The organism is Acidovorax sp. MR-S7 (assembly GCF_000400995.2).
Classification (GTDB): domain Bacteria; phylum Pseudomonadota; class Gammaproteobacteria; order Burkholderiales; family Burkholderiaceae_C; genus MR-S7.
The window spans coordinates 12,100-65,858 of the sequence record NZ_DF238950.1 but is presented as its reverse complement, the minus strand read 5'-3'; the positions used below and the strand labels follow the sequence as shown (position 1 = coordinate 65,858).

53 protein-coding genes and 1 pseudogene (1 of these 54 running past the window's edge) are annotated in these 53,759 nt (G+C 71.1%); 10 read left to right on the top strand and 44 right to left on the bottom strand.

Annotated features, from left to right (window positions below; genetic code table 11):
- The 3 genes from nadB to AVS7_RS16485 all read right to left on the bottom strand — a co-directional run.
- Nucleotides 1–1,215, bottom strand: the 5' portion of a protein-coding gene (nadB, locus tag AVS7_RS16495) for an L-aspartate oxidase (protein WP_020230705.1). 366 nt of this gene lie to the left of the window's left edge; the window shows 1,215 of its 1,581 coding nt (coding positions 1–1,215); its start codon is at nucleotides 1,213–1,215; its stop codon lies beyond the left edge, outside the window.
- A gap of 42 nt (nucleotides 1,216–1,257) precedes the next feature.
- Nucleotides 1,258–2,085: a ScpA family protein gene (locus AVS7_RS16490; RefSeq protein WP_020230704.1), complete on the bottom strand. Its 828-nt coding sequence runs from the start codon at nucleotides 2,083–2,085 to the stop codon at nucleotides 1,258–1,260.
- A 62-nt stretch (nucleotides 2,086–2,147) separates the two neighbouring features.
- Nucleotides 2,148–2,351 carry a DUF3460 family protein gene (locus AVS7_RS16485; RefSeq protein ID WP_020230703.1) on the bottom strand — a complete coding sequence of 68 codons (204 nt, stop codon included), beginning with the start codon at nucleotides 2,349–2,351 and terminating at the stop codon, nucleotides 2,148–2,150.
- An 83-nt stretch (nucleotides 2,352–2,434) separates the two neighbouring features.
- Between AVS7_RS16485 and AVS7_RS16480 the strand changes: the two genes are divergently transcribed.
- Together AVS7_RS16480 and AVS7_RS16475 are read left to right on the top strand one after the other, a co-directional pair.
- Nucleotides 2,435–2,932 (top strand): outer membrane protein assembly factor BamE, encoded by a 498-nt coding sequence (locus AVS7_RS16480; RefSeq protein WP_020230702.1) that lies wholly within the window; start codon nucleotides 2,435–2,437, stop codon nucleotides 2,930–2,932.
- A gap of 140 nt (nucleotides 2,933–3,072) precedes the next feature.
- Nucleotides 3,073–3,749: pseudogene (locus AVS7_RS16475) on the top strand (YitT family protein).
- A gap of 22 nt (nucleotides 3,750–3,771) precedes the next feature.
- Here the strand turns inward: AVS7_RS16475 and AVS7_RS16470 are convergent.
- From AVS7_RS16470 to AVS7_RS16455, 4 genes are all read right to left on the bottom strand, one after another.
- Nucleotides 3,772–5,424 (bottom strand): acetolactate synthase large subunit, encoded by a 1,653-nt coding sequence (locus tag AVS7_RS16470; protein ID WP_020230699.1) that lies wholly within the window; start codon nucleotides 5,422–5,424, stop codon nucleotides 3,772–3,774.
- A 68-nt stretch (nucleotides 5,425–5,492) separates the two neighbouring features.
- On the bottom strand, nucleotides 5,493–6,650 hold the full coding sequence (locus AVS7_RS16465; protein WP_020230698.1) for an L-lactate dehydrogenase: 1,158 nt from the start codon (nucleotides 6,648–6,650) through the stop codon (nucleotides 5,493–5,495).
- Entirely contained in the window at nucleotides 6,640–7,530 is an 891-nt protein-coding gene (locus tag AVS7_RS16460) for a bile acid:sodium symporter family protein (protein WP_020230697.1), read from the bottom strand. The genes AVS7_RS16465 and AVS7_RS16460 overlap by 11 nt, the downstream gene beginning before the upstream one ends.
- A 28-nt stretch (nucleotides 7,531–7,558) precedes the next feature.
- Nucleotides 7,559–9,166 (bottom strand): FAD-dependent oxidoreductase, encoded by a 1,608-nt coding sequence (locus tag AVS7_RS16455; RefSeq protein ID WP_020230696.1) that lies wholly within the window; start codon nucleotides 9,164–9,166, stop codon nucleotides 7,559–7,561.
- Between the two features lie 118 nt (nucleotides 9,167–9,284).
- Between AVS7_RS16455 and AVS7_RS16450 the strand changes: the two genes are divergently transcribed.
- Nucleotides 9,285–10,274, top strand: coding sequence for an AraC family transcriptional regulator (locus tag AVS7_RS16450; protein ID WP_020230695.1), 990 nt, complete (start codon nucleotides 9,285–9,287; stop codon nucleotides 10,272–10,274).
- Between the two features lie 59 nt (nucleotides 10,275–10,333).
- On the opposite strand, the gene AVS7_RS16445 is transcribed toward AVS7_RS16450, so the two are convergent.
- Entirely contained in the window at nucleotides 10,334–10,726 is a 393-nt protein-coding gene (locus AVS7_RS16445) for a tautomerase family protein (protein WP_020230694.1), read from the bottom strand.
- Between the two features lie 97 nt (nucleotides 10,727–10,823).
- Here AVS7_RS16445 and AVS7_RS16440 point away from each other — a divergent pair, with 97 nt between their 5' ends.
- A complete protein-coding gene (locus AVS7_RS16440) occupies nucleotides 10,824–11,681 on the top strand; it encodes a LysR family transcriptional regulator (RefSeq protein WP_020230693.1) in 858 nt (285 codons plus the stop codon).
- A gap of 13 nt (nucleotides 11,682–11,694) precedes the next feature.
- Here AVS7_RS16440 and AVS7_RS16435 read toward each other — a convergent pair whose 3' ends face one another.
- Together AVS7_RS16435 and AVS7_RS16430 are read right to left on the bottom strand one after the other, a co-directional pair.
- Entirely contained in the window at nucleotides 11,695–12,429 is a 735-nt protein-coding gene (locus AVS7_RS16435; protein ID WP_020230692.1) for a siderophore-interacting protein, read from the bottom strand.
- Nucleotides 12,422–13,612 (bottom strand): arabinose transporter, encoded by a 1,191-nt coding sequence (locus AVS7_RS16430; protein WP_020230691.1) that lies wholly within the window; start codon nucleotides 13,610–13,612, stop codon nucleotides 12,422–12,424. Before AVS7_RS16430 ends, AVS7_RS16435 begins: the two co-directional genes overlap by 8 nt.
- 88 nt (nucleotides 13,613–13,700) lie before the next feature.
- Between AVS7_RS16430 and AVS7_RS16425 the strand changes: the two genes are divergently transcribed.
- Nucleotides 13,701–14,330, top strand: coding sequence for a TetR/AcrR family transcriptional regulator (locus AVS7_RS16425; RefSeq protein ID WP_020230690.1), 630 nt, complete (start codon nucleotides 13,701–13,703; stop codon nucleotides 14,328–14,330).
- Here the strand turns inward: AVS7_RS16425 and soxZ are convergent.
- The 10 genes from soxZ to AVS7_RS16375 all read right to left on the bottom strand — a co-directional run bounded on the left by soxZ (nucleotide 14,327) and on the right by AVS7_RS16375 (nucleotide 23,799).
- Complete coding sequence (gene soxZ, locus AVS7_RS16420) at nucleotides 14,327–14,656, bottom strand: thiosulfate oxidation carrier complex protein SoxZ (protein WP_020230689.1); 330 nt, start codon at nucleotides 14,654–14,656, stop codon at nucleotides 14,327–14,329. The genes AVS7_RS16425 and soxZ overlap by 4 nt on opposite strands.
- Nucleotides 14,657–14,666: 10 nt before the next feature.
- Nucleotides 14,667–15,149 (bottom strand): thiosulfate oxidation carrier protein SoxY, encoded by a 483-nt coding sequence (locus AVS7_RS16415; RefSeq protein WP_024001714.1) that lies wholly within the window; start codon nucleotides 15,147–15,149, stop codon nucleotides 14,667–14,669.
- Nucleotides 15,150–15,311: 162 nt separating this feature from the next.
- Entirely contained in the window at nucleotides 15,312–16,655 is a 1,344-nt protein-coding gene (locus AVS7_RS16410; RefSeq protein ID WP_024001713.1) for an FAD-dependent oxidoreductase, read from the bottom strand.
- The gene (locus AVS7_RS16405; protein WP_034691865.1) at nucleotides 16,642–17,667 is read right to left on the bottom strand and encodes a YeeE/YedE thiosulfate transporter family protein; all 1,026 of its coding nucleotides are present in this window, start codon (nucleotides 17,665–17,667) and stop codon (nucleotides 16,642–16,644) included. The genes AVS7_RS16410 and AVS7_RS16405 overlap by 14 nt, the downstream gene beginning before the upstream one ends.
- 172 nt (nucleotides 17,668–17,839) lie before the next feature.
- Nucleotides 17,840–19,099, bottom strand: coding sequence for an NAD(P)/FAD-dependent oxidoreductase (locus AVS7_RS16400; RefSeq protein WP_020230685.1), 1,260 nt, complete (start codon nucleotides 19,097–19,099; stop codon nucleotides 17,840–17,842).
- Nucleotides 19,099–19,416, bottom strand: coding sequence for a c-type cytochrome (locus AVS7_RS16395; protein WP_020230684.1), 318 nt, complete (start codon nucleotides 19,414–19,416; stop codon nucleotides 19,099–19,101). The genes AVS7_RS16400 and AVS7_RS16395 overlap by 1 nt, the downstream gene beginning before the upstream one ends.
- Before the next feature lie 357 nt (nucleotides 19,417–19,773).
- The gene (locus tag AVS7_RS16390) at nucleotides 19,774–20,970 is read right to left on the bottom strand and encodes an aspartate aminotransferase family protein (RefSeq protein ID WP_024001710.1); all 1,197 of its coding nucleotides are present in this window, start codon (nucleotides 20,968–20,970) and stop codon (nucleotides 19,774–19,776) included.
- Complete coding sequence (gene pdxK, locus AVS7_RS16385; RefSeq protein ID WP_020230682.1) at nucleotides 20,967–21,791, bottom strand: pyridoxine/pyridoxal/pyridoxamine kinase; 825 nt, start codon at nucleotides 21,789–21,791, stop codon at nucleotides 20,967–20,969. The genes AVS7_RS16390 and pdxK overlap by 4 nt, the downstream gene beginning before the upstream one ends.
- Complete coding sequence (locus AVS7_RS16380; protein ID WP_020230681.1) at nucleotides 21,788–22,585, bottom strand: YggS family pyridoxal phosphate-dependent enzyme; 798 nt, start codon at nucleotides 22,583–22,585, stop codon at nucleotides 21,788–21,790. Before AVS7_RS16380 ends, pdxK begins: the two co-directional genes overlap by 4 nt.
- Nucleotides 22,582–23,799 carry a benzoate/H(+) symporter BenE family transporter gene (locus AVS7_RS16375; RefSeq protein WP_024001709.1) on the bottom strand — a complete coding sequence of 406 codons (1,218 nt, stop codon included), beginning with the start codon at nucleotides 23,797–23,799 and terminating at the stop codon, nucleotides 22,582–22,584. The genes AVS7_RS16380 and AVS7_RS16375 overlap by 4 nt, the downstream gene beginning before the upstream one ends.
- Before the next feature lie 89 nt (nucleotides 23,800–23,888).
- On the opposite strand from AVS7_RS16375, the gene AVS7_RS16370 reads away from it, so the two are divergent.
- Nucleotides 23,889–25,367, top strand: coding sequence for a PLP-dependent aminotransferase family protein (locus tag AVS7_RS16370; protein WP_020230679.1), 1,479 nt, complete (start codon nucleotides 23,889–23,891; stop codon nucleotides 25,365–25,367).
- 66 nt (nucleotides 25,368–25,433) lie between these two features.
- On the opposite strand, the gene AVS7_RS16365 is transcribed toward AVS7_RS16370, so the two are convergent.
- The 4 genes from AVS7_RS16365 to AVS7_RS16350 form a co-directional block, all read right to left on the bottom strand.
- Nucleotides 25,434–25,760, bottom strand: coding sequence for an antibiotic biosynthesis monooxygenase (locus tag AVS7_RS16365; protein WP_020230678.1), 327 nt, complete (start codon nucleotides 25,758–25,760; stop codon nucleotides 25,434–25,436).
- A 1-nt stretch (nucleotide 25,761) separates the two neighbouring features.
- Nucleotides 25,762–26,214, bottom strand: a complete 453-nt coding sequence (locus AVS7_RS16360) for a PH domain-containing protein (protein ID WP_020230677.1) — start codon at nucleotides 26,212–26,214, stop codon at nucleotides 25,762–25,764.
- Nucleotides 26,215–26,289: 75 nt separating this feature from the next.
- Nucleotides 26,290–28,812, bottom strand: a complete 2,523-nt coding sequence (locus AVS7_RS16355) for a GGDEF and EAL domain-containing protein (RefSeq protein ID WP_020230676.1) — start codon at nucleotides 28,810–28,812, stop codon at nucleotides 26,290–26,292.
- 88 nt (nucleotides 28,813–28,900) lie between these two features.
- Complete coding sequence (locus tag AVS7_RS16350; RefSeq protein ID WP_020230675.1) at nucleotides 28,901–29,524, bottom strand: LysE family translocator; 624 nt, start codon at nucleotides 29,522–29,524, stop codon at nucleotides 28,901–28,903.
- A gap of 166 nt (nucleotides 29,525–29,690) precedes the next feature.
- Between AVS7_RS16350 and AVS7_RS16345 the strand changes: the two genes are divergently transcribed.
- Nucleotides 29,691–30,347, top strand: a complete 657-nt coding sequence (locus tag AVS7_RS16345) for a GntR family transcriptional regulator (protein WP_020230674.1) — start codon at nucleotides 29,691–29,693, stop codon at nucleotides 30,345–30,347.
- A 7-nt stretch (nucleotides 30,348–30,354) separates the two neighbouring features.
- On the opposite strand, the gene AVS7_RS16340 is transcribed toward AVS7_RS16345, so the two are convergent.
- Genes AVS7_RS16340 through AVS7_RS16330 form a run of 3 tightly spaced genes read right to left on the bottom strand, consistent with a single transcriptional unit; the run spans nucleotide 30,355 to nucleotide 33,051 of the window.
- Nucleotides 30,355–31,155 carry an HpcH/HpaI aldolase/citrate lyase family protein gene (locus AVS7_RS16340; protein ID WP_024001708.1) on the bottom strand — a complete coding sequence of 267 codons (801 nt, stop codon included), beginning with the start codon at nucleotides 31,153–31,155 and terminating at the stop codon, nucleotides 30,355–30,357.
- Between the two features lie 2 nt (nucleotides 31,156–31,157).
- Complete coding sequence (locus AVS7_RS16335) at nucleotides 31,158–32,141, bottom strand: tripartite tricarboxylate transporter substrate binding protein (RefSeq protein WP_024001707.1); 984 nt, start codon at nucleotides 32,139–32,141, stop codon at nucleotides 31,158–31,160.
- A gap of 49 nt (nucleotides 32,142–32,190) precedes the next feature.
- Complete coding sequence (locus tag AVS7_RS16330) at nucleotides 32,191–33,051, bottom strand: NAD(P)-binding domain-containing protein (RefSeq protein ID WP_034691755.1); 861 nt, start codon at nucleotides 33,049–33,051, stop codon at nucleotides 32,191–32,193.
- Between the two features lie 197 nt (nucleotides 33,052–33,248).
- On the opposite strand from AVS7_RS16330, the gene AVS7_RS16325 reads away from it, so the two are divergent.
- On the top strand, nucleotides 33,249–33,728 hold the full coding sequence (locus tag AVS7_RS16325) for a VOC family protein (protein WP_020230670.1): 480 nt from the start codon (nucleotides 33,249–33,251) through the stop codon (nucleotides 33,726–33,728).
- Nucleotides 33,729–33,753: 25 nt separating this feature from the next.
- Here the strand turns inward: AVS7_RS16325 and AVS7_RS16320 are convergent, their stop codons facing one another.
- From AVS7_RS16320 to AVS7_RS16290, 7 genes are all read right to left on the bottom strand, one after another.
- Complete coding sequence (locus AVS7_RS16320; protein WP_020230669.1) at nucleotides 33,754–34,380, bottom strand: hypothetical protein; 627 nt, start codon at nucleotides 34,378–34,380, stop codon at nucleotides 33,754–33,756.
- Nucleotides 34,377–35,576 carry an MFS transporter gene (locus AVS7_RS16315; protein WP_020230668.1) on the bottom strand — a complete coding sequence of 400 codons (1,200 nt, stop codon included), beginning with the start codon at nucleotides 35,574–35,576 and terminating at the stop codon, nucleotides 34,377–34,379. The genes AVS7_RS16320 and AVS7_RS16315 overlap by 4 nt, the downstream gene beginning before the upstream one ends.
- A gap of 96 nt (nucleotides 35,577–35,672) precedes the next feature.
- The gene (locus AVS7_RS16310) at nucleotides 35,673–36,320 is read right to left on the bottom strand and encodes a GDSL-type esterase/lipase family protein (RefSeq protein ID WP_020230667.1); all 648 of its coding nucleotides are present in this window, start codon (nucleotides 36,318–36,320) and stop codon (nucleotides 35,673–35,675) included.
- 17 nt (nucleotides 36,321–36,337) lie between these two features.
- Entirely contained in the window at nucleotides 36,338–36,838 is a 501-nt protein-coding gene (locus AVS7_RS16305; RefSeq protein ID WP_020230666.1) for a MarR family winged helix-turn-helix transcriptional regulator, read from the bottom strand.
- A 52-nt stretch (nucleotides 36,839–36,890) separates the two neighbouring features.
- The gene (locus AVS7_RS16300; protein ID WP_020230665.1) at nucleotides 36,891–37,769 is read right to left on the bottom strand and encodes a ZIP family metal transporter; all 879 of its coding nucleotides are present in this window, start codon (nucleotides 37,767–37,769) and stop codon (nucleotides 36,891–36,893) included.
- A gap of 11 nt (nucleotides 37,770–37,780) precedes the next feature.
- A complete protein-coding gene (locus AVS7_RS16295; protein ID WP_020230664.1) occupies nucleotides 37,781–38,407 on the bottom strand; it encodes a superoxide dismutase in 627 nt (208 codons plus the stop codon).
- A 14-nt stretch (nucleotides 38,408–38,421) separates the two neighbouring features.
- Nucleotides 38,422–38,922, bottom strand: a complete 501-nt coding sequence (locus AVS7_RS16290) for a DUF2325 domain-containing protein (RefSeq protein WP_020230663.1) — start codon at nucleotides 38,920–38,922, stop codon at nucleotides 38,422–38,424.
- 318 nt (nucleotides 38,923–39,240) lie between these two features.
- On the opposite strand from AVS7_RS16290, the gene AVS7_RS16285 reads away from it, so the two are divergent.
- Nucleotides 39,241–39,849 carry a LysE family translocator gene (locus AVS7_RS16285; protein WP_034691852.1) on the top strand — a complete coding sequence of 203 codons (609 nt, stop codon included), beginning with the start codon at nucleotides 39,241–39,243 and terminating at the stop codon, nucleotides 39,847–39,849.
- On the top strand, nucleotides 39,849–40,631 hold the full coding sequence (locus AVS7_RS16280) for an AraC family transcriptional regulator (RefSeq protein ID WP_020230661.1): 783 nt from the start codon (nucleotides 39,849–39,851) through the stop codon (nucleotides 40,629–40,631). The genes AVS7_RS16285 and AVS7_RS16280 overlap by 1 nt, the downstream gene beginning before the upstream one ends.
- Before the next feature lie 89 nt (nucleotides 40,632–40,720).
- Here the strand turns inward: AVS7_RS16280 and AVS7_RS16275 are convergent, their stop codons facing one another.
- From AVS7_RS16275 to nirB, 10 genes are all read right to left on the bottom strand, one after another.
- Nucleotides 40,721–41,683, bottom strand: a complete 963-nt coding sequence (locus tag AVS7_RS16275) for a hypothetical protein (protein WP_020230660.1) — start codon at nucleotides 41,681–41,683, stop codon at nucleotides 40,721–40,723.
- 82 nt (nucleotides 41,684–41,765) lie between these two features.
- Nucleotides 41,766–43,826, bottom strand: a complete 2,061-nt coding sequence (gene metG, locus AVS7_RS16270; protein WP_020230659.1) for a methionine--tRNA ligase — start codon at nucleotides 43,824–43,826, stop codon at nucleotides 41,766–41,768.
- Between the two features lie 48 nt (nucleotides 43,827–43,874).
- Nucleotides 43,875–45,089, bottom strand: a complete 1,215-nt coding sequence (locus AVS7_RS16265; protein ID WP_020230658.1) for a patatin-like phospholipase family protein — start codon at nucleotides 45,087–45,089, stop codon at nucleotides 43,875–43,877.
- Nucleotides 45,090–45,093: 4 nt separating this feature from the next.
- Nucleotides 45,094–45,660 carry a restriction endonuclease gene (locus AVS7_RS16260; protein ID WP_020230657.1) on the bottom strand — a complete coding sequence of 189 codons (567 nt, stop codon included), beginning with the start codon at nucleotides 45,658–45,660 and terminating at the stop codon, nucleotides 45,094–45,096.
- Nucleotides 45,661–45,706: 46 nt separating this feature from the next.
- A complete protein-coding gene (gene mnmH / locus AVS7_RS16255) occupies nucleotides 45,707–46,789 on the bottom strand; it encodes a tRNA 2-selenouridine(34) synthase MnmH (RefSeq protein WP_020230656.1) in 1,083 nt (360 codons plus the stop codon).
- Between the two features lie 30 nt (nucleotides 46,790–46,819).
- Nucleotides 46,820–48,544, bottom strand: coding sequence for a bifunctional protein-serine/threonine kinase/phosphatase (locus AVS7_RS16250; protein WP_020230655.1), 1,725 nt, complete (start codon nucleotides 48,542–48,544; stop codon nucleotides 46,820–46,822).
- Nucleotides 48,541–49,350: a formate/nitrite transporter family protein gene (locus AVS7_RS16245; protein WP_020230654.1), complete on the bottom strand. Its 810-nt coding sequence runs from the start codon at nucleotides 49,348–49,350 to the stop codon at nucleotides 48,541–48,543. Before AVS7_RS16245 ends, AVS7_RS16250 begins: the two co-directional genes overlap by 4 nt.
- A gap of 221 nt (nucleotides 49,351–49,571) precedes the next feature.
- A complete protein-coding gene (locus AVS7_RS16240) occupies nucleotides 49,572–50,813 on the bottom strand; it encodes a nitrate- and nitrite sensing domain-containing protein (RefSeq protein WP_020230652.1) in 1,242 nt (413 codons plus the stop codon).
- Entirely contained in the window at nucleotides 50,810–51,133 is a 324-nt protein-coding gene (nirD, locus tag AVS7_RS16235) for a nitrite reductase small subunit NirD (RefSeq protein ID WP_020230651.1), read from the bottom strand. Before nirD ends, AVS7_RS16240 begins: the two co-directional genes overlap by 4 nt.
- Before the next feature lie 64 nt (nucleotides 51,134–51,197).
- Nucleotides 51,198–53,651: a nitrite reductase large subunit NirB gene (nirB, locus tag AVS7_RS16230; RefSeq protein WP_020230650.1), complete on the bottom strand. Its 2,454-nt coding sequence runs from the start codon at nucleotides 53,649–53,651 to the stop codon at nucleotides 51,198–51,200.
- Nucleotides 53,652–53,759: the final 108 nt, after the last annotated feature.

The following is a 53,759-nucleotide window of genomic DNA, read 5'->3' as shown; positions in this document are numbered from 1 at the left end:
TTCGGCGCGCGGCGCCTGTGCGACGGCCTGGGCGGCCGCGCGCGCGTACACCATGCATTCCACGAGCGAGTTGCTCGCGAGCCGGTTGGCGCCGTGCAGGCCGGTGCAGGCCGTCTCGCCGATGGCCAGCAGGCCCGGCAGGTCGGTGCGGCCCGCCAGGTCGGTGAGCACGCCGCCGCAGGTGTAGTGCGCGGCGGGCACCACGGGGATGGGCTGGCGCGTGATGTCGATGCCCAGCTCCGCGCAGCGCGCGAGGATGTTGGGAAAGTGCGCCTGCAGGAACGCAGGGCTCTGGTGCGAGATGTCCAGGTGCACGCAGTCCAGGCCGTGGCGCTTCATCTCGTAGTCGATGGCGCGGGCCACCACGTCGCGCGGAGCCAGCTCGGCGCGCGCGTCGTGCTGGGGCATGAAGCGCGTGCCGTCGGGCAGCAGGAGCCGCCCGCCCTCGCCGCGCACGGCCTCGGTGATGAGGAAGCTCTTGGCGTGCGGGTGGTACAGGCAGGTGGGGTGGAACTGGATGAACTCCAGGTTGGCCATGCGGCAGCCCGCGCGCCACGCGGCGGCGATGCCGTCGCCCGTGGCCGTGTCGGGGTTGGTGGTGTAGAGATAGACCTTGCCCGCGCCGCCCGTGGCCAGGATGGTCTGCGGCGCGCGGAAGGTGACGACCTCGTCCGTGGCCTCATGGAGCGCGTACAGGCCCAGGCAGCGCTGCCCGCCCGGCAGACCGAGCTTGCGCGCGGTGATGAGATCCACCAGCGTGTGGTGCTCGAACAGCGTGATGCCCGGCGTTGCGCGCACCACGTCGATCAGCGTGCGCTGCACGGCCGCGCCCGTGGCGTCGGCCGCGTGCACGATGCGCCGCGCGCCGTGGCCGCCCTCGCGCGTGAGGTGCAGCGCGCCGTCCTCCTGCGAGAACGGCACGCCCAGGCCCTGCAGCCAGCGGATGGCCTCGGGCGCGTGCTCCACCACGAAGCGCGTGGCCGCCAGGTCGCACAGGCCGGCGCCGGCCACCAGCGTGTCCTGCACGTGCGCGTCGAAGCTGTCGCCCTCGGCCAGCACGGCGGCGATGCCGCCCTGGGCCCAGCCGCTGGCGCCGTCGTGCAGCGCGCGCTTGGTGATGACCGCCACGCGGTGCGTGGGTGCGAGGTGCAGTGCGGCCGACAGGCCGGCGAGGCCGCTGCCCACGATGAGGACGTCGAAGTCGTGTGATGCCATGGCCGTGACGTTACGCGATGGCCGGCGCAGCGGGGAGCGCGGTCACGCCGGTGTATAGGCCAGCCGCACGTAGATGGGCGCGAAGGCTTCGGCCTGGGTGATCTCGATGAGGGTTTCCTTGGCCAGCTCCAGCAGCGCGATGAAGGTGACCACCAGCACGGTGCTGCCTTTCTCGGGCTGGAACAGGTCCTCGAACGGGGCGAAGCGCCGGCCCTGCAGCGTCTTGAGCACCATGCTCATGTACTCGCGCACGCTCAGCTCCTCGCGCGTGATGCGGTGGTGCTGCACGAGCTTGGCGCGCTTGAGGATGTCGCGCCAGGCTTCCTGCAGGTCGGCCAGGTTCACGTCGGGAAAGCGCGGCTGCAGGCTCTGCTCGATGGTGACCTGCGCGCGCAGGAAGTCGCGCCCATATTGCGGCACCTGGGCCAGGCGCATCGCGGCGAGCTTGATCTGCTCGTACTCGAGCAGGCGGCGCACCAGCTCGGCGCGCGGGTCCTCGGGCTCGGTGCTGCCCTCCTGGCGCTTGGGCGGCAGCAGCATGCGCGACTTGATCTCGATGAGCATGGCCGCCATGAGCAGGTATTCGGCGGCCAGCTCCAGGTTGCGGCTGCGGATCTCGTCCACGTAGCCCAGGTACTGGCGCGTGACATCCACCATGGGGATGTCGAGGATGTTGAAGTTCTGCTTGCGGATCAGGTAGAGCAGCAGGTCCAGCGGCCCCTCAAAGGCCTCCAGGAAGATCTCCAGCGCGTCTGGCGGGATGTACAGGTCCTGCGGCAGCGCGAACAGCGGCTCGCCGTAGAGGCGCGCCAGCGCCACCTGGTCCACCACCTCGGGCATGGGCGCTTCGTCCTGCGGAGCCGCTGTCATGCGTTTGCTATGAGTTCAATAGCTGGTTGCGCTTGCTGGACGGGCGCTGGAGGCTATTTTGGCTAGGATTTCGACTGGTACACGTAGGGCTGCTGCGCCACGCGGCCCGCGTTGTATTCCTGCCAGATGTCGCGGTCCACCTGCTTGTCCCACAACAAGGCGCGGCCGGCGCGCTGCTGCGCGTCGAGCTCGGGCTTGGTGGCCTTGAGCTGGTTGATGAACTGGGTGGTGTCGGACTCGTAGTCCGGGCGGCGGAAGAAGGACATGGTTCTGGTGGGCGGGTGTTCTTATGGCAACCGGGTATTTTACCGGGCAGGCTATAAAAGAGGGAAACAACGGATCGAACCCTATGGCGATACACCACTGGCTCAAGGGCGCGGGCGCTTCCGCGCTGGCATTGCTCACCCTGCTCGCGGGCTGCGACGACCAGCGCATCAGGGAGCTGGAGGAGGGCGTCTCCACCGAGGCGCAGGTGCGCGAGCGCTTCGGCGAGCCCGAGCGCATCTGGCCCGAGGACGGCGGCGCGCGCACGCTGGAATACAACCGCCAGCCCGCCGGGCAGCGCAACTACATGATCACCATCGGCGCCGACGGCAAGATGAGCGCGTTGCGCCAGGTGCTGGCCCCGCACCATTTCGAGAAGGTGCAGCCGGGCATGGCGCAGGAGCAGGTGCGCCGCCTGCTGGGCAAGCCCGCCAAGCGGATCACCTACGACCTGAAGCAGGAAACCGAGTGGGACTGGAATTGGGGCGACGGCCCGCGCCACATGATCTTCACCGTGGTGTTCGGCCCGGACGGCACGGTGCGCCGCTCGGGCAGCGCCGAAAAAATCCCTGACGGGCCCTGACGGGCCCGGACGTGTGGCGCCCGCACCAGGGTGGTGCAAACCTGGGGCAACCCCTATTGCCAAACAGGCGTAAGTTTTGCATGCGATGATCGCGCGCCGGCGCTACCCGCGCCGGGCCCGCGTTGCAGAGAAACCTCACCATGGCCAGCCGCACCGTCCCATCGTCCGCTTCCGTCTCCCTGCCTGGCGCCGCCGCGCCGGGTGCCCCATCCCCGCACGCCGCGCCGCGCCATGGCGTGTTCGAGGATGCCCAGGCGCTTTTCACCGGCTCGCTGTTCGTGGGCCTGACCATGATGTGATGTACGCCCAGGCGGGCCTGCTCACGGGCAGCACCGCGGGGCTGGCCTTCGTGCTGCACTACGCCACGGGCTGGCCGTTCGGCGCCATCTATTTCGCCATCAACCTGCCGTTCTACTGGTTCGCCTGGAAGCACATCGGGCGCGCCTTCACCATCAAGACCTTCGTCAGCGTGGGCATCCTGTCGCTGATCGCCGAGCTGGGGCCGCGCCTCATCCACATCGACTACCTGCACCCGGCCTTCGCCGCCATTGCCGGCGGCCTGCTGATGGGCACCGGCGTGCTGTTCCTGGCGCGCCACAAGTCCAGCCTGGGCGGGGCCACCATCGTGTCGCTGTACCTGCAGGAGCGCCATGGCCTGCGTGCCGGCAAGGTGCAGATGGCCATCGATTGCGCGGTGGTGCTGCTGGCGCTGTGGGTCGTGCCGTGGGACCGCGTGGCCTGGTCGGTGCTGGCCGCCGTGGTCATGGGCGTGTTCCTGGCGGTGAGCCACCGCCCCGGCCGCTACCAGGGCGGTTGATACGCCATGGCGGGCGGCGGAGTCACGGCGCGATCTTGCGCTTGAGCGCGCGCGCCACCGGCGCAGGCAGGCTGGGCAGCGACTTGAGCAGCCACGGCAGCACCTTGCGCTTGGCGCCGGCGAGCGATTCGGGCACCAGCGCCTCGATCAAATGCGGGCCCGGGTGCGCCAGCGCATGTTCCAGCGCTTGGCAGAAGTCCTCGGCCGTGCGGGCGCGCACCGCGTGCACGCCCATGCCCTGGGCCAGTTGCGCGAAATTCAGCACCGGCCCTTTCAGGTCGAGCTGCGACTTGGCCTTGGGGCCTGCCTCCTCGGCGCCCACGCGCTCCAGCTCCACGTTCAGCACCGAGTAGCTGGCGTTGTTGAAGATCACCGATACCACGTGCAGGTGCTCGCGCGCCATGCTCCAGAGGGCCTGGAGGGTGTACATGGCCGTGCCGTCGCCGATGAGCGCGATCACCGGCCGGCCCGGGCAGGCGATGGCCGCGCCTACGGCGTTGGGCAGGCCCTGGCCGATGGCGCCGCCCGTGAGCGTCAGCAGGTCGTGGCGCGGGCAGCCCGCCGTCATCGTGCCCAGCATCAGGCCGGAGGTGATGGCTTCGTCGATCAGGATGGCGTTCTCGGGCAGCAGGTGGCCCACGGCCTTGCAGACCTTGGGCGCGGTGAGCGGCCCGCACGGGCGCTCCGGGCGCCGCGCGGGGGCCAGCGGCGGCTCGGCGGCGGCGCCCAGCGCGGCGGCGAGCTTGTCCAGGCTGGCCGCCGCGTCCTGCGCGGGGCTGCTCAGCGTGTGCACCGTGCAGCCCTCGGGCACCAGGTCGCTGGCCTTGCCGGGGTAGGCGAAGAACGAGACGGGGGGCTTGGCATCCACCAGCACCAGGTGCCGCGCGCCCGCCAGTTGCACGCCCGCCAGCTCGGCCAGATAGGCCACGCGCTCGACGAAAGGCAGACCCGCGCCGCGCTCCATGCGGGTGGGGAAGACCTCGGCCAGCAACTGCACACCGCTGTGCGCGGCGATGCGCGCGGCGGCCCGTAGCGCACCCTCGCGCAGCGCGTGGCCGCCGAGCAGCACGATGGTTTTCTCGCCCGAGCGGATGGCCCGCACGGCGGCCTGCACGGCTTCGTCGCTCGCGGTGGCGGGCGTGGGCGCCGCCGGGGGCGGGCAGGGCTGGCCGCTTTCGCCCCACGACACGTCGGCGGGCAGGATCAGCGTGGCCACCTGGCCCGGCAGGCCGCGCGCGGCGGCAATCGCGTCCGCCGCGTCCCGGCCCAGCGCGGCGGTGCTCTGCGCGGTGCGCACGAAGCCGGGCGAGACGTTGCGCGCCACGGTCTCGATGTCGGACTGCAATTGCGCGTCGTAGCGCGTGTGGTACGTGGCGTGGTCGCCCACGATGTTGACCACCGGCACCTTGCCCTTGCGCGCGTTGTGCAGGTTGGCCAGCCCGTTGCCCAGGCCGCAGCCCAGGTGCAAGAGCGTGGCGGCGGGCTTGCCGGCCATGCGCGCGTAGCCGTCGGCCGCGCCGGTGGCCACGCCCTCGAACAGCGCCAGCACGGCGCGCATGCGCGGCTCGGTGTCAAGCGCGGCGACGAAGTGCATCTCGCTCGTGCCGGGGTTGGTGAAGCAGACCTCCACGCCCGCGTCGGCCAGGGTTTGGAGCAGGGCTTGTGCGCCGTTCATGGGAATCTCCTTGCTTTCAAATCAATAGCTGCTAGCGCTTGATGGGTAAGCGCTGGGGCCGTTTTTCTCTATGAATTTATGTCGAGGTGCTGCGGGCCGATGTCGGCGGTGCGCGTCACGCCCGCCAGCGTCATCGCCAGCAGCAGCTCGCGCTGCCACTGGGCCAGCAGCGTGCGCACGCCCGCCTCGCCCTGCGCGGCTAGCGCCCAGACCCAGGGGCGGCCCACGAGCACGCCGCGCGCGCCCAGCGCCAGGGCCTTGAAGATGTCCACGCCGCCGCGCACGCCGCCGTCCACCAGCACCTCGGTCTGCGCGCCCACGGCCTGGGCGATGGCGGGCAGCTTGGAAGCGGTCGAGGCCACGGAATCGAGCTGGCGCCCGCCGTGGTTGGAGACGACGATGCCCTGTGCGCCCACGGCCACGGCGGCGCGCGCGTCCTCCACGTCGAGGATGCCCTTGAGCAGCAGGCGGCCCTGCCACTGGCCGCGCAGCCATTCGATGTCCTTCCAGGTCACGCCCGGGTCGAACTGCGCGTCCACCCAGGCCTTGAAGGCGTTCAGGTCGCGCGCGCCGGGCACCTGCGCGGTCAGGTTGCCAAAGCGCAGCGGCTTGCCGCGCAGCGCCACGTTCCACACCCAGCCAGGGCGCGCCAGCACCTGCGCGGCCCGGATGAGCGCGGGGCGCGCGCCGCTGGCGGCCATGCCGTGGCGGATGTCGCGCAGGCGCATGCCGGGCAGCGGCAGGTCGACGGTGAAGACCAGCGTGCGGCAGCCGGCGGCCCACGCATCGTCCAGCAGCGCGCGCACGGCGCCCCGGTCGCGCAGCATGTAGAGCTGGAACCAGGGCGCCGCGCTGGCGGCGGCCACTTCATCCAGCGCGCAGATGCCTACGGTGGAGAGCGTGAACGGCACGCCCGCCGCGTGCGCGGCGCGCGCGGCCTGTGCCTCGCCCCGGCGCGCGGCCATGCCGGCCAGGCCGATGGGCGCCAGCGCCAGCGGCATTGCACAGGGCTGGCCCGCCAGGGTGGCGCGGGTGTCCACCTGGGCCACGTCCACCAGCACGCGCTGGCGCAGGCGCAGGGCGGCAAGGTCGCTCACGTTGGCGGCCAGCGTGCGCTCGGCGCTGGCGCCGCCGTCGATGTAGTCGAACAGGAAGCGCGGCAGGCGCCTGGCCGCCAGGCGGCGCCAGTCCTCGGTGGAGGCGGGGTAGGACAGGTCAGGCAGCATGGGCGGCCTCCGTGGCGCGGCCGCGGCCGAAGCGCCGCATGGCCAGCGCGAAGACCAGCCCGCCGGCGTACATCAGCACGCCGTAGAGCGCGCCGGGGATGGCCATGGCGTCGTCCTTGAGCACGGTGCTGGCGATCACCAGCGCCAGCGCGGCGTTCTGCACCGCCGTCTCGATGCCCAGCGTGACCGACTGGCGGTAGGATAGCCGCGCGGCCCAGGCCACGGCGAAGCCCAGCGTGAGCATGCCGAGGTTGAGTGCCACGGCGAAAGGCGCCAGCGAGCCGAAGTTGTCCACCAGCAGCGCCCAGTTCTTGGCCACGGCCAGCACCACGATGAGCACGAACAGCACCGTGGCCACCCTGGTGGCGCGCGGCTCGAAGCGCAGTGCCCAGGCGGCAAAGCGCCGTCGCACCCACATGCCCAGGCTGACGGGCACGCCCAGCACCAGCGCTACCTGGCCCATCATCAGGCCCACGGGCACGTCCACGGCGCGCGCTGCGCCGAGGAAGTGGCCCAGCGCCCAGGTGACGACCAGGGGCAGCGTGAAGATGGTGAGCACGCTGGCCACGGCGGTGAAGCTCAGCGCCAGCGCCACGTCGCCGCGCGCCAGGTAGGTCAGCAGGTTCGACGTGCTGCCCGTGGGGCAGGCGGCCAGGATCATGAAGCCCACGGCGAACACGCCGCCCATGCCGAGCAGCGTGAGCATGAGGTAGCAGACCAGCGGCAGCAGCACGAAGTGGCAGGCCACGCCCACCAGCAGCGCGCGCGGCTGCGCCAGGATGCGCCGGAAGTCGGCCGGCGTGAGCCCCAGGCCGAGCGAGAACATGATGAACGCCAGGATGAGCGGCAGCAGCACGCCCGAAACGATGTCTCCCTGCATGGTGTCGTCTCCTTTTGCCGTGGTGGTCTCAGCCGCCGGCCGCGATGGCGCGCGCCGCCGCCCGGCCCGTGAGGATGCAGCCGGGCAGGAAGGTACCTTCCAGTGAGCGGCGGCCAGAGGCCCCGCCGCCGCCGAAGCCCGCCGCCTCGCCCACGCAGTACAGGCCGCCGATGGGCTGGCCCGCGCCGTCGAGCACGCGGCTTTGCAGATCCGTCTGCAGCCCGCCCAGGCTCTTGCGCGTGATGAGCTGCATCTGGATGGCGATGAAGGGGCCCGCGCCGGGCTTCTGCAGCGGCGCGGGCGCGCAGGTGCGCAGCCGGTCTGGCCCCCACTGGCGCGCGTGCAGGATGCGGCGGATCTGGTCGTCGTTGTGCAGCTTGCTGCCGTGGGCGAAGTTGGCGTCGAACGCATCGGCCGTGGCCTGCAATGCCTCGGGTGCCACGTCGAGCGAGCAGGTCAGCGCGTTCATCTTCGCGGCCAGCCCGGCCAGCGTGTCGTCCACCAGGAAATGCGGGCTTTGCCGCTGCATCTGCCGCACCAGGCGGTGGTTGCCCAGCAGCGTTTCCTTCACGAACTGCGGGAACTGCCTGTCGCGGATGCGCTGGTTGTGCTCGGCGCCCGAGATGGCGAACTCCTTGGCCGCGATGCGCCAGTTGAGCAGGTGCCAGGTCCAGGGCTTCTCCTGCTGCGCCACGCGCTGGCACAGCCAGTGCGTGTCGAAGCCGGTCACCAGCGGCTCGGGGCCGATGCGCTCGCCCCGGTGGTTCAGCCACAGCGCCGACTTGCACGGAATGGCCGACAGACCATGCCCGTCGAAGTGCGGAAACGGGTGCGGAAAGCCCGCCGCGTAGTTCCACATCTCGCCCGCGTGGGTGATCTGCGCGCCCAGCGTGGCGGCGTGGCGGTGCAGCCTGCCGTCGGCGAAGGGGTGCGCGCCGTTGAGCATGGCGACGGGTTGCGGCCTGCCTGGGGGCCAGTTGGCGCGCGTTTCCTCGTGCCCGCCGTTGATGCCGCCCATGGCCAGCACTACCACGGGCGCTTGCAGGCGCACTTCCTCGCCCGTGGCCTCGTTGACGGCGATGGCGCCCGCGATGCGGCCGTTCTGCCGCTCCAGTGCCGTGGCGCGGTGGCCGTGCAGCAGCGTGAGCATGCCGCCTTCGCCCGCGCGGCGCAGCGCCGCGATCATGCAACGCGTGAGTTCGCGCGAGGTGCCCCAGACGATGTGGTAGCGCGGCAGGCTGTTGCCGTCGCCGTGCAGCCCGCGCTCCACCCAGTTCACGGCGGGCATGAACTTCACGCCCTCCTGCACCAGCCAGTCGTGCACCTGGGCGCGCGAGTGCTCCACGTAGTAGCGCGCCCACTGGCGCGGCCAGTGCTCGCCGGGGCCGATCTCGCCGAAGCGCAGCCAGTCGGCCAGCGCGCGCTCGGGCGTATCGGGAATCTTCATCTTCGCCTGCAGCGGCGTGCCCACCAGCGCCATGCCGCCAAAAGCCCACAGGGCCAGGCCGCCAAAGCGTTCGGGCGTGTCGCGGTCCACCAGCGTGACGCGCTGGCCCGCGCGCAGCAGCTCCAGCGCGGCAACGATGCCGGCCAAGCCGCCGCCGAGGACGATGGCGTCGGAATGTTGGGTTGCCATGCGGCAGTCTCCTTGCGCGCACTCTGGGCGGTGCGCTGGCTGGTAACCATAGGCCCTTATGATGGGTTTTGATTGACTTTGGAGGCCATCTGCTTTGACTTTGCAGGCCAGCGTATCGATGAGCTGGGTGAACACCGTGCTGGCGGCCGGCGAGCGCGCCGGTGTGCCGCGCGCGCGCCTGCTCGCGCAGGCCGGCATCGCTCCGGCCGAGCTGGCGCGGGAGCGCTGGCCCATCGACCACATCACGCGGCTGTGGCGCGCGGCGGCGCACTGCACGCAGGACGCGGGCTTCGGCCTCAAGGCCGGGGCGCTGGTGGGGCCGGGCAGCTTCAACGTGGTGAGCTACCTGCTGCAGTCCGCGCCCAGCCTGCGCGGGGCGATCGGCGTGGTGCAGCAGTACCAGCGCCTCATCAGCGACGGCGGGCGCTTCCAGATGATCGCGGGCGCGCAGGCAGGCTGGGTGGTCTACCACCCGCGCCAGGGCGCGCTGGCGTTCAGCCCGCACCAGATCGAGGCGGTGCTGGCGGCGGTGGTGGCGTTCTCGCGCTGGGTCACCGGCCAGGCCGTGCGCCCGCTGCAGGTGCAGTTCAGCCAGCCGCGCGTGGGGCCGCTGGCGGGCTACCGCGAGGCCTTCGGCTGCCCGGTGGCGTTCGAGCAGGCGTTCAGCGGCGTGCTGCTGGACAACGCGCTGCTCGACGCGCCCCTGCCCCAGGCCGACGCGCAGCTGGCGCGCCTGCACCACCAGTACGCGGCGCAGCGCCTGGCGGTGCTGCACGAGGGCGGCGCGCTGGCGCAGGAGCTGCGCGCCTGGATCACCGCCGCGCTGCCGGGCCGCGTGCCCACGCGCGCCGAGGCCGCGCAGGCGCTGGGCCTGAGCGAGCGCACGCTGGCGCGGCGCATGCGGGCGCAGCAGTTGAGCTTCTCGGCGCTGCTCGACGCCGTGCGGCGCGAGGCCGCGTTGCAGGCCGTGGCGCAGCCAGGGCGCGCGCTGGCCGACATCGGCCAGGCGCTGGGCTTTGCCGAGCCGGCGGTGTTCTGGCGTGCGTTCAAGCGCTGGACGGGGTGCACGCCGGTGCAGTGGCGCGCGCGGCAGGGTGCGGAGCCTTGAGCGTTTGCTCTGCTTTCAGGAGCTGCTTGCGCTTGCTGGATAAGGGCTAGCGGCCATTTTTATCGAAATTCCTCGGCGTACTGCGCCTGCCCGAGGCCCAGCGACCAGTTCTCCCGGGCCACCTCGACCAGGTTCACGAACACGTCCTCGGGCCGCAGGCCCGGCTGCTCGCCGAGCCGTTCGGCGATGCGCCGGTACAGCGCCTTCTTCTGCGCCACCGTGCGGGTGGCGCTGGCGGTGATCTGGATGAACACCAGGTCGTCGCTGCGCGCCACGCCGAGGTAGGTCGCGCCGTAGCGGAAGTTGGCGGCCTCGTGCTCGGTGATGGCCATGAACTGGTCGTCCTCGGGCACGTCGAAGGTCTCTTGCAGCGCGCGGTACACGCCGTCGCAGAGCGCTTGCCGGTAGGCCGGCGGCTTGCCGGCGCGCAGGGCGATGTGAACGAGGGGCATGGCGGTTCCTTGGGGGTAGTGACGATGGGTGCCACCTTAGGATGCGAGAATGATTTCAACAAGTTATCAAAAAACATATAAGAGATAATTTTTTGAAATGATTGACCGCCCCCTCGACCTCGACGCCGTCCAGGCCTTTGTCCGCATCGCCGAACTGGGCAGCTTCACCCGCACCGCCGATGCCCTGGGCGCCACGCAGGCCGCCGTGAGCCTCAAGCTCAAGCGGCTGGAGGCGCGGCTGGGCGTGCGGCTGATCGAGCGCACGCCGCGCCACGTGCAGCTTTCCGCGCAGGGCACGGCCTTTCTCGGCCATGCGCGCGCCTTGCTGGAGGCGCACGCGCGTGCGCTGGCCGCCGGGGCCACGGCGCGCGAGCGCCTGGCCGTGGGCATCAGCGACCACGTGGCGGGGCCGGAGCTGCCCGCGCTCATCGCGCGCATGAACGCCCAGGCGCCGCAGTTGCTGATCGAGATCCGCATCGCCTCCTCGGGCGAGCTGCTGCAGCGCTTCGACCGGCGCGAGCTGGACGCCGCCATCGTGCGCCTGGACGCGGGCCGCGGCGATGGCGAGCTGCTGGCCGAGGAGCCCTTCGGCTGGTTCGCCGCGCCGGGCTGGCAGCCGCGCGCGGGCGAGCCGCTGCCGCTGGCCACGATGGCCGCGCCCTGCGGCGTGCGCGCGCTGGCCGGGCAGGTGCTCGACGCGGCGGGCGTGCCGTGGACGGAGGTGTTCACCGGCGGCGGCATCGCCGCCGTGGCCGCTGCCGTCATGGCCGGCCTGGGCGTGGCCGTGCTGGCGCCGCGCATGCTGCCGCTGGGCGCCGAGGACGTGGGCCGCCGGCTCGGGCTGCCCGCCCTGCCGCGCCTGCCGGTGCTGCTGCACACGCGGGTGCGCGGCGGGCGGCCGCGCGACGCGCTGGATGCGCTGGCCGCCGCGTTCCGGAGCGCGGTGCGCGCGTGAACGGCGGCGGCCTTCAGCCCTCGCGGTGGTCGGCCTGGCCGGCCTTCCAGTACCCCTGGGCATGCAGGCGCAGGGGCGCCAGCCCGCGCTCCTGCAGGTAGTGCTGCCGCAGGGTGCGCATGGCCTGCGATTCCCCCGCCATCCACAGGTAGCCCGGCCCCGGGGGCAGCGGGCGGTGCAGCAGCGCCTGGCACAGGGCCAGGCCCGGGGTCTGGCGTTCGGTGAACCATTCCGCGCGCAGCCGGGCCGGGCTGTCGATGGGCTGCTGGTCGGCGGCCTCGGGCACCTCGGCGTACACCTTGGCCTGCACGTGCGCGGGCAGCGCGCCGGCGATGCGCTGCAGGACCGGCAGGGCGGTGGCGTCCCCGGCGAGCAGCACCCAGCAGGCGTCGGCGGGCAGCGCGAAGCCGCCGCCGCGCGGCCCCGCGATGCCGACGCGCTCCCCGGCCCGCGCCTGGGCGGCCCAGGCCGAGGCCGGGCCGGATGCCGGGCCGTGCCCGTGCAGGACGAAGTCCACGTCCAGCGTTCCCGCCGCGCGGTCGATGTGCCGCAGGGTGTAGGCACGGCCCGTGCCGCAGGGCAGGAACACCTTCACCCAGGCGGCCGGCGCGCCGATGCCGTCCGCCTGCAGGAAGCGGGCGACCTCGGCGCCGCCCAGCGTGATGCGCCGCATGTGCGGCGTGAGCGTGCGGGCGGCCAGCACCTCGGCCAGCGCGCGCGCCGTGCGGGGCGGGGTCGCGTCACGCATGGCGGCCTCCAGGCAGCGGCGCCGCCAGCAGGCCCACGGCCACCAGCAGCGACAGGCCCACGGCCATGGCGCCAGCCAGGTACACCGCGCCCACGTTCCAGGCGCCGGCCACGGCGCCCAGGGCCGGGCCGGTGATGCCCAGCGCGATGTCCAGGAACGCCACGTAGGCGCCCATGGCCACGCCCCGGCTCTGCGGCGGCGCGCGGCGCACCGCCTCCACGCCGAAGCCGGGAAACGCCAGCGAGTAGCCGAACCCCGTCAGGGCCGCGCCCAGGTAGGCCAGGGCGGCCGTGTCGGCGCCCCAGATCAGCAGCTGCCCCACGGTCTCGATGACCACGCAGGCGAGCGCGACGCGCGCGCCGCCCAGCCGGTCGGGCAGGTGGCCGAAGCACAGGCGCGCGCCGATGAAGGCCAGGCCGAACGCCGTGAACGCCAGGCCCGCGTTACCCCAGCCCTTGGCCGCGAACAGCAGGGCGATGAAGGCGGTAATGACGCCGAAGCCCACGCTGGACAGCGCCAGCCCCAGCCCGGGCAGCCAGACGCTGCCCAGCACGCGGTAGAACGGCGTGCGCCGCGCTGCCGTGGGCGCCACCGCCTGCACGCGCCACACCGTGCCCAGCGCCAGCAGCGGGGCCAGGCAGCTCGCGGCGGCAATGCCCGCAAAGCCGTGGGCCGCATGCACGGCCACGCCCGCCGGAGCACCCAGGGCGTAGGCACCGTACATGGCGATGCCCACCCAGGCCATTACCTTGCCTGCGTTCTGCGGCCCGGCCAGGCCCACGCCCCAGCTCAGCGCGCCGGTGACGACCAGGCTCTCGCCGCAGCCCAGCAGCACGCGCCCCAGCAGCAGCACTGCGGCCGAGGCGGCGGGCGTGGCGCAGGCCAGCGACGCCAGGTAGGCGAGGCCCGCGCCGGCGGAAACGAACAGGCCCGTGACCACGGCCCGCCGGGCGCCCCGGGTGTCGGCCAGGTTGCCCGCCCAGGCGCGCGACAGCAGCGCGGCGGCGAATTGCGCGCCGATGACCACGCCCACCACCAGGGGGCTCAGCCCCAGGCCGTCGTGCACGTGCAGGGGCAGCACCGGCAGCGGCAGGCCGATGGCGAGGAAACCGATGAAGACGGTCAGCGTGATGGGCAGCAGCCGAAGAAAGACATTGACGCCGGGTGGCGCATGGGAAGGCATGGGATGGACTCCAGATATGAGCATTTGCTCGGTATCTGCGAGAATATGAGCCATCGCTCACGTTGAAAACTCGCCTTTGGAGTCCCCCATGCAGGCACTGCCCCAGCCCCGCAGAATCCCGCGCCAGGCCCGTTCCCGCGCGCTGGTCGAGGTCATTCTGGAAGCCACGGCTCGCGTTCTGGCCGAGCGCGGCTACGCCGGCACCAACACCAACCTGGTGGCCGAGCGCGCCGGGGTCAGCGTGGGCTCGGTCTACCAGTACTTCCCGAACAAGGATTCGCTGATCACGGCCCTGCACGAGCAGCACGCGGCGCAGATGCAGGCCGCCATCGAGGCGGTGCTGGCGGGCGCCCAGCCGCGCGGCCTGCGCGGGCACTTGGCGGCCATCGTCCACGCGCTGCTGGCGGCGCACCAGGTCGCGCCGGCGCTGCACCGGGTGCTGGAGAAGGAGTTCCCGTTCTTCGACGCGCCGGCCGAGCAGAGCCCGGCCGACCAGGGCATCTTCCGGCGCATCCGGCAGCTGCTGGAAGAACACCGCAACGAGATCGCGCCGCGCGACCTCGACCTGGCCACCTGGGCCGTGCTGCAGGCCATGGAGTCGCTGGTGCACGCGGCCGTCATCACGCCCTTGCCGCGCCACGGCATGGCGCAGGTCGAGCAGACCATCGTGGACATGCTCGCGGGCTATCTGTGCGCCGCGCCGGGGCGGGGTGCCTAACTTACGACGATGCTCTTGCTGGCGCTGGCCGACTGGCCCGCGTCGTCCTTCCAGCGCAGGCGCAGCTCGCCGCTCTCGCGCGCGAGGAAGGTGAACTCGATGTAGGGGTTCTGCGAGACGGAGATTCCCGGCTCCCAGGCGAACAGCAGCGCTTGGCCCAGGTGCGCCTCGAAGCGCGTGACGATGTTGCGCGGGCGGATCTTGCCGGCTTCATCGGTGCGCAAGCCGCTTTCCATGATGTGCTCGATCTGCGCGCGCACGCGCAGCACTTCGCCTTTCTTGGGGCTTGCGTTGCTGATCCAGACGCGGGGTGGTTTCTGGTTCATCCGGGTTTCCTCACATGCCGCAGCCGCTGGCGGCCACCGTCACTGCATGGCTGGCCGCGAGCAGCTTGCCGCTTTTCATGCGCGCCAGCGCGTGGATGGTCTGCGACTGCGTCAGGCGCACGCGCGCCGCCGCCTCGGCCGTGCCCGCCGCTGCCGTGAACTGCAGGCGGCAGGCCAGGGGCGCGGGGTTCAGGTCGGCCAGCACGATGATTTCCTCGCACCAGTCCTGCTCGGTGATCGGCAGCGTGACCTTGACCTTCACCGGCACGGCGGCGGGGTTGTCGGCCAGCGTGGGCACGTCCAGATGCAGGCCCTCGGCCTGCGGTTTGGCGCCCTTGCTGAAATCGGCCATGGCCTTGCGGAACTCGGCTGGGTTGGGGGCCAGGGCGGCGTTGGTCAGCGGCGTCTTGCTCTGCGGCTGAGCCAGGGCGGGCAGGGCCAGCGCGGCGGCGCTGGCGGCCATCAGGGTTCTGCGGGTGGGGTGTCGTTGCATGTCGGTCGTTCGTTCGGTATGGCACGGCCTTTGGCGTTTGAAACTAGCGCGCCGCAGGCCAGCAGATGCCGCGCAAGGGCCGCCCCGCCGCGCTGGCATCGTCCCCCTTCCCGGCGTAGCCAAGAGAAGGGGGAAGCCGCGCAGCGGCTCAGGGGGTTGTTCTCATATCGCGAGGAAGTCGCTGAACTTGCTGCGCGCCCAGGCGAAGTCTTCCTTCACGAGGTCGGCCGAGCGCACGTCCATGTCGATCTGCGTCTGGTTGACCTGGCCCTTGGCATCCACCTCGTACTCGAACTTGACCGAGATTTCCTCCTGCGGCTCGGTGTTGACCATCATGTAGCAGAGGTTGTCGGGCAGCAGCGGCTTGACCTCCTGGCCCGCCACGCGCTGGGCGATGTACTTGGCGACGATCTGGCCGATGTAGTTGGCGACATGAGCGCTCTTGGGGTAGTGGCCGAACTGCGGCGAGATGGCGCCCATCAGGTCGCCCACGAAATACACGCTGTCGTCGCCATTGGCGTGGAACAGGCGCTGGTGCATGTCGGCCCAGCCGGTGGGCTTGCCGGTGGTTGCGTCCTTGCCGATCAGGCCTGCGTGCCACACCATGTCGGCGGCCTGGTGCGGTGGCATCAGGATGGCCTCGTCAAACTTCAGCTCGCCGGCCGTGGTCTTGATGCGCTTGGCGAACGGGTCCACCTCCTGCACGCGCGCGTTGGGCACGTGGGTGATGATGTCCGGGTACAGCTCCTCGAATGCCTGCTTGTAGCCCACGCCGATGGGCGCGATCTTGGGCTTGGGGTCGAGGATGACGATCTTGCCGGGGATCTTGTTCTTCTTGATGTGCGAGGCGATCAGGCAGGCGCGCTCGTAGGGCGAGGGCGGGCAGCGGTGCGGCGGCGGCGGCAGCGTCATCACCAGGGTGCCGCCCTTGAAGTCCTTCACGCGCTGCTTGAGCCCGAACATCTGCTGGTTGGGGATGTAGGCGCTGGCGAAGTGCCGGCGCGTGTGCTCGATGGCGCGCTGGTCGTCGCCATACCAGGCATCCCACGCATCGCGGATACCGCCCGAGAGGATCAGGTAGTCGTACTCGACCAGGCCGTGCGAGGTGCGCACCAGCTTCTGGTCGCGCTCGAAGCCCGTCACCTCGGTCTGCAGCAGCGTGTAGCCGTACTTGTTGGCCGGGCGCAGCATGTCGTGCTGCACGAAGTCGGTGTTCACAATGTCCACCAGCCACTTGTTGCTCATGGGGCCGGACCAGAACGTGGGGTTGCGCTCCAGCACCACCACGTCGGAATTCGGGATCAGCTCGCGCAGGTAGCGCGCGGCCGTCAGGCCGCCCCAGCCGCCGCCGCAGATCACGATGCGTGGCGCCTTGCCCTGGCGCGGCAGGATGCGCGACTGCGGGCTGATGACGGCCGGCGCGGCCAGGGCCGGGCCGGCCACGGCGCCAGCCATGGCACCCATGGCGAGCGCGGGCGGGGTAATGAGGAAGCTACGTCGTTGCATGGCGGTCTCCTTGGGTTGACGGGTTGGAAAAGGGGAGGACGAGCAGTGCGCCCGCCACGATGCCCGCGCAGGCGGGCAGGCTGGCAAAAGACAGCGTCGAGAGGCCTGAAAGGCCCTGGCCGATGGAGCAGCCCACGGCCAGCACGCCGCCCAGGCCCATCAAGAGCCCACCGCCCGCCGAGGCGGCCAGGCGCGCCGGGCTGTCGAAGCCTTCCCAGCGGGCCGTGCGCGTGAGCAGCGCGGTGGCACAGGCGCCCGTGAGCGTGCCCGCCACGATGGCCGGGCCCAGACTGAATTCGCGGCCCACGGCCAGTTGCAGGTAGAGCAGCCCCTCGGCCACGGGGCCGATGAAGCTCAGGGAGGTGAGCGGCGCGGGCTCGAACGGATCGGCGCCCACCTGCGCCGTGACCCACCAGCCGGCCGCCACCAGTGCGCCGATGGCGGCCGCGCACAGCAGCGCCACGCCGTTGCCACGCACCTGGCGCAGCGCGTAGGCCAGCAGCGCCAGCGCGGGTACGGCCGCCGCGCCCAGCGTGGCGGCACCCGCAGGCAGGCCCTGCGCCGCCAGCCATTGCGGCAGCGCTGCATGTTCGAGCGGCACCACGCCCCAGCCTTGCAGCCACTGGCGCACGGGTGCGAGCACCCCCGTCAGCGTGGCCTGCGCGGCCAGGCCCAGGCACAGCAGGGCCACCAGCGCGCGCAGGTTGCCCCCCGCGAGCAGCACCAGGGCGCGTGCGCCGCACTGGCGCGCCAGCGCCATGCCCGCGCCGAACAGCAGCCCGCCGATGAGCACGCCCGGTAGCGAAAAGCGCGCACGCACAACCTGCGCCGTGCCCAGGTCGGCCCACCCGGCCCAGGCCAGCGCTTGCGAGGCCAGCAGCGCTACGGCCAGTGCCAGGGCGAAGGCGCGCAACGCGGGCGCTTCGCGCAGCCCACGCAGCAGGCAGAAGCGCCCGAGCCGCGCGGCCACGCCGAAGGCGCAGCCCAACAGGAATCCGGCCCAAAGCAACACGTCAGTGCTCCACCGTGCCGCGCGTTGCACGCGGCCTTTGACACCGGCGCGAGCCAAACCAGTGGCCGCCGTGCAAGGGCCGCCCCGCCGCACTGGCGGCGTCCCCCTTCCCGCAGCGCGCAGCGATGCGAGAGAAGGAGGAAGGCGCGTAGCGCCACAGGGGGTTGTGCATCTATCTATCCCAGATGTCGGCGGAGATGGCCGCGTACCACGCCTCCCCGTAGCGCGCTTCCGCTGCGCGGTAGCCGGCAGGGCCATTCAGCGGGCTCACGCCGCCCGAGCCTGCGGGCTCGATGAGCTTGCCGCCCTCGGCGCGGTACACGCCGGCCACCGAGATGCCGTAGCCCGGCCCGATCAGGCTGTAGCAGGTGTTGGCATAGGCGGCCGTGGGTGCGGCCCGCCCCAGCAGGTCAGCTGCGATGGCAGCGGCGACCACCTTGCCCTGCGTGTTGGCTGCGAAGCCTGATTTGGGCATGGGGGCGGCGATGGTCGCATCGCCCACTGCATAGATGCCCGCCACCTGGCGCGACTCGAAGCTCTCGGCCCTCACGGGCACCCAGCCGCTGCCATCGGTCACGCCCGCGCGCTCGGCGATGAAGCCGGCCTTTTGCGGCGGGATCACGTTGAGCACGTCGGCCTGGTGGCGCGTGCCGAAGGCGGTTTCCACCTCCAGCTTTTCAGCGTCCACGCGCATCACCTGCCCGTCGTCAGACTGCTTGACCCACTCGATCATGTCGCCGTACAGCGCCTTCCAGCCCTGCTGGAACAGCGCCTGCTTGGAAAAGCTGTCCTTGGCGTCGAGCAGCAGCACCTTGCTGCGCGGCTTGTGCTGCTGCAGGTAGTGCGCCACCATCGCCGCCCGCTCGTAGGGGCCGGGCGGGCAGCGGAACGGGTTGTCGGGGATCACCATCACGAAGCGCCCGCCGTCGGGCATGGCTTCGAGCTGGCGGCGCAGCAGCAGCGTCTGCGGTCCGGCTTTCCAGGCGTGCGGCGCTTTTTCAGCGGCGGCGGCGTCATAGCCCTCCAAGGCATTCCAGCGCATGTCCACGCCGGGCGAGAGCACCAGGCGGTCCCAGCGCAGCGTCTGGCCGTTCGACAGGTGCAGCGTGCGCGCGGCGGCGTCCACGTCCTCGGCGCGCGCATGAACCACCTCCACCCCCGCAGCGCGCAGGCCGGCGTAGCCGTGGCCGATGCTGTCCCAGGTGCGCAGACCTGCAAGGTAGAGGTTGGAGAACGGGCAGGTGTGGAAGCGCTCGGCGGGCTCGATGAGCGTCACGCGCACGCCCGGCGCGCGCTGGCGCAGGTAGCGCGCGGCCGTGGCGCCGCCGAAGCCGCCGCCCACGACCACCACATGGGCGGAGCCGGCATGGGCATGCACGAAGGCGGGCAGCGCGAGGGCGCTGGCGAGCACGGTGCGTCGGGTGCAGGACATCAGCGGCCCTCCTTGTCGGCGAACCATTGGGCCAGCGCCTCGACTTGCGCGTCGTCGTAGCCCTTCATGAGGCGCGTCATCACCGTGGCGTCCGGCGCCTGCCCGGCGCGGAAGGCGCGCAGGCGCTGCAGTAGGTAGCCGGCGGTGTGGCCGCGCAGGCTGGGGATGGCTCCCGTGGAGCGGCCCTCGGGGCCATGGCAGTTCACGCAGGTGCCGGCGAGCACGGAGGCGTCCTGCACGCGCAGTTGGGCCCCGGCCGCCAGCGGCGCGAGCAGCAGCGCGAGGGCGAAACGGTTCAGGGGGAAGGCAGAGGGCATGGGGACTCCGGTGCGGGCAACGCGAAACACGCAAACAGGGCTTGGGCGTTGGAGCGGCCTCGGGGCGGGCTGCCGCGCACCCCGGTGCGGGGGCGTCCCTCTCAGCCGTCACGCGGCACAAGCGGAGTTGTCTGTGGGGGGCGATTCTACGGGGTAGGTGGGTGGCAGCTTTCTTTTCCAGTCTTTGTGGATTGTTGAAGCACGCCTTGCGGCCTGCGACCCCTTCGCTGCGCTACGGGGCAGCCTGTGCCGCAACGCTTGCGGGGTGCGCCGCCGGGCGCACATCCCGGCCAGCCGCATCCAAATCAACCGGCAAGTGCTCAAAAAGAATAGCTGCTTGCGCTTTCTGCATAAGCGCTAGAGCCCGATTTCAATCACATTCTCCAGCACCCTGCCAAGCCGCTCCACGATGTCATCGATCTGCGCTTCATCGCACACCAGCGGCGGCAGCAAACGAATCGTGGCTCCCCGCGTCACGGTAATCAACAAGCGCTCGCGCTCCAGCGCCAGGCCCATCAGCTCCTGGCAGTCCCGATCCAGTTCGATCCCCACCATCAGCCCCTGGCCGCGGATGGCCACCACATGCGGATGCCCGCCGAGCCGCTCCCGCAGCCGCGCGAGCAGGCGTTGCCCCAGCACGGCGGCGCGCCGGGGCAGCTGGCCGCGCTCCATGACATCGAGCACCGTCCAGGCCACGCGGCAGGCCAGCGGATTGCCGCCGAACGTCGAGCCGTGCTGGCCCGGCGAAAACAGCCGCGCGGCCGGGCCGCGCGCCAGGCAGGCGCCGATGGGAAAGCCGTTGCCCAGGGCCTTGGCCAGCGTCACCACGTCGGGCGCGATGCCCGCGTGCTGGTAGCCGAACCACTGGCCGGTGCGGCCCAGCCCGGTCTGCACCTCGTCCACCATCAGCAGCCAGTCGCGCGCGTCGCACAGCGCGCGCAGTCCGCGCAGGTAGTCGGCGCCGACGGGCCGCACGCCGCCTTCGCCCTGCACCGTCTCCAGCAGCACGGCGACGATGCCGGGCGCCTGCGCGGCGGCCTGGCGGGCGGCGTCCAGGTCGTTGCCGGGCACGCGCACGAAGCCGGGCAGCAGCGGCTCGAAACCGGCATGGGCCGCGGGGTTGCCCGTGGCCGCCAGCGTGGCCAGCGTGCGGCCGTGGAAGCTGTGCTCCATGACCAGCACCTGGGGCAGGGCCACCTGGGCGCGGCGGCCGTGCAGGCGCGCCAGTTTCAGCGCGGTCTCGTTGGCCTCGGCGCCCGAGTTGCAGAAGAACGCGCGCTCCATGCCGGCCAGCGCGCACAGGCGCTCGCCCAGCCGCTCCTGCCAGCCGATGCGAAAGACGTTGGAGGTGTGCAGCAGCAGCGCGGCCTGCTCGGCGATGGCGGCGGCGATCTCCGGGTGGGCATGGCCCAGGCTGGTCACGGCCACGCCGGCGATGGCGTCGAGGTATTCGTTGCCGTGGGTGTCCCACAGGCGGGCGCCTTCACCGCGCTCGAAGGCGATGGGCTGGCGCGCGTAGGCGGGCATCAGGTGGGGCGAGGGGTGTGGGGTCATGGCGTGGGCAGCAACAGTTCGGCGCTGCGCGCCTGGCGCGTGCGCTGCAGTGCGCGCACCACGTGGTCGCAGGCGCGCGCGGCCGCCTCGGGCAGCGCCAGGCCCTGCAGCCAGTGGCCGGTGAGCGCGGCGCAGAACAGGTCGCCGGTGCCCTTGGGGGCGGCGTCGATGCGCGGGTGCGTGATGGACTGCGCCTGCGTGGCGGTGACCAGCACCACGCGCATGGCGTCCGGCGGCCAGGTGGCCGGTGCGGCGCTGGTCACGGCCACCCATTGCGTGCGGCCGGTGAGCAGCGTGCGCGCGGCGGCCACCACGCCGTCCATGTCGTCCACGGGCATGCCGGTGAGCTGCGCCAGCTCGAAGCCGTTGGGCGTGAGGCCGCTGGCCAGCGGCAGCAGATGCGTGCGGCAGGCCTCGGCCATGCCGGGGGCGACGTAGACGCCGGTGTCGTGGTCGCCCAGCACCGGGTCGAGCACGATGCGCAGCCCGGCGCGTTCGGCCAGCAGGGCGCGGGCCCAGCCGGCCAGCACGGCGGCCTGCGCCGGATCGCCCAGGTAGCCCACCACCAGCGCGCGCAGCGCATGCAGCGCGCCGCGCGCCGACAGGTCGCGCAGGTAGCCGTCGAACCAGTCGAGCGGGACCGCGCCGCCGTGCAGCGTGGGGTAGTGCGGCGTGTTGCTGAGCAGCACCGTGGGCACGGCAGCCACCGCGAGGCCCAGCGCCTCCAGCGTGGGCACGGCGGCGTTGTTGCCCACGCGGCCGTAGACCACCTGGGACTGCACCGACACCACGTCCAGCCGCAGGGGTTCCAGGCCGGTCATGGCTGCTCTCCCGGGGTGGCGGCCTGCGGCCAGTAGTGGCTGTCGGGCAGCGCCCGCGCGCCGAAGATCGCCTGGCCCACGCGCACGACGGTGGCGCCTTCCTCGATGGCGATCTCGAAGTCGCCCGACATGCCCATCGACAGCTCCTCCAGCGCGATGCCCGCGGGCGCTTCCTGGCGCAGCCGGTCGCGCAGCGTGCGCAGCAGCACGAAGCAGCGGCGCACGCGCTCGGCCTCGCTGGAGAACAGCGCCAGCGTCATCAGCCCGCGCACGCGCAGCGCCGGGAAGGCGGGCAGGGCGCGCAAAAAGGCCGCAACCTCCCCGGGCGGCAGGCCGTACTTGCTGGCCTCGCCCGAGGTGTTGACCTGCACGAACACATCGAGCGCGCGGCCCTCGGCCTGCAGGCGGCGCTCCAGCGCCTCGGCTACGCGCAGGCTGTCGAGCGCCTGGAATTCGCTGGCGAAGCGCGCCACCAGCTTGGCCTTGTTGGTCTGCAGGTGGCCGATGACCGACCAGCGCAGATCGGCCAGGTCCTGCGTGGCGAGCCATTTGCCGTGGGCCTCCTGCGGCTTGTTCTCGCCCAGCAGGCGGCAGCCCGCCGCGTGGGCCAGGCGCACGCTGGCCTCGGGCTGGGTCTTGCTCACGGGCAGCAGGCGCACGCTGGCCGGGTAGCGCCCCACGCGCGCGCAGGCGGCGGCGATGCGTGCCTGTACAAAGGCCAGGTGGCGCTCAAAGTCCTGCAGCGTGGCAGCCTGGGGATAGCGGCCGTGCTGGTCGTGGCGGGTGGCTGTCATGACACGGCTCCTTTACCGGCAAGGGCGGGCCGTGGCAGGCGGCCATGCAGCACCGCGTGGGCCATCAGCCCGACCACCAGCCCCCAGAACGCGCCGCCGATGCCCAGCAGCGTGATGTTGGCGGCGGCGGCCAGGAAGGTGATGAGGGCCGACTCGCGCGCCTTCGCATCCGCCAGGGCCGTGGCCAGGCTGGTGCCGATGGTGCCCAGCAGCGCCAGCCCCGCCAGCGTGGTGATGAAGGTGGCCGGCAGCGCCATGAAGACCGCCGCCAGCGTGACGCCGAACACGCCCACGAGGATGTAGCACAAGCCCGCCGCGATGCCCGCGATCCAGCGCTTGGACGGATCCTCGTGCGCCTCGCGCCCGGTGCAGATGGCGGCGGTGATGGCCGCGAGGTTGAAGGCGTGCGCGCCGAACGGCGCCATCAGCAGCGAACCCAGCCCGGTCACGGCGACGATGGGGCTGGCGCTGGTGGCGTAGCCGTCGCCGCGCAGCACCAGCATGCCGGGCATGTACTGGCCGCTGAGCGTGATGAGGAATAGCGGCAGCGCCACGCTGAGCAGCGCGTTGAGCGAGAACGCGGGCATCGTGAACACCGGCGCCGCGAACTGCAGGCGCAGGCTGGACAGGTCCACCCGCCCCTGCGCCAGCAGAAAGCCCAGGCCCAGCAGCAGGATGCCGACCACCGCCCAGCGTGCCGCCACGCGCCGCAGCAGCACGTAGGCCAGCACCAGCAGCCCGGCCAGCAGCGGGTCGATGCCCATGCCGCCGAACGCCCGGATGCCGAACTGCAGCAGGATGCCCGCCAGCAGCCCGGCCGCCACGCCGGGCGGAATCCAGCGGATCACGCGGTCGAACCAGCCCGACAGCCCCAGCGCCACGAAGGCCGCCGCCGAGATCAGGTAGGCGCCCACGGCCTCGGCATAGGGCGTGGTGCCCAGCGCGGTCACGAGGAACGCCGCCGCCGGCGTGGACCAGGCAGTGATGACCGGCGCGCGCGTCATCCAGCTCAGCAGCACGCCCGTGACCCCCACGCCGATGGAGATCGACCATACCCACGAGGCCGTCAGCGCCGGCCCCAGGCCGGCCACCTGGGCGGCCTGGAACACCAGGATGAACGTGCCGCCGTAGTTGACGATGACCGAGACCAGCCCGGCCACGATGGGGTGAACCAGATCGCGCGGGCGCAAAGGGGAGGGGTGTGCTTGCTGCATGGGCCGTGAGGTAAACCAGTGGAAGCCGCTTTTGTATTCCTAAAATGGCCTGAAGCAACCATCCACTTTTTCCAGGAAGACCCAGCCAATTGTTCAAGCACGCCCAACTCGAATCCGTGAAGGCCTGGCTGGCCGACCCCGCCCATGCCGCGCTGCCGCTGCACGCGCGCGTGCAGCGCGCGCTGCGGCAGCTGATCCTGGAAGGGGCGCTGGGCGGCGGCCAGCCGCTGCCCGCTTCGCGCGCGCTGGCGCGCTCGCTGGGCGTGTCGCGCGACACGGTGGAGGCGGCCTACGGCCAGCTGCATGCCGAGGGCTTCATCGAGCGGCGCGTGGGCAGCGGCAGCTTCGTGTCGCCGCGCGCGCAGCGCCTGGGCGCGCAGGCCCGGCGGCCTGCCGCGCCGGCGGGCGCTCCGCGCCTGAGCCTGCGCGGCGAGGCGCTGTACCGGGGCGGCGGCGTGCGCGACTTCCTCGCGCCGCGCCCCTTCGCGCCCGGCCTGCCCGACACGCGCGCCTTTGCGCTCGCCACCTGGGAGCGCCTGCAGCGCCAGGTGCTCAAGGAACACGGCGCCAGCGCCCTGCTGCACAGCCCGCCGCAGGGCGTGGAGCCGCTGCGCCGCGCCATCGCCGACTACGTGAACCTGGAGCGCGGCGCCCGCGCCACGCCCGAGCGCGTGCTGGTGCTCACCAGCTCGCAGCAGGCGCTGGCCCTGTGCGCCACGGTGCTGCTCGACGCGGGCGAGCGCATCTGCGTGGAAGACCCGCTTTACCACGGCGCGCGCAGGGCCTTCGAGGCGGCGGGCCTGGCCTGCGTGCCCGTGCCGGTGGATGGCGGCGGCATGCAGGTGCAGCGCCTGGATGACGAAGCGCCATCGGCGCGCGCCGTGTACCTCACCCCTTCGCACCAGTACCCCACCGGCGCCACGCTGGCGCTGGAGCGGCGCCTGGCCGTGGTGGACTGGGCGCACCGGCACCAGGCCTGGATCATCGAGGACGACTACGACAGCGAATTCCACTACGCCGGCAAGCCCACAGCCTGCGTGCAGGGGCTGGACGCGCACGAGCGCACGCTCTACATCGGCACCTTCAGCAAGTCGCTGTTCCCGGGCCTGCGCATCGGCTACCTGGTGCTGCCGCCGCAGCTCGTGGCGCCCATGGCGGTGGCGCGCACGCTGCTGGACGGGCACAGCGCGCCCATCGCCCAGCTCACGCTGGCGCGCTTCATCGAGGGCGGGCACTTTGGCGCCCACGTGCGCGCCATGCGCGGCCTGTATGCCGCGCGGCGCGACGCGCTGGCGCGGCTGGTGCAGGAACACCTGGCCGCCTGGGTGCAGCCGCGCGTGCCTGCGGGCGGCATGCAGATGCCCTGCGTTTTCACCCGCGACATGCCCGAGCGCGCCGCCGTCGATGCCGCGCGCCGCGCGGGCATCGACCTGCAGGGGCTGTCGGCCCTGTATGCCGCCGCGCCGGCCGAGGCCGGGTTCCTCATGGGCTTCGCGGCCTATGCGCCGCAGGAGCTGGAGGCGGGCGTGAAGACGCTGGCGGGGGTGCTGCGGCGTGTGAAGATTTGAATGGAAAGTGCCTGCAGCGCTTGTGCGGAAAGCGCGAGCAGCTATGAATAGGAGAGCGTTGGCGGATCAGGGCGTGGCCGCCGTCGCCAGCGGCAGCCCGCTCAGCTTGCCGTCGCCATAGGTCCGCAGCACCTGCGAGATCACCACCTGGTAGCCATCGAGCCATTCGGCCTGCCGGGCCTTGGCCTGCAGATGCGTGGGGTGCCGCATCAGGGCCTGCAGCGCCTCCAGGCTGTCCCAGTAGTAGACGTTGGAGATCAGGCGGTCGTTTTCCCACGCCTCCTCGCCCAGGTAGCCGGGAATCTGCTTGGCGGCTTCGGCGATCGCCTGGTCCAGGCGGTGGAAGTCGTCGTCGTACTGCTTCTTGGCGAAGGTGAAGGTCGATGTGTACATCTCACAGCCCCTGCACCGCGATGTTCGGATTGAGCAGCTGCAGCGCCTGCACGAAGCCCTGCCGGTCGCGGGGCGACACCAGCACCTGGCGCATGCGCCCGGTGGCGCGGCAGTGGTGGATGCGCAGCCGGTCCAGCGACAGCGCGGGCGAGGAGAGCCAGCTGCGCGAGGCCTCGATGCGCCGGATGTCCTGCACCGGGATGCGCCAGCGCATCGGGCCGCTGCGGATCAGCAGCTCGCCGTCTTCGATGCGGTAGCCGGTGGACGCCACGATCCACAGCGGCAGACCGGCGCCCAGCGCCAGCGTGGCGGCCAGCACCGCCACCGCGGACGGCGCGGCCGCGCGCGGCCACGCGGCGCCCACGGCGACGAGCACCGCCACCACGCTGCCCAGCAGCAGAACGGCGAGCCAGGCATCGACCTTGGAGGCGAAGGCGGCGGCGGGTGCATTCATGGCATTCCTTCGGTGTTTCGGGCCTCCAGCGCTTGTGCACCAAGCGCTGGAAGCTATTGAAAAAGGAGCTGCATTCTAGGGCGCATGCCAGCCGCGCAATTGCTCCAGCGCTGCGGGCCGGCCGAACCAGTAGCCCTGCGCGCCGGGGCAGCCCATGGCGCGCAGGCGCTCGGCCTCGGCCGCGGTCTCCACGCCCTCGGCCACCACGGTCACGCCGAAGCCGTGGGCCATGTGGAGCACGGCCGCAACGATGGCCTCGTCCTGCGCGGACGCGAGCAGCTTGCGCACGAAGCTCTGGTCGATCTTGATGCAGTCGAACGCCAGCCGGCTCAGATAGGCCAGCGACGAGTAGCCGGTGCCGAAGTCGTCGATGGCGATGCGCACGCCCAGGGCGTGGATGGCCGCGATGCGCTCGCGCATGGCCACGTCGCTGTCGATCAGCACCGACTCGGTCAGCTCCAGCGTGAGTTGGTGCGGCGGCAGGCGGCTGGCCGACAGCACCTCGCGCAACGTGGCGGGGAAGTCCGACTGGATGAGCTGGCGCGCCGAGACGTTGACGTGCAGGTCGAACCTCGACGGCAGTGCGTCGAGCTGCCGCGCGATGTCGTGCGTGGCGCGGTGCAGCACCCAGTCGCCCAGTGCGAGGATCAGGTCGGACTCTTCCGCCGTGGGGATGAACAGCCCCGGCGGCACCATGCCGCGCGTGGGGCTGTGCCAGCGCACGAGCGCCTCGGCGCCCACCATGCGCCCGCTGGCCAGGTCGACCACGGGCTGGTAGTGCACCAGGAACTCGTCCTTCTCCAGCGCCTGGCGCAGCTCGTTCGACAGGCGCGCGCGCTCGAAGGCGTGCTCGGCCAGCGCGGGCGAGAACGCCACCGACTGGTTGCGCCCGCGCCGCTTGGCCTCGCCCAGCGCCATGCTGGCGTTGCGCAGCCATTCGGGCAGGTCGTCGCTCGCGAGCAGCCCCTCCACGGTGCCGACCGAGGCGCGCACGAGGATCTCGTCGGCCCCCACGGAGAACGGCGCGGCGAACAGCGCCTGCAGCGCCTCGCCCATCGCCGGGGCCGAGAGCTGGCCCGCGTCGTCGAAGTGCAGCACCGCGAACTCGTCGCCGCCCAGGCGGGCCAGCAGCGCGGGCTCGGGCAACTGCTGGCGCAAGCGCTCCGACACGGCCTGCAGCAGCCGGTCGCCCGTGCCGTGGCCCACGCTGTCGTTGAGCGCACGGAAGTCGTCCAGCCCGACCAGGGAGAGCACGGCCGGACGTGGCTGGGCCCACTGGCTGCGTTCGAGCAGGCCGCGCCGCGTGAGCGAGTGGGTGAGGCTGTCGTAGAGCAGCAGCTCGCGCATCTGCTGGAACGACTGCTGCAGGCGCTCGGCCATGTCGTTGAAGGCGCGCACCAGGATGGAGGTTTCGAGCAGCGCACTGCCACGGTCCGGCGCGGCCTGCCATTCGCCGTGCGCCAGGCGGTTGGCTGCCTCGGCCGTGCGCAGGATGGGGCGCACCGCCTGGCGCACCGCCCACAGGCCCAGCAGCAGGCCGAAGGCGGCGATGGCCAGGCTCCACAGCAGCATGTGGCGGCTTTGTGCGCGCGTCTCGCCCAGCAGCGCGGATTCGGGCAGCACCGCCACGATGCGCCAATCGAGCCCGCGCGCGTCCTGGTAGGGCGTGACGCGGCCGAAATAGCGCTCGTCTTCGTCCTCGAAGCTGAAGCCCGCGCCCGTGCCGGCCACCTGCGGCAGCAACCCGGCCGCCTTGCGCAGCACGGGGCTGGCGCTGTCGCCGATGCGCAGGCGCGTGCGCTGCGCCTGGGGCGTGCCGGGCTGCGCCGGGGCCAGCACCGGGCCGGGCTCGGAATGCGCCACCAGGTAGCCCTGCGCGTCCACCACCAGCACCTGGGCCTGGCCGCGCAGCGCCTCCTCGCGCAGGAAGCGGCTCATGCTGTCGAGCCGCACGTCGGCATCCATCACGCCGATCAGCCGGCCGCCCGCGTATACCGGACTGGCAGCCGAGATGGTGATGTCCCCGCGCTCGCCTGCTGTGGTGTAGATGGGCGACCACAGTGCCTGGCCCGCGCGGGCCACGGGCGCATACCAGGGACGTTCGCGCGGGTCGTAGCCGGGGTAGGAGGCCACCACGGCGCCGGGCACGGGCTGCCGGTAGATATGCATCAGCCCTTCGCCATGGTTCTCCTTGAGGATCAGGCGGTAGCTGCCATCGGGCTCGCGCCGGATGCCGGCGAACTCGCCCTGCTGGCTGCCGAAGCTCAGCAGGCTGATCTGCGCGTGCCGGGCATACACCTCGGAGAACACGCCGTGCAGGTAGGTGTAGACGCCCTCCAGGCGCCCCGGCGCGTACAGGCCCTGGCGGCCGATGGTGTCGCCGATGCCGCGCTGGATCTCGAACGGCACCTCCAGGTACTCGGCCAGCCGGCTGCGCGACGTGGCGGTGATGGCCGCGAGCAGCCGCTCGCTCTCCTGGTCAATGAGCCGCTGCACCTGGCGGTGCTGCATGAACGCCTGCAGCACCACGGTGGCGGCGAACAGCAGAGCGAAAGGGACGGTAATGGCTGTGCGCAGCGAGAGCTGGGGCGGACGCATGAAGGTGCCGCGAAGCGGTGGCGTGGCGGAGGCCGCGCACCGTGCGGATTGTGAGTAATTGTGTATTGTTTGGGCTATCCCGCGCAAGCTACCGGCTCGCTGCCATGCGCGCGCCCAGCGCCACGAGCGCCGCGCCCATCAGCGCATCGGCCGGGCGGCGGATGCGCGCATAGGCGCGGCGCACCGCGCCCACCGAGAAGAACGCCGCCAGCAGGCACAGCCACGTGCCGGTGACGCACACCACCACCGCGACCACCGCCGCGTACACCCATGCTGGCGCGCCCACGGGCAGCAGGGTCACGAACAGGGTGGCGAAGAAGGTCGCGGTCTTGGGATTGGTGATGCCCACGATGAAGCCCCGCCGCCAGGCCTGCCCGTCGCCGACGCGGGGCGCCTGCGCGATGTCCTGCGTGTCCGCGCCGCCGCGCAGCGCGGCCATCAGCATGCGCGCGCCCAGGTAGACCAGGTAGGCGGCACCGGCCAGGCGGATGCCCTCGTAGAGCCAGAAGAACTGCTGCACCAGCAGCCCGAAGCCGAACACCGCCAGGCTTGCCCACACGGCCACGGCGCAGGTGATGCCCAGGCCGGTGAAGACGCCCGAGCAGCGCCCGCCCAGCGCCTGCGAGGTGACGGCCACGAAGTCCGGCCCCGGGCTGGCGCAGGCGAGCAGGACGATGCCGGAGAGGGTGAGAAGCTGGGGGAGGTAGTCCATGGCGGAATAAGGAATGCGATGGGTGCAAGGGTAATGCACCGGCCGGCCGGCCGGCGAGGCCCGTGTAGCGCGCTGCATACGCAGGCACAATGTCCGGCCATCCATGAAGCACCAAGGACACCCTTTGGCAACTGCGTGACCGCCGCGCTGCTGCCGACCTGAAGCCATGCGCAAATGTTCCGTCGACGTCTACGCGCAACTGCGCAAGCGCATTGTCCTGGGCGAATTTCCCTCGGGCTCCCAGCTCAAGGAGATTCCGCTGGCGCAGGAACTGGGCGTCAGCCGCTCGCCGCTGCGGGCGGCGTTCAAGCGCCTGGCGGACGACGGGCTGGTGGTGATCGAACCCAACCGCGGGGTGTTCGTCGCGGGCTGGACGCAGGACGACGACGACGAAGTGTTCGACCTGCGCATCCTGATCGAGGCCCATGCGGCGGAACTCGCCGCCCGGCGCAGGCAGCCCGAGCACGTGGAACAACTGCATGCGCTCAACGCCGCCATGGAGGCCCTGATCCACGAGCGGCCCAAGGATTTCCTGGCGCGCATGGAAACCACCAACCGCCAGTTCCACACCGTGGTCGCGCAGGCCGCCGCGTCGCCGCGCCTGACGTCCTTCATGCGCGGCCTGTTCGCCGCGCAGCGGGTGACCGGGTTCTTCTATGCGTCGGACGCCCAGATCCACCAGAGCCTGGCGGACCACCGTGACCTGGCGCGCGCGATCGAGCGCGGCGACGGGCGCCTGGCCTATGCGCTGTGGGCATCGCACATCCAGCACGCATGGGACCGCCTGAAGGCGCAGCGGCAGCAGCCGAAGGCCCTCGCCTGATCCGCGCTCAACCGGCGCCGGAGCTTTCGAGCTGCCGCAGGAAGCCGGCGCGCTCCTGCGCCCCGGCGAGCATGAAGGAAATGTCGGCCCCCGACACGATGAAGCGCATGCCCATCGAGAGGAAACCCGCCAGCGTCTGCGGGTCGTAGACGCCGCCCAGGCCCGAGAACTTGCCGTGCCGGCGGGCCGCGTCGGCCACTTTCTGCACGGCGTCGCGGAACGCCGGCTGCGTGTACTGGCCGGGAATGCCCATCTCCAGCGACAGGTCGTTGCCGCCCACGAGCAGCACGTCCACGCCGTCGACGGCGGCGATCTCGTCGATATGGGCCACGGCCTCGGGCGTCTCGATGAGCAGGACGAGCAGGTTGGCGGCGTCCATCTGCCGCGTGGCCTCGCCCACCGGGGGCGCCTTGAAGTCGAAATGCGGCAGGGTGCCGATCACGCCGCGGTGCCCCGCCGGGGGGTAGCGCAGCGCAGCGGCGATGTGCCGCGCCTGTGCGGCGGTTTCGACGCGCGGCATGATGACCCCCAGGGCGCCGTTGTCCATGGCGCGCGCGGCCAGGCGCACGTCCATGATCGGCACGCGCACGATCGGCGCGATGCCGCACTTCTGCGCCGTGTAGGCGATCTGCGCCACGGTGTCCAGCGGCATCGTGCCGTGCTCCAGATCGAGAAAGATCCAGTCGAAGCCGCAGGCCGCCATCGCGCCCACGGTTTCCACCGTGCGCGCCTGGCGCAGCAGCACGCCGAGGGCGAGGCGGTTGGCGCGCATCTGCTCCAGCGCGCTGTTCCTGAGTACGGTCGCCATGCTCAATTCACCTTCATGCCGATCTCCCGGATGATCGGGAGCAGCTTGTCGTAGTCGCGTTTCTGGGCCTGGGTCATCCGCTCCGGCGTGCCGCCGAGGACGATGCCGCCGTCCGCCTCGATCTTTCCGCGCACGGACGGGTCGTCGAGGGCCTTGTTGAACGCGGCGTTCAACAACTGCACCACGGCGTCGGGCGTGGCCGCGGGCGCCGCCACGCCCCACCAGATGTTGACGGCGTCGAACGACGCCAGCCCCGCCTCGTTCACCGTCGGCACGTCGGGCAGCGCGCCCACGCGCTGCCTGGACGTCACCGCCACCGCGCGCACCGAGCCGGACTTCACATGGCTTTCCAGCGTCTGCGTGCTGCCCACGTAGAGCTGGATGTGGCCGCCCATCAGATCGGGCAGGGCCTGGGCCGCCCCCTTGTACGGCACGGTCAGGAACTGCACGCCGCCGGCCTTCTGCGCCAGCTCCACCAGCATGCGCGTGCTGGTGCTGGGGAACGCGAAGCTGAGCGTCTTCGGCTCCTTGCGGGCGGCTTCCACCGCGTCGCGGAAGCTCTTGAAGCGGGAATCCTTGGCGACGACGAACACCGCGGGCGACTCCGCCAGCAGGGCGATGGCGCGGAAATCCTTGAAGGGATCGAAAGGCAGCTTGTCGAACAGCGCCGCGTTGAGCGACAGGTTGTCGAGCTGGCCGAAGAGCAGGGTGTAGCCGTCCGCGGGCGCCTTGGCCACCGCATCGAGCCCGATGTTGCCCTCGGCGCCCGCCCGGTTCTCCACCACGATGTTCCAGCCGTTGGCATCGGCCACCTGCTTCGAGACCATGCGGGCGAGCTTGTCGGTCCCGCCGCCCGGCGGATACGGGACGACCAGCTTGATGGGGCGCTCCGGGTAGGGCGCCGCCATGCCGGCGAATGCACTCAGGCCCATGCCCAGGGCCACGGCCAGATGAATCAATCTGCGAGGGAGGGGAAATGCGCGCATCGATGTCTCCTTGGTATGTGTTGATGGGGGTGAGCCGGGGCGCCCTCGCTCAAGGGGCGGCGGGGGTGTCCAGCCAGTCCAGCGCCTGCTCGAGGGTGGGCTGCTCCTGCGGCAGCGGGCGGCGTTCCCGTTGGGCGGCCGTGGCGGCGAAACGCTCGCGCACCCCCGGCAGCACGCGCGAGGGCAAGCCCAGCAGCGCGAGCTGCTGCGCCGCCTGCTCGACCTCGTGGGCGCGCCGCGCCGCATGCACGACGTGCGTGCGCACGACCATGTCGACGAAGTCGCGCAGCGGCGTGCTGTCGATGTCGGCAAGCACCTCGTACAACTGCTCCCTCACCCCTTGCCTCTGCGCGGCCACCAGCACTTCGACGCCGAGCGCCTCGAGCCCCTTGGTGAACACGCTGCGCAGCAGCTTCAGGGCGATCGCGTCGCCCGCCTCTCCCTGCACGACACGCACCGCGCCCTGCAGGGGCGCCAGCAAGGCGGCCAGCCGGTCCGCGCCGTCGCCGGACACCAGCAGCGGCGTGCGCGCATGGGTCAGCGAGATGCCGCCCATGATGGCCACGTCGGCATATTGGATGAGGCGTTCGTGGGCGGCCGCTGCCGCCTCGCGTTTGTGGGCCGGATCGGCGGTCGTGAAATCCGCGATGAGCGCGCCCGCCTGGAGGATTTGCGAGCATTGTATTGATATTGTTCTTGATTCAAGGCCCGTGGAGCAGACAAGAACCGCATGCGCCTCGCGCAGCCACGGGCCGACTGCGGCGTGGGGCGCAATACCCATCCGCTGCGCCAATGCGGCCGCAGCCTCGGAAATCTCTCTCTCCACCAGGATCAGCTCCATGCCCTGGGCATGCAGCGCCTGCGCAAAGCACCGGCCAACCTCGCCCAAGCCAATCAACGCTACTTTCATGAATTACCCCATCTGTGGGTGCATCATAAATACAATATTTAAACAATTTATCGGGGTAAACCCCTTTTGTTTGAAGATGCGTTTCTGGCTCGGTACACGCTGGCCCCTCGCGTGGGCCAGAAAGCCCCCAAGGGGCGCGCGGCCAGGGAAGTCGGGCAGTCTTGCGTCTTCCTACCTTGAACAACAGGAGCACGGCCATGGCCCCCAAGAACACCATCTGCCTCTGGTACGACGGCACCGCCCTGGATGCCGCGCAGTTCTATGCACAGACCTTTCCCGACAGCGCGGTACATGCCGTGCACAAGGCGCCGGGCGATTACCCGGCAGGCAAGCAGGGCGACGTGCTGACCGTGGAATTCACGGTGATGGGCATCCCATGCCTCGGTCTGAACGGTGGCGCGGCGTTCCGGCACAACGAGGCGTTCTCGTTCCAGGTGGCGACCGACGACCAGGCCGAGACGGACCGCCTGTGGAACGCGATCGTCGGCAACGGCGGCCAGGAAAGCGCATGCGGCTGGTGCAAGGACCGCTGGGGCGTGTCGTGGCAGATCACGCCGCGCGCGCTGACCGACGCGATCGCCGATCCCGACCCGGCGGCGGCGCAGCGCGCTTTCGCGGCCATGATGGAGATGGGCAAGATCGACATCGCGGCCATCGAGGCGGCACGGCGCGGCTGAGCTGGCGGTGATGCGATAGCCGGGCTCAGGCCGCGCGGCGCTCCTGGGCCCTGAGCCAGCCATCGTGCAGCCACTTCTCCGTCTTGCGGTGGCCGGGGAAGGTGATCCAGACGATGTCGCGCTCGAACACCATCGGCTTTTCGTCGCTGCCGACGATGACCCAGAACCAGCGCCCGTCGGCCAGGTTGCGCGCCTTCATCTTCATGCCGGTCAGGGTCACGGTCTCGGTGCGGCTCTCGCGCTGCACGCGGATGGGTTCGTCATGCGGCTCGATCCAATGAATCTCCATGCATGGCAGCAGATCGCTCGCGTGGGTTTGCAGGAAGGCACGCGCGATGGCCTCGGTGCGCTCGCGCGAGGGCAGGGGCTTTCCTGCCAGGTCGAGCGAGATGTGGGCGAAGCCCTTGAGCACGCCGTCCGCCATCGCCACGGTGCTGAAGTGCTCGCCCTCCAGCCCGGCATTGCGGCCGTCGCGGCGCTCGTGGCGGGTGAGGATGGCGGGCGTGCCGTCCACCTGCACGACGCGGTGGGAGACGGCGTGGTGGCTGGCGGGGATGAGGGAACGGGTCATGGGAAGGGACTCCTGGGCGGTGGATGAGAACGATGCCGTGGCGAAGGCCAGTGCGGCGGCGATGGAGTGAAGGGCTTTCATGGGTGGTCTCCAGGGGCTGATGAAATAGGTGTGGCCGCGTACAGCGCCGCCGCGCCCAGCAGCGCGGCCAGCAGACCCAGCGCCGCGGCCTGCGGCCAGTGCGCCGTGGCCTGCGCCAGCCAGGGGCCGAGGCTGGCGCCCACGAACAGCACGAAGGTGTAGAGCGCCACGGCCAGCCCGCGCACCGGCGTGGCGGCCAGGCCCGCCACGCGGGCGATGAGGCTGGGCACGCTGGTGCCCACGCCCAGCACGAACACCACGCTGGCGGCCAGCAGCCCCGGCAGATGGGTGGTGCCCGACCAGGCGGCCAGCAGCAGCCCGGCGGCGGCCGTGCCCAGCCCCAGCGCGGCCAAACGCGCCGCGCCGATGCGCGCCATGGCGGCAGCCACGGCCAGCGGGGCCAGGAAGGCGGGCAGGGCCACGGCGCGCGCCGCCAGCGGCGTGATGCCCTGCGCGCGCAGGGCGGCGCCGGCGTGCATGTCCAGCAGCAGGTAGAAGGCCACGAAGCAGAGCAGGAGCAGCAGCGCCGGGCCATAGGCGCGGCGCAGGCGCGCGTCGGCCAGCAGCGTGCCCATGGCTTGAATGGACGCGCGCAGGGACGGCAGTGCGCGGGCGGCGGCGCGCGCATCGGCGGGCGTGCGCAGCAGTGCGCAGGCGGTGATGGCGTACACGGCGGCCAGTGGCAGCATGGCCGCGCCCAGGCCCCAGCGGCCTGCCACGGCGCCGCCGTACATCTGTCCCAGCAGCCCGGCGGACAGGAAGGCCGTGCTGATCCACGCCACGCCCCAGGTGCGCTGGCGCGGCGTGCCGCGTTCGGACAGGTAGGCGATGGCGGCGGGCGCGAACGCGGCGGCGGCCAGCCCCTGCAGCGCGCGCCCGGCCAGCAGCAGCGCGCTGGACGGCGCGCAGGCCAGCGCGGCGGTCAGGGGCGCCAGCGCGGCCAGCCCCCAGGCCATGACGGCGCGGCGGCCGAGCCGGTCGGACAGCGGGCCGAACAGCAGAAAGCCCGCGGCATAGGCCATGCCGAAGACGCTCACCACCATCCCGGCCGCGCCGGGCGCGAGGCCGTGGGCGCGCGCCACCTGCGGCAGCACGGGCAGCGGCCAATACAACTGCGACACCACGGCCAGCGCGCACAGGGCCAGCAGGGCGCGCAGCGGTGTGGAAGGAATGTGGGAGTCCGTAGATGTGTTCATTGCTTTTATGTAGTTAACTACATAAATGGGTAAAAAATAGATGAAAATGGCCTGCAGCGCTTACCCATCAAGCGCTGGCAGCTATGGTTTCAGGAGTTACGCCAGCAATCCCGCCTGGCGCAGCCGCTTGGCCAGCCCTTCGGCGAACTGGCGGTAGCCCTGGGCGTTGGCATGCACCTGGTCGGAGCGCAGGCTGGCGTTGCCCAGCACCTCGGCCCAGCCGCCCTCGTACAGCGGCAGTTGGAGTTCGCCGGCCAGCTCCGCATAGAGCGGGTGGTCGGTGAGCCGCCCGGTGCTGGCCGCCAGCAAAGAGAACTGCGGCACGGCCACCAGCATCACCTGCGCGCCCGTAGCGGTGGCGGCGCGGCAGATCGTGCGGATGTTGTCTTTGGCGACGGAGGCGCTCATCTGGCGCAGGAAGTCGTTGCCGCCGATGCCCACGATGAGGAGTTGGGGCCGGTGCTCCTCCAGCAGCGAGGGCAGCCGTGCCATCGCCTGGGCCGTGGTGTCTCCGGAGACGCCGCCGTTCACCACCTGCCAGCCCGTCAGCGCCTGCAGCACGGCGGGGTACGCGGTGGCGGCATCGGCGCCGACGCCCGAGGTCAGCGAATCGCCGAGCGCCAGCACGGTGCTGCCCGTGGCGATGGGCCGTGCCTTGGGCGCGCGCTTGCCGCAGGCGGCGAGCAGGGCGGTGGCGGGCAGCAGGGCCAGCAGGCGGCGGCGGGGCAGGGAATGGAGATTCATGCGTCGCGGTGATGGAGTTAGCGGGACAGGCCGGCTTCGCGCAGCTTGCCCGTGAGGCGCTGCAGCAGCGCGCGTTCCTCGGCGCTGAAGTGCTGCATCAGGTTCGCTACCCAGGCGTAGTGCGCGGGCAGCGCCTGGGCCAGCAGCGCGTCGCCCGCGGGCGTCAGGTGGATCAGCCAAGCGCGGCGGTCCTGCGGGTCGGCCTCGCGCCGGCACAGGCCCGCGCCTTCCATGCGGTCGAGGGTGCGCGTCATGGTCTGCGAGGTGACGGCCACGCCCTGCGCCAGCGCGCCCACGCTCAGTCCGGCGGGGTTGCGCTTGAGCAGCAGCAGCACGAAGAACTGCGACTGCGACAGGCCGCCGTTCTTCGCCAGGTTGGCGTCGAAGGCCGACAGCATCTCGCCCGTGGCCGAGGCCCAGGCCAGCCAGGCGTGCAGGCCGTCCACGTCGGGGTTGCCGTAGGCGGCGCCGAAGGCGGCCAGGGTGTCGTAGCTGGGCAGGTCTTGCAGTTCAAACATGGCTGAAATGTAGTTAGCTGCATATTTGTTGTCAAGCAAGGCGCATGGCGCCTCATGCCAGGGCCGTGTCCAGCACCATCATGAGCACGAACCCCACCATCAGCCCCGCCGTGGCGAACGATTCGTGGCCCTTGCGGTGCGATTCGGGAATGATCTCGTGGCTGATGACGAACAGCATGGCCCCGGCGGCGAAGCCCAGTCCCCAGGGCAGCAGCAGTGCCGAATGGCCGACGGCGGCGGCGCCGGCCACCGCGCCCAGCGGCTCGACCAGGCCCGAGGCGATGCCGAGCGCGATGGCCAGGCCGCGCGTATAGCCCGCCGCGACCAGCGCCGCGGCGACGACGAAGCCCTCGGGCACGTCCTGGATGGCGATGCCGATCGCCAGCGCATGGGCGCGCATGCCCTCGTTGCCCGCGTAGCCGACGCCGATGGCCAGCCCCTCGGGCAGGTTGTGCAGCGTGATGGCGAAGACGAACAGCCAGGTGCGGCGCAGCTGCTTGGCCTCGGCGCCCTCGCGTCCTTTGATGAAGTGCTCGTGCGGCAGCAGGTGGTCCATGGCCAGCAGCACCAGCGCGCCCATGAGGATGGCGCAGCCCACCACGCCGCCCGCGGCCCAGTTGCTGCCGCCGAACAGGGCGGCGCCGCGTGCAGCGTCCAGCCCCGGCAGGATGAGCGAGAACGCGCTGGCGGCCAGCATCACGCCCGCGCCGAAGCCGAACAGCGTGTCCTGCACGCGCTCCGAGGGCCGCTGCGCGAGCAGCACGGGCAGCGTGCCGAGGGCCGTGGCCAGCGCGGCGACCAGGCCGCCGAGCAGCGCGCCCTGCAGCGCGGGCTGCTGCCCCAGCCCCTGCCAGGCCAGGGCGCACAGGGAGGGCAGGCCGGCGGCGCACAGGGCCAGGCCGGCCAAGGTTTGCAGGCGAAGCGGGCGCATGGGTTGCGGCATTAGCGGGGTTGTGCGGCTGCGTAGCGCCGGGCCACTTCGGCCCAGTCGATGACGTTGTAGAACGCCGCGATGTATTCCGGGCGTCGGTTCTGGTACTGCAGGTAGTAGGCGTGTTCCCACACGTCCAGCCCCAGGATGGGCGTGTGGCCCGAGGCGATGCCGCGCATCAGAGGGCTGTCCTGGTTGGCGCTGCTTTCCACGGCCAGCTTGCACTGCGGGTTCACTGTGAGCCAGGCCCAGCCGCTGCCGAAGCGCGAGAGCGCCGCCTGGGTGAACGCGGCCTTGAAGGCGTCGAAGCCGCCCAGGTCGGTGTCGATGGCGCGGGCCAGGTCGCCGCGCGGCGCGCCGCCGCCCTGGGGCGACATGACGCGCCAGAACAGGCTGTGGTTGGCATGCCCGCCGCCGTTGTTGCGCACGGGCGCGCGCAGCTTCTCGGGCAGGGTGTCGACCTGCGCGACCAGCTCGTCGAGCGGCAGGTCGGCGTAGGGCGTGCCTTCGAGTGCTGCGTTCAGGTTGTTGACGTAGGCCTGGTGGTGCTTGGTGTGGTGGATCTCCATCGTCCGGGCGTCGATGTGGGGTTCCAGCGCGTCGTAGGCATAGGCGAGCGGGGGCAGCGTGTAGGGCATGGCGGTGTGGTCCGTCAGGGAGAGGGAAGGGGGGCGAGGCGCTCGGCCTCGCCGTCGGGATGGAGGCGCACGATGCGCAGCGCGCCGGGCTGTTCCACCAGCACGCAGGCCTTGCCGGTGCGCTTGCAGTGGTCTTCCACGCGCCAGAAGTGGCCGTGGCTCGCGCAGCCGGTCTGGCAGATCACCAGGTCGGCGCAGCGCAGGCTGTGTTCGAGCCGCTCGGTGTCGGCATCCGCGGGCGGGGGCGGCAGGTTCGGGGCCAGGTCCAGGTCCAGCTCGGGCCAGTCGGCAACGGCGGCACGCAGCCGCTGGTGGTCTTCGCGCTCCCAGGCCAGGGCGCTGCACAGCACGACGGCCTGCGCGCGCAGGCGCATGAGCTGCTGCTGCAGCCGGGCGATCTCCCGGGCTTGGGCGCCGGCCTGCTCCGAGCAGCGCCGCTGCAGCGCGCCGTACTGGCGCAACAGCACGCCATGTTCCGGCACCAGGTGGTCGATGTCTTCTTCAAGGTATGGCACGGCGCAGCGGCTCCCTGTCAGGCGGGCTTGCGAAAGAAACTCTCGTGCTCGTGGAAAAAAGTGCCTGGCTAGATGGCGAACCGGTGGCTGGCAAAAAGCGGTCAACAGGCCGGGTTGAGCGACCCGTTGACTACCCCACGATGAGAGCCTTGCTGCAACGGCGGGCGTTGCAGCCTGGGCGAATCATAAGACGAAATACGAATGATTCTTGATAACTTTCAAAAAAAAGGGCTAATCCGGCTGCCGGGGTGCGCGGCGTGCAATTGCGTTCAATACAGCCCGCGCGCCGCGCGCCAGACTGCGGCCGCCATGACATCCCTGATTTCTTCCCTGCTGGCCATGGCCGGCTTCGCCCTCGTGGGCGCTATCACCCCCGGCCCCGTCAACGTGCTGGCGCTGCGCCACGGCAGCCAGGCGCGGCGACGCGTGGCGCTGCTGTTCGTGCTGGGCGCAAGCGCCAGCTACACGGCCCTGGTGGGGGGCATGGGGCTGGGTGCGCGGCTGGCGGCGGCGCTCGTGCCAGGGCTGGCGCCAGTGGCGCAGTGGCTGTGCGCGGCCTATCTGCTGTGGCTGGCGTGGCGCATCGCGGGCGCACCCGTGGGGGCGGTGGAGGCGCGGGCGCACGCCGCCGCACGGCCCTGGCGCGCGTTCGCGCAAGGCGCAGCGGTGCAGGCGCTCAACCCCAAGGCGTGGCTGGTGGCGCTGTCGGGCGTGGGGTTGTTCGTGCTGCCCTACGGCGCGGCCCAGGGCAGCGCGCTGGCATGGTTCTGCGCCGTATCGCTGGCGGCATGCCTGCTGGGCGTGGGCTGTTGGGCCGTGGCGGGGCGGGCGCTGGCGCGCTGGCTGGGCACGGATGCGCGCCAGCGGCTGTTCCACAGGGGGCTGGCGCTGCTGCTGGTGGCCAGCGTGGCCGCTATGCTGGCGTGATGACCACCACCTTCCACCGCCACCCGCATGCGCCGTGGGCGGAACTGCGCGAAAGCCGCGCCTCTCCCCACTGCTTCCGCCTGCACATGCACGCGGAATACTCCATCGGCATCGTCGATGCGGGCACGGCCATCTTCCATCATGCGGGCGGGCCCGAGCGCGTGGCGGCGGGCTGCGTGGTGCTGATCGAGCCGGGCGTCTGGCATGCCTGCAATCCGGGCGACGGCGCGCCGTGGTCGTACCGCATGCTGTTCGTGCAGGCCGACTGGCTGCATGCGCAGCTGGACGTGGCGGCGCTGCGCTTTTCCGTGCGCCTGCTGCAAGACGCGCCCACGGTGCAGGCCGTCGATGCGCTGTGCCGGCCGCTGCACGGCGCCACGCTGGCCGGCTTCGCCGACGGCCTGCTGCGGCTGGTGCGGCGCCACGGCGCGCCCGCCCAGCCCCTGGAGCGCACGCCGCATGCCGATGCGGTGGCTGGCGCGCTGCACTGTCTGCACGCGCAGCCGCAATCAGCCCCCAGCGTGCAGGCGCTGGCCCAGGCCTGCGGCATGAGCGCGCCGCGCTTCATCCGCTGCTTCAAGGCCGCGACGGGAGTGACGCCGGGCGTCTACCGGCTGAACCTGCGCCTGAACGGCGCACGCCGCCTGCTGGCGCAGGGCGCGGCGCTGGCCGACGCGGCGCACGCCATGGGCTTTGCCGACCAGGCCCACCTGCAGCGCGCTTTCAAGGCGCACCATGCGCTGACGCCGGGGCGCTATGCGCAGTCGCTGCCGGTGCGGTAAACCCTCCTGAAAAGACAGCTGGCAGCGCTTGCCTGGTAAGGGCTAGATTCGGATTTTTTGAGATTTCCTGGTGAGGCTGTGAACCCGCTTCACAGCAGCCGCTGCAAATGGTCCCTGAGCGTTTGCAGGCTCACGAAGCTCAGGTCGTACATGGCGCTCAGACCTGCTGCCTGTTCCTGTGTCAGGTCGGTGGACAGGATCAGGAAGCGGCTGCGGTCGATGTCCAGGCGCTTGCGCAGGCGCAGGTATTTGTCGATGTCGCGGCGGAATTCGCCGCTCTTGCATTCGATGCAGATGGGCGGCTGCCCTTCGGGCAGGCAGACCACGTCCAGTTCGTGCAGATCTTCGTTCGGAAACACCACCTTGACGCCGCGCGCGCACGAGAAACCGGCGCCACGGTCGCGCACGTGTTCCAGCAGGCAGGCCAGCGCGTACCACTCCAGCCAGCCGCCGTCGAAGAACTGGCGGATGGCCGGCGCTGTCTGCAGCGTCAGGCGCACGATCTTCTCGGGCTTCTGGTAGTGGTAACGCGCGAAGAAGGTGTGTTCGTACAGGTTGCGGCAGAGCTGGTTGATGGTCTGGGCGTCCTTCTGCGGCAGGCGCGCCAGTTCCAGGTTCACCCAGCCATGGCTCTTGCGGTAGGCGTAGCGCAGGCGGTTGATCAACTCGCTGAACAGCGCGTGGTTGTCTCCCAGCCGCAGCGCCGCGTCGTCGAAGAAACCGCTGGTATCGACGTTGGCGGGGTCGATCTGCGCCTCGATGTGCTGCGCGGCGAACCACTGCTGGAGCGCCGCGTGCTGCCCGCCGCTGGCGAGGTGGCCGGGGGACGCGGGCGGCTGTTCGGCAGGCGGCGGTGCGCTGGCCGCTGCCTGCTTGAGGGCGTTGAGTTCGCGCGTTGCTGCCGCCAGCCGCTTGACCAGTTCTTCCACGAAGAACACGGTGCCATAGACGGTGCTCGGCGTGCCGCAGCGTCCGCACGCGGCTTGGGCGCTGACGGGTGTCTGTGCGTCTTCACTGACGAAGCCGCATTTGTTGCAGCGGTAGATGGGCATGCCCGTGCTTTCTTTCTGCTCAGTTCTCCATGGCGCTGCGCGCTACCCACAGCGCTTAAAGCTGGCCAGGGGGCGTGTCACTTCAATGAATGCGCATGCCCGGCTGCGCGCCGGGGAACGGCTCCAGCACGTAGATGCCGGGGTGCGCCTTCTCGTCCGCATGGCTGGCGGCGAGCACCATGCCCTCGGAGATGCCGAACTTCATCTTGCGCGGCGCGAGGTTCGCCACCAGCACGGTGAGCTTGCCTTCGAGCTGCGCGGGCTGGTACATGCTGGCGATGCCGGAGAACACGGTGCGCGTCTGCCCCTCGCCCGCGTCGAGCGTCAGGCGCAGCAGCTTGGTCGAGCCCTCCACGGCTTCGCACTTCACGATCTTCGCGATGCGCAGATCGACCTTGGCGAAGTCGTCGATGGTGATGGCTTCGGCGATGGCCTCGCCGCCGGGCAGGGGCTTTTCCACGGCGGGGGGCTCGAACAGCGCGTCGAGCTGCTCGGGCGTGACGCGCTGCATCAGGTGCTTGTACTCGCCGATCTGGTGGCCCGCGCCCAGGGGCCTGGCCACGTCGTCGAAGCCCTCGGGCGGCACGATGAGGAAGTTCGCCACCTCGGCGGCCACGTGGGGCAGGATGGGCCTGAGGTAGATGGTCAGGATGCGGAAGGCCTCGATGCAGGTGGTGCACACGTCGTGCAGGCGCGCCTCCATGCCTTCCTGTTTGGCCAGTTCCCAGGGCTTGTTGGCATCGACATAGGCGTTCACGCGGTCGCACAGCAGCATGGTCTCGCGTGCGGCGCGGGCGGTGTCGCGGGCCTCGTAGGCGGCGACGATGGCGCCTTGGCTGCCGCGCAGCGCGGCCAGCAGTTCCTGGCCGTCCGCGGACACTGGGCCCAGCTTGCCTCCGAAGCGCTTGGCGATGAAGCCCGCCGCGCGCGAGGCGATGTTCACGTACTTGCCGATCAGGTCGGAGTTCACGCGCAGCATGAAGTCCTCGGCGGTGAAGTCGATGTCCTCGTTCCTGCCGTTGAGCTTGGCGCCCAGGTAATAACGCAGCCACTCGGGGTTCATGTTCAGCGCCAGGTACTTGAGCGGGTCCAGGCCCGTGCCCCGGCTCTTGCTCATCTTCTCGCCGTTGTTCACGGTGAGGAAGCCGTGCACGCAGATCTTCGTCGGCGTCTTGCGGCCGCTGAACTTCAGCATGGCGGGCCAGAACAGCGTGTGGAAGGTGATGATGTCCTTGCCGATGAAGTGGTACTGCTCCAACTGCGGGTCGGCCATGTAGGCGTCGTAGTCCTCGCCGCGCTGATTCAAAAGGTTCTTGAGCGAGGCGAGGTAGCCCACGGGCGCGTCGAGCCACACGTAGAAATACTTGCCTGGCGCATCGGGGATCTCGATGCCGAAGTAGGGCGCGTCGCGGCTGATGTCCCAGTCGTCCAGGCCGGTGCTGGTGCTGCCGTCGGGGTTGGTGCGGGTGCCGAACCATTCCTTGATCTTGGCGGCCACCTCGGGCTGCACGTGCTGGCCGTCCTGTGTCCATTCGGTCAGGAATTCCACGGCACGCGGGTCGGAGAGCTTGAAGAAGAAGTGCTCCGAGGTCTTGAGCACCGGCCTGGCGCCCGAGAGCGCCGAGTAGGGGGCGATGAGGTCGGTGGGCGCGTAGACGGAGCTGCACACCTCGCAGTTGTCGCCGTACTGGTCCTTGGCGTGGCAGCGCGGGCACTCGCCCTTGATGAAGCGGTCGGGCAGGAACATGTTCTTCTCGGGGTCGAAGAACTGCTCGATGGTGCGCGTCTCGATGAAGCCGGCCTTCTTCAGGTCGAGGTAGATCTGCCGGGACAGCTCGTGGTTCTCGGGGCTGTCGGTGTTGCTCCAGTTGTCGAAGGCGATGTGGAAGCCGTCCAGGTACTGCTTGCGCCCGGCGGCGATGTCGGCCACGAACTGCTGGGGCGTCTTGCCGGCCTTCTCGGCGGCGATCATGATGGGCGCGCCGTGCGCGTCGTCCGCGCCCACGAAGTTCACCGCGTTGCCCTGCATGCGCTGCGCGCGCACCCAGGTGTCGGCCTGGATGTATTCCATGATGTGGCCGATGTGGAAGTTGCCGTTGGCGTAGGGCAGGGCGGTGGTGACGAAGAGTTTGCGTGCGGTCATCGGGGCGGCTTTCCATGCGCCTCTGCTGGCGAGGCGTAACCCGCGATTTTAGGACGCGACCGGCCGGCCGCTGTCGTGCCAGCCGAAGAAGGCGCAGACCTCGCTGCGCCGCGCCAGCGTGTCGGCGCGGCCCAGGGCCATCAGCTCGCGCGTGTAGCCGCGCTCGAACAGCAGGTAGCTCGCCAGGGCCGCGCCGCCCTCGTTGGCCGCGTTGGCGCGCACGCCCAAAGCGCCGAGCATGGTGCGAACGGGCCCGGGCAGGTCGTTCACGTGGCGGGCGGCCACCTCGTCCAGGCCCTGCGAGGGGGCGATGACCAGCAGCTCCAGCAGGCGCAGCGGGCTTCTGCCACGCACCTCGGGCGGGATCAGCGCCAGGGTCTGGTTGATGCGCTGGGCGCGCTCGATGTCCACCGACAGCGCGTCCAGGAAGATGGTGGACAGCGCATGTCCCGCGATCTGCGCCAGCGCCGGGTAGGGCGGCACATCGCCCGCTGGGCGCGGGCGCGGCGGCTCGTACATGCGGCCCGCGCCCACCACCAGGATGCGCTCGGCGCCCAGGTGGATGGCCGGCGCGATGGGCGCGGTCTGGCGCATGGAGCCGTCGCCGAAGAACTCGGTGTGCCCGTCGATGGGCAGCCGCGTCGCAGGGAACACGAACGGGATGGCCGACGAGGCCAGCAGGTGCGCATGCGTGATGCGCTCGCGCGTGGACTTGCGCTGCGAGCGCGCCCAGGACGCCAGCGCGTCGGCTGCCTCGAAGAAGGTCACGTGCTCGCCCGAGCTGTAGCTGGACGCCGTCACCGCCAGCGCGCGCAGGTGGCCGCGCTGGATCAGCCCCGGCACGCGCGCCAGCGGCACCATGCGCGCGAGCAGGTGGTGCAGCGGCGTGTTGTCCAGCAGCGAATGCGGGTGCATGCGGCGCCAGCGCGCCAGCGCCCAGCCCACGGACAGCAGCGTGAGCCAGCGGGCGCCGGTGCGCATGACCGACAGCGAATCGGCCCGGTAGACCTGCCCCGCATGGAAGTTGCGCCACACGCGCGAGATGCGGCGCACCGCGCGCTGGAAGTCGTCGGCGCCGCAGGCCAGCGCTGCGGCGTTGATGGCGCCCGCCGAGGTGCCCGTGAGCACCGGGAACGGCCACGGCGCGCGCTCGGCCCCGCAGGCCACGCGCAGCGCGGCGATGGCCTCCAGCACGCCCACCTGGTAGGCGGCGCGTGCGCCGCCGCCTGTGAGCACCAGGCCGGTGACGGGCTGGGAGAGCATCGCGTCAGCCCTGGGCTTTCAACAGCAGCGCGGCCAGCGTGGCGCCTTCGAGCAGCACCAGGGCGTTGTCTTTGGCGAAGGCGCGCGCGCTCTCGCTCACCGTGCCTTGCAGGGCCACATAGACGCCCGTGCGCGCGCCCTGGCGCTCCACCTCGGCCTGCAGCGCGCGCAGTGGCTCCACGCCGTGGGTAGCGGCCTTCCAGCGGCGCGCGGCCACCAGGGTGAACTGCCCGTCCTTGTCCAGGCGCAGGTCGGCATGCTGGCCGTTCAAGCCCTGCACTGCATAGCCCTCGGCGCGCCAGGCGCGCTCCAGCAGGGCCGCGAATTCGCGCCAGGGCATGGCCGCGGCCGCCTCCAGCATGCCCTGCACGCGCGCCGCGCTGGGCGCGCGCCACTGGCGCCAGGCGGCGATGCAGCCGATCACCGCGATGGGCACGGCGCCCATGGCGGCGAAGGGCGCCAGGTCCGCCGGCATGAGCGCGAAGCAGGCGGCCGCGATGGCGGCGGCGATGGCGAAGCTGACCCACCAGGGCGAGCGCAGCAGGATGGCGAAGCCCGAGTTCGGGGCCATTTTGAGTTTCACGGGGTTCCTTGCTTGCTATTCAATCAGGAGCTGTTTACGCTTGTGGGGTAAGCGCTGCAGGTCGATCTGATTCTAAATCCAGCACCGCCCGCGCCAGGCGGTCCAGGCCGTCGGGCGAGAGGTCCGGCGCGGCCAGGCGCTGGCGCTGCTCCCATTGCGCGAAGTTGCGCGCCTGCGAGCGGCCGTAGTGCGGGTCGTAGTGCCGCTCCATCAGCTCGCCGAAGAGCGGGGCCAGCTCGTGCGTGCGCGCCCAGCCCTGCCAGCGCTGCACCGTCTCCTTGCCGTGCAGCTCGGTGAGCGCGGCCAGGCGCTGGGCCAGGGCTTGCGGGTCGTCGCCCAGGTAGGCGTAGTCGCGCAGCAGGTAGGCCAGGCGCTCGGGCGCGGGGGCCTCGATCTCGATGCAGGGTGCGGCGCGCAGGCGCTCCACCAGCGGCACGGGCACGGACAGGCGGCCGATGCGCGCGCTTTCGCCCTCCACGTAGAGCGGGCGGGCGAGGTCCAGCCCCTCCAGCACGGTGGCGATCTGCGTCTCGAAGTTCTTCTGCGAGGGCTGGGGCACGCCGGGCAGCGCGCCCAGCAGCGAGCCCTTGTGCCGCGCGCAGTGCTCCAGGTCCAGCACCTGCGCGCCCTGCAGGGCGAGCTGCTGCAGCACGCGCGTCTTGGCGCTGCCCGTGGCACCCACGAGCACGCGGAGCTGAAGCCGGGGCGCCAAGGCCTCGATGGTGGCGATCATGTGGCGGCGGAAGGCCTTGTAGCCGCCCGCGAGCTGCTGCGCGTCCCAGCCGACCAGGCGCATCCACTGCACCATCGAGCCGCTGCGCATGCCGCCGCGCCAGCAGTAGACCAGCGGGCGCCAGTTCTGCGGCTTGTCGGCCAGCGGCCCGCGCAGGTGCCGCGCAAGGTTGGCCGCCACCATCGCACCGCCCACGCGCCGGGCCTCGAACGCGCCCTGCTGGTGGTAGAGGGTGCCGACGATGGCGCGCTCCTCGTCGTCCAGCACGGGGCAGTTGATCGCGCCGGGGATGTGGTCCTCGGCGAACTCGGCGGGCGAGCGCGCGTCGATGATGGCGTCGAAGGCGTGGCGGTCGGCGGGGCGGGTGGGCTGGTGGCGGGACACGGAAAGGCGCGGCAGTGGAGGCTGCCGCGACTATAGAAGCATCCGCGCCAGTATCCCTAGAAGAGCGACGGCAGCCAGCCCCAGCAGCGTCGCCACCGTCTGCCAGAACGCCACCGGGTCGCGCTCGGCCAGCGGCGGCGCGCGGCGGCGGTGGAAGTCCGGGCCGGGCGCGCGCAGGTCGTGGGCGAATTCGGCCGCCGCCTGCTGGCGCCGTGCGGGCTGCGGGTGCAGGGCCTTGCGCAGCACGGCGTCCAGCCAGGCGGGCAGGTCGGGGCGGTGGTGGGTCAGCGGCACGTAGCGCAGGCGGCGCGCATCGGCACCGGGGCGCAGGCGCGCGGCCTGCAGGCCGTAGGGGAGTTGGCCGGTGAGCATCTCGTAGGCGATGGCGGCCAGCGCAAACAGGTCGGAGCGGGCGTCGCCGCCCTGGCCGGTGAGGTATTCGGGCGCGGTGTACTGCAGCGTGCCCTCGATGGTGGTGGGCGGCCCGTCGCTCGCCGCGTGCAGGCCGGGCACGTGGGCCGAGGCCAGGTCGATGATGCACGCCGTGCCCTGCGCGTCGATCACCACGTTGGCCGGGCGCAGATCCTGGTGCAGCACCTCGCGCCGGTGCAGGGCCTGCAGGCCGCGCGCGACCTGTTCGACGATGGCGCGCACTTCCTCCAGCGCGGGGCGGGGGTGATCCACCATCCACTGCGCCAGGGTCTGCCCGGGCACGTATTCGAGCGCAGCGAACAGGTGGCTGCGCGGGCGCTGCGGGGCGCGGGCGCGCACCACGTGGGGGCTGTCGATGCGGCTGGCGACCCATTCGTCGAGCAGGAAACGGTCGAGGAAGGCCGCATCTTCGTGCGCGCTGGCGGCGGGGGTCTTGAGGGCCACGGGCTCGCCAGTGACGTCGTCCACGGCCAGGTGCACGTGGCTGCGCGGGCCGACGTACAGCGCGCGCACGATGGTGTAGCCCTCGAAGGCCATGCGCGGCGCGAGCGGCGGCGGCAGGCGCAGGCCGTCGCGCGGCAGCAGGGTGTTCAGGCCCGTTGCTGCGGGCAGCGTGTCGATGCGCAGCAGTTGCACGGTGGCGTCGTCCTCGCTACCGTGCGCGCGGGCGTGTTCGCACAAGGCGCGGGCGGCGGCGTTCAGGTCGTCGCCATGCCGGTGCAGCGCGGCGTGCACGGCGGCGGCGTCGATGTGGCCGTGCGCGCCGTCGGTGGCGAGCAGGTAGAGGTCGCCCACCTCGGCGAGCCAGCAGCGCGTGTCGATCTCGATGTGCGCGTGCAGGCCCAGCGCGCGCGCCAGGTACGACTGGCCCGCGCCCACGTGCAGGCGGTGGTCCTCGGTCAGCGGCTCCAGCGCCTGCGGGTGCACGCGGCAGATGCGCGCGTCGCCCACGTGCAGCAGGTGCAGGTCATGCCCGTGCAGGATGAGCGCGCTGAAGGCGCAGACGTAGCCGCTGTCCTTGTCGAAGCGCGCCGGGCCGCGCTGGTTCTGCGCGTGCAGCCAGGCGTTGGTGGCGGCCAGCACCTGCTGCGCGGCGCGGCGTACGGGCCAGGCGTCGGGCGTGGCGTAGTAGTCCTCCAGGAAGCCGCGCACCGCCGCGCTGCTGGCCACCTGGCTCACGCGGCTGGAGCCTATGCCGTCGGCCACCGCCAGCGCGATGCCGCGCGCCGCGCGCAGGTGGCCCGTGGGCAGCATGGCGCCGTGGAAGTCCTGGTTCACGCCGCCCTGTTTGCCCAGCGAGTGCTGGCCGAGCGTGACCTTCATGCCGTGCGCTTGGGTGCTGTCTTGTAGTGCGTCGAATAAAGGGTGGCGCCGACGAACGTGAGGCCGCCGACGAGGTTGCCGAGCACGGTGGGGATCTCGTTCCAGATCAGGTAATCCATGATCGTGAAGTTGCCCCCCAGCATCAGTCCCGTGGGGAACAGGAACATGTTCACGATGGAGTGCTCGAAGCCCATGTAGAAGAACACCATGATGGGCATCCACATGCCGATGGCCTTGCCCGAGACGCTGGTGGACATCATGGCCGCGACGACGCCGGTGGAGACCATCCAGTTGCACATCACCGCGCGCACGAACAGCGTGAGCATGCCCGCCGCGCCATGCGCCGAGTAGCCCAGCGTGCGGCCTTCGCCGATGTGGCCCAGTTTCTGCCCGACGGCGTTGGGCGCCTCCGAGAAGCCGAAGGTGAAGATGATCGCCATGAACACCGCCACGGTGATCGCGCCCGCGAAGTTGCCCACGAACACCAGCCCCCAGTTGCGCAGCACGCTGCTCCAGGTGGCGCCGGGGCGCTTGTCGATGACGGCCAGCGGCGCCAGCGTGAACACGCCCGTGAGCAGGTCGAACCCCATGAGGTACAGCAGGATGAAGCCCACCGGGAACAGGAGGGCGCCCAGCAGTGGGTTGCCGGTGTTGACGGTGACGGTGACCGCGAAGGCCGCCGCCAGCGCCAGGATGGCGCCGGCCATGTAGGCGCGGATCAGCGTGTCGCGGGTGGACATGAGCAGCTTGGATTCACCGGCATCGACCATCCTGGTGACGAATTCGGCGGGGGCGACGTAGGCCATGAGAACTCTCCTTGAGAGAAGCATCTGAAAAGCAAAAAGGCGTCCTTCGCACCGCCCTGCCATGCAGGGATGCGAAGGGACGCCTTCATCCCGGAAACGGGGCCGTCTTCAGCCTCGTTGCCGTCAGTGAATGCAGGTTCCGTGCCAGGGCTCTTGCTGGATTTGCTCCTGAAAAAGGAGCTGCTTGCGCTTGTTGGGCAAGCGCTGGAGGCCGAAAGCGTTCAAATTTCCTTGACCCGCGCGAAGGCCAGGTCGGGCAGCGCCAGGGTGGCCTCGGCCACGTCGAGCAGGCGGCGGTTCTGGTCCATCGAGGCTTTCTGTAGCGCACGGAAGGCGGCTTCCTCGGTCAGGCCCAGGCGCGCCATCAGCATGCCCTTGGCGCGCTCGATCACCTTGCGCTCCGACAGTGCGCGGCGTGCGGCCTGCAGCTCCACTTCGGTGCGCGCCAGGCGCTCGGATTGGGCGTGCAGCAGCTCGCGCAGCGCGGCGGCTTCGCCGGCGAGGGGCTCGGCCGTGGGCGGCTGCTCGCGCAGGCGGCGCAGCAGCCCTTCGGAATCCTCCAATTCCTGCTGCGCCTGGCTGGCGTAGCGTGCGCATTCCATGCGCAGGTGGCGTACCAGCGCGGCTTCCATGGTCCCCAATGCACCGATACGCTCGCTGGCGGCGGCGAACCATTCGCCGCTGGTGTCCGCATCCAGCGCTGCGCCGGGGCGTGCGGCGCAAAGTACGCGGCGCTGGCGTTCCAGCCGCACCATGCCGGGGCCGAGCTGCAGGCTCTCCCATTCGGCGCGCAGCGCGGCATCGGCAAAGCCGGCGAACACGCGCAGGCTCTGCTCCTGCGCGTCGATCAGGTGGGCGATGCGCTCCTGCTCCGCCGCATCGCACTGGCCCGATGCGAACAGGTGCGCACCCGCCGCGCGCTCCTGCCCCGCAGCCTCCTTGGCCTGCACGACGTGCAGCAGCGCCACCAGCGGGCGCGAGACGCTGGGAACGCCGGGCAGCAGGCTGGCGTCGGCCACGTGCGAGAGCAGCCGCACCATGCCCGCGATGCGCTGGGTGAAAGCGGCGATGGCGTCCTGCGCGCGGGTCTGCCGCGCCTCGATGGCGGCGCGCTGCGCGGGCAGGGTCTCCAGGCCCAGCAGCACACTGGCCATGAGGCCGAGCATGGCGGCGTCCACGTCGGCATCGGCTTCATCAGGACTTTCCTCACCCTGCGCTGCCAGCAGCGCATGCAGGCCTGCCAGCGCGGGGGCGCCAGCGTCGATGGCGGCGCTGCGCTCATCGGCGAAGCGCGCGCCGCCCGAGGCGAGGTACACGCTGCTCGCGCCGCGCTCGTGCTGCAGCGCGTGGATGCATTCGCGCAGCGCGTCCACCAGCGCGATGCGCGCGGCCAGGCGGCGCGCGGCCTGCATCTCCAGGCGCTTGGCGCGCAGCACCAGCCGCGTGGCGGGAGCCGTGCTCATCCGCAGGCGACGAGCACCTGCTCGCCCTCCATGCGCACCGGGTGGGTGCGCACCGAGTGCTCGGGCGCCTCCAGGCATTCGCCGGTGGCCAGGTCGAAGTGGTTCTTGTAGAGCGGCGAGGCGACCACGGTGCGCCCGCTCATGCTGCCCACCAGCCCGCGCGAGAGCACGCTGGCGCCGCAGGTGGGGTCCACGTTGTCGATCGCGTAGAGCTGCCGCAGGCCGATGCGGAACACGGCCACGTGCCGCCCCTCCACGAGGGCGCACACGCCCGTGTCGGGCAGGATGGCGTGGATGGTGCAGACGGGGGTCCAGGTCATGGTGATCTCCTTTGCTCTTGTTTCGATAGCTGCTTGCGCTCGACGGATGGGCGCTGGCGGTGGTTTATGCAATTGCCGTGCCGGGCGCGTCGCCGTTCACGAAGGTCTTGAAGCGCTGGCGCACGGCGGGCGTGGTCACGGCGGTCTTCCATTCGCACTGGTAGGTGTCCACCACGTGCTGCATCTGCGCCTCCAGTTCAAAGGCCAGGCCCAGGCTGTCGTCCACCACCACGTCTTTCAGGTAATCGAGCCCGCCTTCGAGCGATTCACGCCACGTGCTGGTGCGCTGCAGCCGGTCGGCGGTGCGCACGTAGAACATCAGGAAGCGGTCGATGAGCTGCACCAGCCGCTCCTTCGTCAAATCGCTCGCCAGCAGCTCGGCGTGGCGCGGCTTCATGCCGCCGTTGCCGCACACGTAGAGGTTCCAGCCGCGCTCGGTGGCGATGATGCCCACGTCCTTGCCCTGCGCCTCGGCGCATTCGCGCGTGCATCCTGATACGCCGAACTTGATCTTGTGCGGCGCGCGCAGGCCCTTGTAGCGGTTCTCCAGCTCCACGCCCAGGCCCACGGAGTCCTGCACGCCGTAGCGGCACCAGGTGCTGCCCACGCAGCTCTTCACCGTGCGCAGGCTCTTGCCGTAGGCGTGGCCGCTTTCGAAGCCGGCGGCGATCAGCTCTTCCCAGATCGGCGGCAACTGCTCCAGCCGCGCGCCGAACATGTCCACGCGCGCGCCGCCGGTGATCTTGGTGTACAGGCCGTATTTCTTGGCGATGCGGCCCACGGCGATCAGCCCGTCGGGCGTGACCTCGCCGCCGGGCATGCGCGGTACGACGGAATAGGTGCCGTCCTTCTGGATGTTGCCCAGGAAGTAGTCGTTGCTGTCCTGCAGCTTGGCGAGCTGCGGCTGCAGCACGAACTCGTTCCACACCGATGCCAGCACGCTCGCGGCCACGGGCTTGCACACGTCGCAGCCCAGGCCCTGGCCGTGCCTGGCGAGCAACTCGTCGAAGGTCTTGATCTGCCCCACGCGCACCAGGTGGTAGATCTCCTGGCGCGAATGCGCGAAGTGCTCGCACAGGTGGTTGTTCACCGCCATGCCGCGCTGGGCCATCTCGGCCTTCATCACCTGCGTGACCAGCGGCACGCAGCCGCCGCAGGTGGCGCCGGCCTTGGTGCAGGCCTTGATCTCCGCAATGGTGCAGGCTCCTTCGCCCACGGCGGCGCGGATCGCGCCCTTGCTCACGCCGTTGCACGAGCAGATCTGCGCGCTGTCGGGCAATGCGTCCGCGCCCAGGCCGGGCCGGGCCTTGCCGTCGCTGCTGGGCAGGATGAGGAATTCCGGGTCTTCGGGCAGCGCGATGCCGTTCAGCGCCATCTGCAAGAGCGTGCCGTACTCGTCGGCATTGCCCACCAGCACGGCGCCCAGCAGCTTCGTGCCGTCCGCGCTCACCACGATCTTCTTGTAGACCTGCTTGCGCTCGTCCACGTACTGGTAGTTGCGGCAGCCGGGCGTCTTGCCCTGGGCGTCGCCGATGCTCGCCACGTCCACGCCCATCAGCTTGAGCTTGGTGCTCATGTCGGCGCCCGCGAACGCGGCCTGTGCATCACCCGCGATGTGCCGCGCCGCCACGCGCGCCATCTCGTAGCCGGGCGCGACCAGGCCGTAGAGCTGCTCGTTCCACGACGCGCATTCGCCAATCGCGTACACGTTGCGGTCGCTGGTGCGGCAGTGGCCGTCGATGGCCGCGCCGCCGCGCGGGCCCACGGCCAGCGCGCATTGGCGGATCAGGTCGTCGCGCGGGCGGATGCCGGCGGAGAAGACGATCATGTCCGTCTCCAGCCAGGTGCCGTCGGCGAACACCATGCGGTGGCGGGCGGTGGCGCCGTCGGTGATCTCCACCGTGCTGCGGCTGGTGTGCACGTGCACGCCCAGCTCCTCGATCCTGGCGCGCAGCACGCGCCCGCCGCCCTCGTCCACCTGCACGGCCATCAGGCGCGGGGCGAACTCCACCGCGTGCGTCTCCAGCCCCATGTCGCGCAGCGCCTTGGCGCATTCCAGGCCCAAGAGGCCGCCGCCCACCACCACGCCGCTTTTCGACTTGGCACCGGCCGCCATCATGGCCTCCAGGTCTTCGATGGTGCGGTAGGTAAAGCAGTACGGCCGCTCGCGCCCCGGCACCGGCGGCACGAAGGGGGCGGAGCCCGTGGCCAGCACCAGCTTGTCGTAGGGCAGCACCTCGCCGCTGGCGGTGGTCACGGTGTTGCGGCGCCGCTCCACGGCCACGGCGCGCGCGGCCAGGCGCAGTGTGAAGCCGGTTTTTTCAAAGAAGCCGGGCTCCACCAGCGAAAGGTCGTCCGCCGACTTGCCCGCGAAGTATTCGGAGAGGTGCACCCGGTCGTAGGCGGGGCGGGGCTCCTCGCACAGCACCGTCACCTCGGCCTGGGCCAGCCCCTGGCCGTGGAGTTCTTCGAGAAACTTGTGGCCCACCATGCCGTGGCCGATCACAACGATCTTCATCACGCTCACCTGCTGCTGTACGCACGCCGCCAAGGAGCACGCGCCGGATTGGAAACACGGCAGGCGCAGGGCCTGCCCGGGGTTCCGCCGCCGTTAGCGGATTGAAGA

What these genes read in the sequence shown, in the direction of transcription:
- AVS7_RS16450 (WP_020230695.1), top strand. Translation starts at nt 9,285, where the DNA reads ATGAGCTGGGTGAACACCGTGCTGGCGGCCGGCGAGCGCGCCGGTGTG.
- AVS7_RS16350 (WP_020230675.1), bottom strand. Translation starts at nt 29,524, where the DNA reads ATGGACTACCTCCCCCAGCTTCTCACCCTCTCCGGCATCGTCCTGCTC.
- AVS7_RS16415 (WP_024001714.1), bottom strand. Translation starts at nt 15,149, where the DNA reads ATGCAACGACACCCCACCCGCAGAACCCTGATGGCCGCCAGCGCCGCC.
- AVS7_RS16300 (WP_020230665.1), bottom strand. Translation starts at nt 37,769, where the DNA reads ATGCGCCCGCTTCGCCTGCAAACCTTGGCCGGCCTGGCCCTGTGCGCC.
- AVS7_RS16445 (WP_020230694.1), bottom strand. Translation starts at nt 10,726, where the DNA reads ATGCCCCTCGTTCACATCGCCCTGCGCGCCGGCAAGCCGCCGGCCTAC.
- soxZ (WP_020230689.1), bottom strand. Translation starts at nt 14,656, where the DNA reads ATGAACCAGAAACCACCCCGCGTCTGGATCAGCAACGCAAGCCCCAAG.
- AVS7_RS16305 (WP_020230666.1), bottom strand. Translation starts at nt 36,838, where the DNA reads ATGTTTGAACTGCAAGACCTGCCCAGCTACGACACCCTGGCCGCCTTC.
- AVS7_RS16360 (WP_020230677.1), bottom strand. Translation starts at nt 26,214, where the DNA reads ATGAATGCACCCGCCGCCGCCTTCGCCTCCAAGGTCGATGCCTGGCTC.
- AVS7_RS16465 (WP_020230698.1), bottom strand. Translation starts at nt 6,650, where the DNA reads ATGCTGCCTGACCTGTCCTACCCCGCCTCCACCGAGGACTGGCGCCGC.
- AVS7_RS16485 (WP_020230703.1), bottom strand. Translation starts at nt 2,351, where the DNA reads ATGTCCTTCTTCCGCCGCCCGGACTACGAGTCCGACACCACCCAGTTC.
- AVS7_RS16295 (WP_020230664.1), bottom strand. Translation starts at nt 38,407, where the DNA reads ATGCCCTACACGCTGCCCCCGCTCGCCTATGCCTACGACGCGCTGGAA.
- AVS7_RS16410 (WP_024001713.1), bottom strand. Translation starts at nt 16,655, where the DNA reads ATGCAACGACGTAGCTTCCTCATTACCCCGCCCGCGCTCGCCATGGGT.
- AVS7_RS16375 (WP_024001709.1), bottom strand. Translation starts at nt 23,799, where the DNA reads ATGCAGCAAGCACACCCCTCCCCTTTGCGCCCGCGCGATCTGGTTCAC.
- AVS7_RS16315 (WP_020230668.1), bottom strand. Translation starts at nt 35,576, where the DNA reads ATGAACACATCTACGGACTCCCACATTCCTTCCACACCGCTGCGCGCC.
- AVS7_RS16480 (WP_020230702.1), top strand. Translation starts at nt 2,435, where the DNA reads ATGGCGATACACCACTGGCTCAAGGGCGCGGGCGCTTCCGCGCTGGCA.
- AVS7_RS16280 (WP_020230661.1), top strand. Translation starts at nt 39,849, where the DNA reads ATGACCACCACCTTCCACCGCCACCCGCATGCGCCGTGGGCGGAACTG.
- AVS7_RS16275 (WP_020230660.1), bottom strand. Translation starts at nt 41,683, where the DNA reads ATGCCCATCTACCGCTGCAACAAATGCGGCTTCGTCAGTGAAGACGCA.
- metG (WP_020230659.1), bottom strand. Translation starts at nt 43,826, where the DNA reads ATGACCGCACGCAAACTCTTCGTCACCACCGCCCTGCCCTACGCCAAC.
- AVS7_RS16470 (WP_020230699.1), bottom strand. Translation starts at nt 5,424, where the DNA reads ATGAACGGCGCACAAGCCCTGCTCCAAACCCTGGCCGACGCGGGCGTG.
- AVS7_RS16380 (WP_020230681.1), bottom strand. Translation starts at nt 22,585, where the DNA reads ATGACAGCCACCCGCCACGACCAGCACGGCCGCTATCCCCAGGCTGCC.
- nirD (WP_020230651.1), bottom strand. Translation starts at nt 51,133, where the DNA reads ATGACCTGGACCCCCGTCTGCACCATCCACGCCATCCTGCCCGACACG.
- AVS7_RS16460 (WP_020230697.1), bottom strand. Translation starts at nt 7,530, where the DNA reads ATGCAGGGAGACATCGTTTCGGGCGTGCTGCTGCCGCTCATCCTGGCG.
- AVS7_RS16260 (WP_020230657.1), bottom strand. Translation starts at nt 45,660, where the DNA reads ATGGCCCCGAACTCGGGCTTCGCCATCCTGCTGCGCTCGCCCTGGTGG.
- AVS7_RS16425 (WP_020230690.1), top strand. Translation starts at nt 13,701, where the DNA reads ATGCAGGCACTGCCCCAGCCCCGCAGAATCCCGCGCCAGGCCCGTTCC.
- AVS7_RS16310 (WP_020230667.1), bottom strand. Translation starts at nt 36,320, where the DNA reads ATGAATCTCCATTCCCTGCCCCGCCGCCGCCTGCTGGCCCTGCTGCCC.
- AVS7_RS16240 (WP_020230652.1), bottom strand. Translation starts at nt 50,813, where the DNA reads ATGAGCACGGCTCCCGCCACGCGGCTGGTGCTGCGCGCCAAGCGCCTG.
- AVS7_RS16390 (WP_024001710.1), bottom strand. Translation starts at nt 20,970, where the DNA reads ATGACCCCACACCCCTCGCCCCACCTGATGCCCGCCTACGCGCGCCAG.
- AVS7_RS16395 (WP_020230684.1), bottom strand. Translation starts at nt 19,416, where the DNA reads ATGCCCTCTGCCTTCCCCCTGAACCGTTTCGCCCTCGCGCTGCTGCTC.
- nirB (WP_020230650.1), bottom strand. Translation starts at nt 53,651, where the DNA reads ATGAAGATCGTTGTGATCGGCCACGGCATGGTGGGCCACAAGTTTCTC.
- AVS7_RS16440 (WP_020230693.1), top strand. Translation starts at nt 10,824, where the DNA reads ATGATTGACCGCCCCCTCGACCTCGACGCCGTCCAGGCCTTTGTCCGC.
- AVS7_RS16265 (WP_020230658.1), bottom strand. Translation starts at nt 45,089, where the DNA reads ATGCTCTCCCAGCCCGTCACCGGCCTGGTGCTCACAGGCGGCGGCGCA.
- AVS7_RS16455 (WP_020230696.1), bottom strand. Translation starts at nt 9,166, where the DNA reads ATGGCAACCCAACATTCCGACGCCATCGTCCTCGGCGGCGGCTTGGCC.
- AVS7_RS16250 (WP_020230655.1), bottom strand. Translation starts at nt 48,544, where the DNA reads ATGAAGGTCACGCTCGGCCAGCACTCGCTGGGCAAACAGGGCGGCGTG.
- AVS7_RS16335 (WP_024001707.1), bottom strand. Translation starts at nt 32,141, where the DNA reads ATGCGCGCATTTCCCCTCCCTCGCAGATTGATTCATCTGGCCGTGGCC.
- AVS7_RS16345 (WP_020230674.1), top strand. Translation starts at nt 29,691, where the DNA reads ATGCGCAAATGTTCCGTCGACGTCTACGCGCAACTGCGCAAGCGCATT.
- AVS7_RS16435 (WP_020230692.1), bottom strand. Translation starts at nt 12,429, where the DNA reads ATGCGTGACGCGACCCCGCCCCGCACGGCGCGCGCGCTGGCCGAGGTG.
- AVS7_RS16365 (WP_020230678.1), bottom strand. Translation starts at nt 25,760, where the DNA reads ATGTACACATCGACCTTCACCTTCGCCAAGAAGCAGTACGACGACGAC.
- AVS7_RS16430 (WP_020230691.1), bottom strand. Translation starts at nt 13,612, where the DNA reads ATGCCTTCCCATGCGCCACCCGGCGTCAATGTCTTTCTTCGGCTGCTG.
- pdxK (WP_020230682.1), bottom strand. Translation starts at nt 21,791, where the DNA reads ATGACCGGCCTGGAACCCCTGCGGCTGGACGTGGTGTCGGTGCAGTCC.
- AVS7_RS16325 (WP_020230670.1), top strand. Translation starts at nt 33,249, where the DNA reads ATGGCCCCCAAGAACACCATCTGCCTCTGGTACGACGGCACCGCCCTG.
- AVS7_RS16355 (WP_020230676.1), bottom strand. Translation starts at nt 28,812, where the DNA reads ATGCGTCCGCCCCAGCTCTCGCTGCGCACAGCCATTACCGTCCCTTTC.
- AVS7_RS16245 (WP_020230654.1), bottom strand. Translation starts at nt 49,350, where the DNA reads ATGGCCTACGTCGCCCCCGCCGAATTCGTCACCAGGATGGTCGATGCC.
- AVS7_RS16400 (WP_020230685.1), bottom strand. Translation starts at nt 19,099, where the DNA reads ATGTCCTGCACCCGACGCACCGTGCTCGCCAGCGCCCTCGCGCTGCCC.
- AVS7_RS16490 (WP_020230704.1), bottom strand. Translation starts at nt 2,085, where the DNA reads ATGACAGCGGCTCCGCAGGACGAAGCGCCCATGCCCGAGGTGGTGGAC.
- AVS7_RS16320 (WP_020230669.1), bottom strand. Translation starts at nt 34,380, where the DNA reads ATGAAAGCCCTTCACTCCATCGCCGCCGCACTGGCCTTCGCCACGGCA.
- AVS7_RS16340 (WP_024001708.1), bottom strand. Translation starts at nt 31,155, where the DNA reads ATGGCGACCGTACTCAGGAACAGCGCGCTGGAGCAGATGCGCGCCAAC.
- AVS7_RS16330 (WP_034691755.1), bottom strand. Translation starts at nt 33,051, where the DNA reads ATGAAAGTAGCGTTGATTGGCTTGGGCGAGGTTGGCCGGTGCTTTGCG.